Here is a 52,442-nt window from a genome sequence, read left to right on the forward strand (position 1 = left end):
GGGCGGGCACCCCGTGTCCGCCCGCCCCGGTCCGTCCCCGCAGAGACGTCAGGAACCATGGGCGATAAGCATGTCGTGAGGTTCGAGCCCGTCGGCATCGAGATCGAGGTCGACGAGGATCAGACGATCCTGCGCGCGGCGGCCGAGCAGGGCGTGATGCTCATGCACGGCTGCAAGGAGGGCCAGTGCTCGTCCTGCAAGTCGTTCGTCCTGGACGGCGAGGACATCGAGCTGGACCGCTACTCGACGTTCGCGCTGCCCGAGTACGAACTGGACGAGGGCTACACGCTGTTGTGCCGGGCTCATCCGTACGAGGACCTGACCATCGAGCTGCTGAACTACGACGAGGACATGATCCGGTCCGGGCTGCCGATCCAGGACCGGGTCGCGGAGGTGGTCGCGATCACCCCGGTCACCCACGACCTGCGTCATCTCGTCCTGCGCCTGACCGACCCGGGCGAGCTCAAGTTCTTCCCCGGTCAGTACGTCGACATCCTGGTCCCGGACAGCGAGGCCAGCCGATCGTTCTCGATGGCGAACACGACCAGCCGCGACTCCGGGCAACTGGAGTTCGTGATCAAGGTCTATCCCGGCGGAGTCTTCTCGGAGTTCCTCGACACCCGGCTCAACGTCGGCGACCGGCTGCAGCTGAGCGGGCCGTTCGGGGTCTTCACCCTGCGGGACAATCCGGGCGCCCGGATCGTCTTCGTCGGCGGTGGCGCCGGGATGGCACCGATCCTGTCGCTGCTGCGCTCGATGGCCGAGCGCGGGATCGACCGGCCGGCGACCTACTACTACGGAGCCCGGACCCACCTGGATCTGTGCTTCGACGAGGAGCTCCGGGCGCTGCAGGAGGTCCTGCCGGGGTTCAAGTACGTACCGGCGCTGTCCGAGCCGGCCGAGGACGCCGAGTGGGACGGCGAGGTCGGTCTGATCACCGACGTCGTCCGCCGGCACGAACCGGATCTGGCCGGAGCCGACGCCTATGTCTGCGGTCCACCACCGATGGTGGAGGCCGCGATCCCGCTGCTCGAAGGGCTGGGCGTCGTCACGAAGCACATCTACTACGACAAGTTCACCACGACCGGCGACGCCGGCGACCCGAAGGTGCTGGAGGCAGAGAGCCGATGACCACCACACAAGACTCCCCGACCGAGCGGAGCGTGCCGAAACCGGTCTTCACCGACGCCGAAGCGGGCGCGCGTGTGTTCCCGGACTCGAGTTCACGGCGGTACAACTACTACCAGCCGCAGAAGCGCAAGCAGAGCCACTACGAAGACGTCACGGTCGAGGTGCAGCCGGATCCGCGGCACTACCTCACCCAGGGCTGGCTCTACGGGTTCGCCGACGGACAAGGCGGCTACCCGCTGGAATGGACCGCACTGAAGGCGTGGGGCTCGGACAAGCCCTCACCCCAGCGCGGACCGGGCAGCGGCGGCATGCTCGTCAAGGAGTGGCCGGCCACCGGCTGGCACGAGTTCCGCGACCCGAACGAGGAATGGGAGCTCACGCTCTACCGCTACAACTCCAACGTCGTCCGCCAGGTCACCCAGAACGTCGAGGCCGCCAAGCAGTCGAAGGCCTTCGAGCAGTGGAACACCAACTGGGTCCGCTTCGTCGAGCAGCACATCGGTGCCTGGATGCACGTCGACCACGGTCTCGGCCTGTACCTGTACGCGAACGCGAACCGGCGCGCGCCGACCAACATGCACAACAACGCGATCTCGGTGAACAGCATGCACCGGATCCGGGCCGCGCAGGATCTCGCGCTCTACAACCTGACCCTGTCCGAGGAGCTCGAAGGGTTCGACGGCAGCGCGCACCTGGAGACCTGGAAGTCCGACCCGGCCTGGCAGGGCGTCCGGGACGTCGCCGAGCGGCTGACCGCGATCGACGACTGGTGCGAGGCGATCTTCGCCGCGAACGTCGTGTTCGAGCCACTGGTCGGCGAGCTGTTCCGCAGCCAGCTGGTCCAGCAGGCCGCACCCCGCAACGGCGACTTCGTCACCCCCACCGTGATCGGCGCCGCCGAGTACGACTTCGCCGAGCGCGACCTGCGCTACACCACGGCGATGTTCGAGCTGCTCACCAATGACCGCGAGTTCGCCGACCACAACAAGGCGATCATGCAGGACTGGACGTCGAACTGGGTCTCGCTGGCCCTGTCGGCGGCCCGCACACTGCAGCCGCTGTGGTCGCAGCCGGACGCGAAACCACCACGGTTCGAGGACGGACTCGACCGCGTCAAGAGCCGCTTCAGCGGCATCGTCACCTCGCTGGGTCTCGAGGAACCGAAGGAGTTGGCACAGTGACCACGCTCAAGGCAGTCGTCGAGAGCCCCTTCAAGTCGGACAACACCGCATCCAACCGGTGCGGCGTCACGCTGATGAACAACCAGGTCGGGGCGGTCGTCGCCGACGTGATGAGAGGGCTGGACAACGTCACGGTGACGCCGCTGCCCTCGATGATCCGCGTCGACGCGGTCGGCAAGATGGAGTTCATCTACGACGACATCTCCGAGGCGCTCGGTGAGGAGCCCGGGTACTTCGACCAGGCCGAGTTCGAGGAGAACATGTCGACCCACTACGGGCGCATGGTCCACCTCGACGACCGGACGATCATGTTCGCCAATCCAGAGGACGCGGCCGAATACATCGGGTTCGACCTGTCGGCTTCCAAGTAAAAAGAGGAGGGCCGGATGTACGAGAAGGACGGTCAGAAGTACTTCGTCGTCGACAGTCACATGCACTACTGGGACGCCTCGCCGGACAACTGGGTGCCAGGCGCCGAGCAGTACGCGAAGGGCTGGATCGAGTGTTTCCACGCCTATCAGAGCCTCGCGCCGAAGGAGACCCACTGGACCATCGAGAAGTTCATGAAGTACTCCGAGGACGACCTGATGAAGGACGTCTTCGAGGACGGCTACGTGGACGTCGCGGTGTTCCAGCCGACGTACCTGAAGGAGTGGTACACCGAAGGATTCAACACCACCGAGAGGAACGCGGCGCTGGGTGAGAAGCACCCAGGCATGTTCGTCCACAACACCCGGTTCGACCCGCGCGACGGCGACATCGGGATCGAGGAACTGAAGGCCAACGTCGACCGGTACGGCTCGCGCGGCGTCAAGCTCTACACCGCCGAGTGGAACGCCGGTTCCCGGGGTTACAAGCTGACCGACCCCGCGGCGTACCGCTATCTGGAGAAGGCGCAGGAGTTCGGGATCAAGAACATCCATGTCCACAAGGGCCCCACGATCTGGCCGCTGGACAAGGACGCGTTCGACGTCTCCGACGTGGATCACGCCGCGACCGACTTCCCCGAGCTCAACTTCATCGTCGAGCACGTGGGACTGCCGCGGATCGAGGACTTCTGCTTCATGGCGACCCAGGAACCCAACGTGTACGCCGGCCTGTCGGTCGTCATCGGCGGCCTGATGCACGCCCGGCCGCGGTTCTTCGCGAAGGTGATGGGCGAGCTGCTGTTCTGGGTCGGCGAGGACAAGATGACCTTCGGCAGCGACTACGGCATCTGGGAGCCGAAGTGGCAGATCGAGGGCTTCGTCGACTGGGAGTTCCCCGACGGCGACGAGTTCTCCGACTACCCACGACTCGGAGTGGAGGGCAAGAAGAAGATCCTGGGCCTGAACGCTGCGAAGCTGTACGACCTCAAGGTCCCCGACGAGCTCCAGCTCAAGGAGGCGGAGCCGGCCGCGCAGGACGACGCCAAGCTGGTCACCCAGTAATGACGGCGGTGACTGGGGAGAAGTCCCGGGTCCTGACCGCGCTGGACGCGGTCCGGGATCCGGAGCTGGACGAGCCGATCACGACGCTGGGTTTCGTGTCCACCTGCGTCGTGTCGGCCGCCGGTGACGTCGTGGTGCGGTTGCGGCTGCCGACGTACTTCTGTGCGCCCAACTTCGCCTTCCTGATGGTCGCCGACGCGTACGACGTGGTCGCCGCCCTGCCCGGCGTCCGCGGTGTCGACGTCGCGCTCGTGGACCACTTCGCGTCCGACCAGATCAACGCCGGGGTGGCGGCTCGGGCCGGATTCGCCGCCTCGTTCACGGGCGAGGCGGACGGCGAGCTCGACGAGCTGCGCCGGACCTTCGTGACCAAGGCGATGCTGGCCGGGACGGACCAGGTGTGCCGGCCGCTGCGGGCCGCCGGCGCCGATCCGGCCCGGCTCGCCACGATGACACTCGGCGACGTCCCCGCGTCTGCCGAATTGGAGCGGCTGCTGCGGCGGCGGGCCGAACTCGGGCTGCGCACCGATCCCTCCGCTCCGCTCCTCGTCGACCCCGGCACCGGCTCCCCCATCACCGGTGCCGAGGCGACGAGGCATCTCGGGTTGGCCCGCGTCACCCGGACCGGGATCGAGGCCAACACCGGCATCTGCAGGGGAATGCTGCGCCACCGGTACGCCGAAGCCGGCGTCGGCGAGGAGGAGTAGGGATGAAGGCCGTTCGACTGCACGGATACCACCAGCAGCCGGTCATCGACGACGTACCGGAACCGGTCGTCAAGGGCCCGCTGGACGTCATCGTCAAGATCGGCGGCGCCGGGGTGTGCCGCACCGACCTGCACATCATCGAAGGCCAGTGGGCCGAAGCGATGCACCCGGCCCTGCCGTACACGATCGGCCACGAGAACGCCGGCTGGGTGCACGAGATCGGTTCGGCGGTGACCAACGTCCAGGTCGGTGACACGGTCATCCTGCACCCGACCCCGACCTGCGGACTCTGCGCCGCCTGCCGGGCCGGCAACGACATGCACTGCGCGCAGAGCAGTTTCCCGGGTCTCGACAGCGACGGCGGCATGGCGGAGTACCTGCTCACGTCGGCGCGTGCCTGCGTGAAGCTCGACCCGAGCACCCGGCCCCAGGACGTCGCGGCGCTGGCCGATGCCGGCATCACGGCGTACCACGCGGTCCGCAAGGCGATCCCGCTCCTCCCGCCCGGCACGACGTGCGTCGTGATCGGTGCCGGCGGTCTCGGGCACATCGGGATCCAGTGCCTGGCCGCGCTCACCGCGACCAGGATCATCGTCGTCGACCGCAACCCGGAGGCCCTGAAGCTGGCCGAGCAGCTCGGCGCCGATCAGACAGTGGTTGCCGACGGCAAACAGGTGGAGACGGTCCTCGACCTGACCGGCGGCGTCGGCGCGAACGTCGTACTCGACTTCGTCGCCGAACAGGGTGCGGAGCAGGACGGCTTCGCGATGACCGCACCGGCCGGTTCGTACTTCGTCATCGGGTACGGCGGCCAGGTCCAGATCCCGACCCTCGACATCATCTCGACCGAGCGCAACATCATCGGCAACATCGTCGGCACGTTCAACGAACTGGCCGAGCTGATGGCGCTCGCCCAGGCCGGGAAGGTCACCCTGCACACCAGGACCTACCCGCTGGACGCGGCCGTCGATGCGGTCGCCGATCTCGACGCCGGCCGGGTCCGCGGCCGCGCGATCCTCGTTCCGTAAGTCACGACCGACCGGGAGGGCTCTGATGGCCAAGGAACTGCGATTCGGTGAGCAGGCCCGCGACCTGCTGCTGTCCGGAGTGGACCAGCTGGCGGACGCGGTGAAATCGACCCTGGGCCCGAAGGGCCGCAACGTGATCCTGGAGAAGATCACCGGATCGCCGGTGGTCACCAACGACGGCGTGACCATCGCCCGGGAGATCCATCTGAAGAACCAGTTCGAGAACATGGGCGCCCAGCTGGTCAAGGAAGCCGCGATCAAGACCAACGACATCGTCGGCGACGGAACCACCACGGCGACCGTGATCGCCCAGGCGATCATCCGCGAGGGCATGGCCGCGATCAGCACCGGCGGGAACCCGGTGCTGGTGAAGCGCGGCATCGACATGGCCGTGGCCCGGTTGGTGGAGCGGCTCCGCGAGGTGGCGCACCCGGTCGCCACCGAGCACGACTTCGCCCGGGTCGCGGCCATCTCGGCCAACGACGACGACATGGTCGGCGCCGTCATCGCGAACGCCCTCTACACCGTCGGCGACGGCGGCATCGTCACCATCGAGGAGTCGGCCGCGCACGGCATGCGGGTCGACTTCGTCGAGGGCTTCGAGTTCGACAACGGCTACCTGTCGCCGTACATGGTCACGGATCCCGGCAGCCTGCAGGCCGTGCTGGACGACCCCTACATCCTGTTGTGCAGCGAGAAGATCACCAAGGTGCAGGAGATCATGCCGCTGCTGGACAAGATCATGCGGGAACCGAAGCCGCTGGTGATCCTCGCGGAGAACCTCGAGGGCACCGCGCTCAGCATGCTGGTGCACAACCACGTGAACCGCCTCTTCCAGTGCGTGGCGGTCAAGGCGCCGGGCTTCGGTGACCGGCGGCTGCACAAACTGGAGGACATCGCGGCGATCACCGGCGGCGCGGTCTACAGCCGCCACTCCGGTTTCACCCTCGAGACGATGCGGCTCGAGCAGCTCGGCCGGGCGGACCAGGTCAGGGTGACCGCGGACCGTACGGCGATCGTCGCCGAGTCCGGGCACGAGAAGGACGTCGAGTTCCGGATCACGCAGTTGCGTGCCGAGTTGGAGCGGGCGACGTTCGGGGTCGACGAGGACGTTCTCACCGAGCGGATCGGTGCATTGTCCGGCAGGGTCGCGGTGATCCGGGTCGGTGCCCCGACGCCGGCCGAGCTGAAGGAACTGCAGCACCGGGTCGAGGACGCATTGTCGGCGACCCGCGCCGCGATGGCCGAGGGCATCGTCGCCGGTGGCGGGATGGCCCTGCTCCATGCGGAGTCGGCGCTCGACAGTCTCGACGTCAAGGACGACTACGCCACCGGTGTGAAGATCGTCCGGCGGGCGCTGCGCGAACCGGCGTACCTGATCGCCGCGAACGCCGGCTACAACGGCGCGGAGGTCCTGGAACGGACCTCGCAGCTCGGAGTCGACGAAGGCTTCGACGCGCTCGAAGGCAAGTACGGCAACATGCTCGACATGGGGATCGTCGATCCCCTCCGCGTTGCCCGCTCAGCACTACAGAACGGCGCCTCGGTCGCCGGCCTGCTGCTCACCACCAACACATTGGTCGCCGAGGAGCAGACACCGTGGGGCGGCAGCGCGGCCCTGATGACCGAGTACGGCGCTCTGGACGAAGGGCTGCACCAGCCCTCCCCCGACTCCAGCACACCTCAGTCCCTGGGTCTCGGCCCGTCGGTCGGCTGACCCCTCACCGCCCGCCGGCTCGAACCTTCCGCTCGAGCCGGCGGTGCCATGTCTGGGCGCCTCGCCAACAGGTTGACCACCGGCGGGTTGTTTGCCCGATGACCGGTTGTTTGCCGCCAGCGACGAAATAACCCGCCAGCGGGCGGGTCGCGTTCAGGCTCTGAGGCGGAGGGGTGGGTCGGGCGCGAGTGTGCCGTCGGGGGCGATGTGGGCGAGGATCTGGTCGACCAGGGCCACGATGTGCGGATCGTCGACGGTGTAGATGTGGCGCCTGCCCTCCCGACGCAGCGAGATGAGACCGGCCAGGCGGAGTTTGGCGAGGTGTTGGCTGGCCGTGGTGATGCTGACGCCGGCGCGATCGGCCAGCGTGCCCACGTCGTACTCGCCGTTGGTGGCGAGCCAGACCAGGTGCAGCCGCACGGGCGCGACGAGCAGCCCAAGGGTGCGGGCCGCGGCGTGCAGCTGCAGACTGGTCGGCTCGGTCATGACTCAGTAGATGTTGGACGGACGGACCATGCCTTCGGCCAGGTCGCCGAAGCCGGGGGCCATGATCGCACCGGGGTTGCCGAGGATCTCCTCGACGACCGCGGTCTCGGTGGTGATCAGGAGCGCCGCGATCGACGCCGCACTTTCCAGCGCTGCCCGGGTGACCTTGAGCGGGTCCATCACACCTTCGTCGAACATGTCGGCGTACTGGCCGGTGAGCGCGTTGAAGCCGGTGCCGAGCGGCTGGCTCGCGACCTTGGCGACGACCTCGTCACCGTCGTACCCCGCGTTGATCGCGATCCATCGCAGCGGCTCGGGCAACGCCCGCCGGACGACCTCGCGGCCGACCGCGGCGTCACCGGTCAGCTCGACCCGTGACACTGCCTCCTGTGCCTGGACGAGCGCCGTACCTCCGCCGGCCACCACGCCCTCTTCGACCGCGGCGCGGGTCGCGGCCAGCGAGTCCTCGACCCGCAGCATCCGCTCCTTGCGCTCGACGCTCGTCGCGCCGCCCACCTGGATGACAGCCACCCGCCCGGACAGCCGGGCCATCCGCAGCTGCAGGTTGTCCCGGTCGGCGTCGATCCTGGCCCGCTCGAACTGCGTCTCCAGCTGGGTCAGCCGCGCGTCCACCAGGTTCGCGTCGCCGTGACCGCCGACGATCGTCGTCCGGTCCTCGGTGATCGTGATCCGGTCGCACGACCCGAGGTGGTTCAGCGCGACCTCGGCCAGGTCCAACCCGGTGTCGGTCGCGATGACCTGACCGCCCAAAGCCACCGCGAGGTCCTCGAGCTCGGCCACGCGGCGGTGCCCGAAGCCGGGAGCCCGGACGACGACCGACCGCATCGTGTTGTGCATGTTGCCGCCGACAAGCAGTTGCAACGCCGGACCGTCGACGTCCTCGGCGAGTACGACGAGCGGCCGGTCCGCACGCTTGGCCGCCTCGACCGTCGGCATGATGTCCTGCACCTGGGAGATCTTCTTGTTGGTGAGCAGGATGACCGGGTTCTCGTAGACGGCCTCCATCCGCTCCTTGTCGGTGACCATGTACAGCGACACATAACCGTGGTCGAACTCGATCCCGTCCACGACCTCGACCGACAGACCGATGGCATCGGACTCTTCCGTGGTGACGACGCCGTTGCGGCCGACCCGGGTGACCGCCTCGGCGATGACCTCACCGATCGTCTCGTCGTCGCTGGCGGCCAGCGTCGCGATGTGCCGCAGGTCGTCCGGGCCGCCGACCTCGGCCGCCCACGAGCGCAGCGTCTCGACCACGACCGGCACCGTCTGCTCGATGCCACGACGTACCCGCATCGGGTTCGCCCCGGCGTCGACCGCGCGCAGCCCCTCGCGGACCATCGCCTGCGCCAGCACGGTCGCGGTCGTGGTGCCGTCGCCGACGACACCGTTGGTGTTCATCGCGACCTCCTTCACCAGCTGGGCGCCCATGTTCGCGAACGGCTCGCGCAGCTGGATCTCCTTCGCGATCGTCACGCCGTCGTTGGTGATGGTCGGCGGGCCGGTCAGCTTCTCCAGGACGGCGTTGCGCCCCTTCGGGCCGAGCGTCACCTTGATCGCGTCGGCGAGCGAGTTCACGCCGGACTCGAGCAGCCGGCGTGCCTCCTCGTTGAACCGCAGTTCCTTTGCCATGGTCAGACCACCTTTCGGGTCACGGGATGAGAATCGCCCGGCCGCGGACCTTGCCCGCGTCGAGGTCATCGAGAGCCTGCTGGAAGTCGGCGAGTGGGTACTTCGTGGTGTGCAGGGCGACCTTGCCCTGCGCGGCCAGCACCATCAGTTCCTGCAGATCGGTGTAGGAGCCGACCAGGTTGCCGACGAAGTTGATCTCGGTCGAGATGATGTCGATCGTCGGTACGACGAGGTCCTCGCCGTACCCGACGACGTAGTAGTTGCCGGCCCGGCGGAGCATCCGGACGCCCTCGGAGGTGGCGCCGCCTTCGCCGACGAAGTCGACGACCGCCTCCGCGCCCTTCCCGCCGGTCAGCGCGAGTACGTCCTCCACCTGGGTGCCGTTGGCAACAATGCCGTGATCGGCTCCGATCGCCACGGCCAGCTCGACCGCCGCCGGGTTGCGGTCGACCACGACCAGGGTCGCGGCCGAGATCGCCTTCAATACCTGGATGCCGATGTGGCCAAGACCGCCTGCTCCGATCAGCACGCAGACGTCCCCGGGCCGGGTCGCCCGGGCCACCTTGGCCGCCGCGTGGTACGCCGTCAGTCCGGCATCCGCGAGTGCGGCTACGTCGGCCGGCTCGAGGCTGTCGTCGATCCGGACCACACTGCGGGCAGTGGTCCGCAGGTAGTCGGCGTACCCGCCGTCGGTGTCGATGCCCGGGAACCGGCTGTTCTCGCAGTGCACGTCGTCACCGGAGCGGCAGGCACGGCACAGTCCGCAGGTCATCAGTGGATGCAGGATCACCTTGTCGCCCGGCTGGACGTTGGTGACGGCATCGCCGACGGCGTGCACCCAGCCCGCGTTCTCGTGGCCGATCGTGTACGGCAGCGCGACGCCGCTCTTCGCGGCCCACTGCCCTTCGAGGATGTGCAGGTCGGTCCGGCACACCCCCGCGCCGCCGATCCTCACGATCACGTCGAGCGGCCCCTGGATCTCCGGTTCGGGTATGTCGGTGAGCTGCAACTTGGTGTGGTAACCGACTACCTGGACCGCCCTCATGACGTGCTCCTTGCGTTCGTGACTCGGATGGACATGCCGTCGGGCTCCACGTCGGCGTACCGGGTCGCGAGCAGTCCGCGGCAGAAGTGGGAGTTTCCCTCGATCGAGATGCGCACGGCCTTGGCGAACCGGAGCCGCAACGGGACCGCCTCGGCGGCGAGCGGCGCACCGTCCTCGTCCACCAGCACCGGTTCGTCCGGATGTACGCCGAGACCGATCGCGACCCGTCGTCGCAGCAACGCCTCCTTGTGCGGACCTTCCAGCAGATCGGCGAGGGTGACTTCGTGGAGATCGTCGACCGTCATCCCGCTGCCCTTCAGCAGCGCCTCGGCACAGCGCTCCATCGCCGCGGTATGCGCCTTGTGGCGGAAGATCCGGCGCAGTTCGTCCAGACTCGTCTCCGCCTCGACACCGAACGTGCCGACGTACCCGGCGTCGGCGGCCAGGCCGGCGTTGATCTTGTCCGAGTCGTGGTGATCGTCGAGCTGGACCACGACCCGTCCCAGGCCGCCGACGCGCCGGAGCGCGTCGACGGCGTCGGACGCCATCAGGTACGCGAAGTTCGGCGAGCAGAACGACGTCGGCAGCCGCAGATGGACCACGACCTTGGTGTCGTCGACCCGGATCGACCGGACGAACCCCAGCGTTGTGATGGGTTCGTCCAGTTCCGGATCCGTGACCGTCGCCAAGGCGGCCACGATGTCGTCGACCACCGAGGTCGCGACGGCCGTCATGCGCGTGCGCCGGCCGCCACCTCGACAGAGGTGTCACCGGCATCGGTCGGCAGCCGCAGCTCCTGCGGTACGTCGAGGTCGTACAGCGCGGCCGCGTTCAGGCCGAGGATCTTCTTCTTCTGCGCGGTCGTGATCGGCGCGTACTCCGGCAGCTCCGCGGGGATCTGGAAGTCCACGAACTTCTCCACCAGCCACTGGGGCGTCCAGAGCGCGTAGTCGCTGGCGAACAGGATCTTGTCCTCGCCGAGCCAGTAGAGCAGTTCGCCGATGATCTGCGCGAAGTACTTCGGCCGGGCGTGCACGAACGGCATGGCCACCGCGAGACCGCCGTACACGTTGGACTCCTGGGTGGCGATCCAGCAGAAGTCCTCCAGCCGGGGCAGGCCGACGTGCTCGACGATGAAGTTCAGGTCCAGGTAGTCGGTCGCGACCTTGTCGATGTCGGCGACGTCGAACGCGTCCCGGTCGAGCGGGCGGATCGTGGGGCCCTTGTGCACATGGATGTTCTTGATCCCGAGCTTCAGGCACTCCTCCAGGTACCGGCGCGACCACGGGTCGTCGAGCTTGTAACCGCGCGAGTCACCGTGCCACTCGGCGGTGTAGAGCTTCACGCCCTTGAGGTTCATCCGCTCGGCGTCCCGCCGGAGCTGCTCCAGACCCTCCTCGCCGTTGCGCGGGTCGTAGGCGTGGTTGTAGGTCAGCTTGTCCGGGTGCTTGGACGCCAGCCCGAACGCCTCCTCGGTCTGGCCGAACCCGTTCTTGTAGAAATCGCTGAGCAGCGTGGCCTGGAAGATCGCGTGGTCGGCGTACCCGTCGTCGAAGACGTCCTTCATCAACCGGTCGCCGCCGTAGTACGTGTAGGTGTCGTAGTCCCACACCACGTCTTCCGGGCTGAGGTTGCGGTGGTAGTCGTAGAAGCAGTCGATGAACTGCTTGCCGTGCACGTTCTTCAGGTTCGACTCGCGGCCGTCCCAGATGTGTACGTGCGCGTCGACCACGTAGTACTTCTCGCCGTTCTTCTCGTACATGACGTCCTCGCTTCGTGGGTCTGATCTCGGGATGAGCTCCGGTCCGGGCGCGGGCCAGGCCCCGGACCGGAGCGGCACAGCGTGTTAGTGCGCGGTCAGGTCGAAGCCGATGTATTCGGCGGCGTCCTCGGGGCTGGCGAACAGGAGGGTCTTGTCGTCGAGGTGGACCATCCGGCCGTAGTGGGTGGAGCTGATCTCCTCGAACACCGAGCCGTCGAACTCCGAGCCGAGCGCGTCGGTCAGTTCGGCGTAGTCGAAGTCGAGTACGCCGGTCCCGTCGACCCGGATCATCGACGGGTACTCGGTCAGCTCGACGCCGTCCTTGGCGCCCATCACCTGGGCGACGACCCGGCCGACGGGGGTGTTCATCAGGGTCACACCGGTCTTGTTGGAGAACTCGGCGGCAGATCCGAACTGCATGCTCACTTGTCCAGCTCCTTCGGAATGTCCAGCCCGAGGTCCTCGAGCAGGGAACGGAACTTCTGCTTGGCCGCGTCCAGGCTGTCCGCGAACGTGACGGACTTGTCGGCCGGCTGCGACCAGATCGGCTGCAGGGCCTGCGCGGCAGCGATGCAGCGCGGCACCCAGGTCGCCAGCCACTCGCCGAACAGCACCTTGTTGGTCTCGCCGTACTGCTCGTCGCGGGTCAGCAGGCGGAACAGGTTGCGGGTGTAGGCGAGGTCGCGATCGTAGTCGTGCTCGCCGGTGCCGACGATGGTCGGGGTCAGGTAGTCGCCGTTGCGGGCCGCGATCTGCATCACCAGCTCGGTCCGGAACAGCGAGCCGACCAGCTGCTCGAACACGATGTTCGTGGCGAACAGCAACTCGCACCAGTCGCCGACGGCGGTCAGTCGCTCGACCACCTCACGCGTCGGCTGCCACTCCGGGGCGCTCTGCCAGACCTCCTTGTGGGCGGCGCCGTCGAACTCCACCTCGGCCTCGGCAAGGTCGAGGTTGAACAGGGCCAGGTCCTGGGCGAAACGCATCTTGTGGGCGGCGTTGACGGCCACCGCGGTGTTGATCATGTTCGTCGGGCCGGACCGCTGGATGCTGGTGAAGACGTGCAGCGCCAGGCCGTTCTCGGCGTGCATCCAGGCACCGAGGTTGCGTTCGACGAACTTCAGCCAGGCCGGGTTCCAGGCGTCGTACGCCCTGGCCCGCTTGGCGTTCTGCAGGCCCAGGTCGACCTGACGGACGACCGCGGAGTTGTTCCGGTAGATCGTCTGGTTCCACTCCTCGTTCGGGTCGAGGAAGGCGTGCCAGTTCGACGACTTCGCGGCGGTCCACTCCTTCGGGTAGCCGCCGGGGCCGTCGCCGAACCCGTAGATCCAGCCCTGCGTCAGGTGCCGCTCGGGGTCCGGCTGGACGTCGACGGTGACGTCCTCGTACATCGTCGCCCGCAGCTTGGCCGGCTTGTAGTAGTTGTACGACCGGCTCTTCGAGCTCGGGAACTCCAGCGCCCCCGCCTCGGAGTCGGTGAACTCGATCTTGGGGAAACTGCGGTGCTTGGTTTGCTCCATCTCAGACTCCATCGGTAGTCGCTGGGCTGGTGAACTTGTCGTAGAAGACCTGGTCCTTCGGCACGTTGGTTGCCTCCAGCAACGCCAAGGCGGCGTCGACCATCGGCGGCGGACCGCACAGGTAGACCTCGCTGCGGTGCAGCTCCGCCTCCCGCCGCTCGACGATGTCGGTGACGTTGCCCTCCTCGACCACGAGACCGTCCGCATCCGCGGCCGACTCGGACAGGCAGGCCACGAACTCGAAGCCGGCCAGTTCCGCGCCGAGCTCCTGGATCGCGTCGAGGTAGAACAGGTCGCCCGCCGTCCGGGCGCCGTAGTAGAACCGGACCGGACGGGTGCTGCCGGTCTCCCGCAGGTGCCGGAGGATGGACAGGATGGGCGCCATCCCGGCCCCGCCGGCCACGCAGACGACCGGCAGTACGTGGCCGTCCTTCAGCGTGGACGAGCCGTACGGCCCGGTCAGCGACAGTTCGTCGCCGACCGCCAGCTCGCCGTCCAACAGGGCCGAGAACCGGCCGCCCGGGTACTTCTTGATCAGGAACTCGAGGTCGTCCGGCGTCGACTGGGTGGTCGCCATCGAGAACGATCGGTGGTCGTCGGTGCCGGGGATGGTGATGTCGGCGTACTGGCCCGGCTTGAACTCGAACGCCCGCTCGGCCTTCAGCCGGAGCGAGACGATGTCCCGGGTGACCGGCTCGATCGCCACCACCCGGGCGCTCAGCGTCTGGATCGGGACCCCGCCGAGCAGCTCCTCCTCGTCGAAGTTGAGCAGCTCGATCGTGCAGTCACTGAAGGCGTGTGCCCGGCACAGCAGCACGTAGCCCTCGGCAACTTCGGCGTCGTTGCAGGCGAAGGTCGAGTAGCGCTCCATCTGCAGGTCGCCCTCCAGCACGTACGACTTGCAGGCGGAGCACTGCCCCTCCTTGCAGCCGTGCATCAGGTGGATGCCCTGCCGGAACGCCGCGTCGAGGATCTTGTCGTCCTCGGTGACGTCCATCTCGATGTCGACCGGTTCGAAGCGGATCCGGTGGGTGTCGGCCACGTCGGGGCCTCCTCACGCTCGGGTGGAACGACTGGTGGCGACGCTCATCCCCGCGCCGCCACCAGCCGGTTCGGTGGGGTCAGGCGACGGCCTTGGTGCCGTTCGCCTTGTACGCCGCGATGTGCGCCTCGCGCTCGGCGTCGGTCATCTCGTTCAGCAGCACGTTGGGGCTGTTGAACGTGTTGCCGCGAACGTCGTCGAGGGTCCACATCTTCTTCGGGTCGTCCAGGTCCAGGTGCGGCTGACCGATCAGGGTCTTGCCGTCGTCCCGGACGTACCCGAGGTCGGAGACGATGTCGGCCAGGTCCTTGCCGTGGTGCAGCGTCTCCCATTCGCGGAAGCCGGTCAGGCGGCCCATGTTCGGGGTCGGCCGGCCGTCGTACTCACCGCGGAACGCGACCGCGTCGGTCCAGTAGCACGTCTCGGAGCAGTAGGTGCGCCACTGGCCGTCGACCTTCTCGGTCACCATGTCCTCGTGGATCAGCGCCGGCACCATGCAGGTCCAGCAGCGGTGCGGGTACTGGTAGCCGACGTCCTCGAACGCGATCGGCTTGTTCCGGCCCGGGTAGGCCAGCCGGTTGTAGTTCTCCCACCACTTGCCGTACTTCGAGTACCAGCCCGGGTACTTGTCCTCGAACCACTCGAAGTCCTTGTCGGTCATGGCGTCGATCCGCCAGTAGTTGACCGGCCAGCCGGTGGCGAAGAACCGCGCCACCTCGTGCACGTAACCCTTGTCCACGATCCGCTTCCAGGCCTCTTCGACCAGGTCGTGCGGGATGGTGAGTCCGTACTTCTCCAGCGGCAGCAGGTAGCTGCGGTAGTAGTCGTCGTAGATCCACCGGCGCCACATCTCCGCATAGCTCTCACGGTCCTTACGGCGGTCCTTCGTGCCGTACTCGATGAACGTGCCGATGGCCGCGTCCACGACACAGTGGTTGTTCCACCACGCGTACCGCAGGTCGCGCTCGAGCAGCGGCCGGTTGCGCTCGTCGGCCAGCGCCATCAGCAGGATCGAGTACCCGTTGCTGATGTGCCGCGACTCGTCGGACTGGACCGAGTGGAAGACCGTCGGCAGCAGGTAGTCGCCGTTGGCCGCGGCCTCGTCCGGCATGGCCACGAACAGCGTGTTGGTGAAGGCCGTCTCGGCCACCACGGTCAGGTAGATGTTCGCCGCGGTGATCGCGTCACCGGTGATGAACCCCTCACCGAACTGCCGGCCGATGGTGCCCGCGTAGTTGTTCGCGAACGCCTTCTCGGTCATGTCGAACCCGGCCGGGTCGATGTAGTTGTTCATGTACAGCTTCTTGAGGTTCATCTGGATCGTCGAGTGCCGGACCTCGTCGATCATCTGCACCGCGAGCCCGTTGTGGATCTCCGGGTTCGGTACGGCGTCGATCGCCATCGGCATCGCCCGGGCCGCGGAGATCTCCGGGAACGGGATGATGCTGAGGAACAGCTTCTGCCACTCCAGCCAGCGCTGCTGGACCTGGCGGAACATGTTTCCGCGGATGGCGCCGTCCATGGCGCCGTACACGCGGTTGTCCTTCTCCTCCTCCATCGGGAAGTAGGACCGCATGATCTGCTTCAGCGGGTCCTTCTTCGGCGCCTTCTCGAAGGTGTAGTCAGTCCCGAACCGGGTCGCCGGAGTGGCGAAGGTGGGCTCCCACGAGAGTTCGGTGATCTTGGCATGCGCCTTGGTGAGACTCTGCCTGCTCAATGTCTGCCTCCAGGGTCGGGAGCCGGCTTCTGCCCGGCTCCAGCGGTACGGCTGAGCTGCGTTCCAGGCATGAAAGCCGCACCGGTGCGGGCGTTCTGTCTCAATGTGAGACGCGAGTCACAAGCTTGCCAATTACCGTTGGTCGTGTTGTTCTCTCGAAGAGTCAGCCGAGAGGAAGGAGGTGACCATGGCCACCAGACCCGCCGTCCGGGACTCCATCCGGATGTCCTGGCAGCGCTCGGAGGCGTCCCTGGTCGACACCGACCGGCCCGCGCCCGCCTACTTCGACGGTCTCGATCTCGGCACCACGCTGGCCCGGGCGGCCCGGCCGGTGATCGACGCCCTGGCCTCGGAGCTGACCAACGAGCCCGTGTGCATCATCCTGACCGATGCCCGCGGCATCGTCCTGGACCGTCGCGGCGGCGACAAGACACTGATCCGCCGGCTCGACTCCGTCGATCTGGCACCCGGTTTCCGCTACGCCGAGTCCGAGGTCGGGACCAACGGGATCGGCACCGCGCTGGAGGTCGGCGGCCCCATCCTGATCGACGGCGCGGAGCACTACACCGGTGTACTGCGCGGCTTCTCCTGCGCCGGGGCGCCGATCACGCATCCGGTCACCGGCGGCCTGCTCGGGATCCTGGACATCACCACCCAGGCGAAGAACTCCAACGCGATCCTGCTGTCGTTCGCCAAACTCGCGGCCCGGCGGATCCAGGAACGCGTCCTGGAGGAGGCGAACGCCCTCGACCAGGCGCTGCTGACCGAGTACTACGCGGTCTGCCGGCACACCGGAGGCTCGGTGATCGCCCTCGGCGACGAGGTCTTCATGATCAACGCCCATGCCCAGCAGCGCTTCGACTCCACCGACCAGGCCGCGCTGATCGACCGGACCCGGGACGCCCGCGGCGGGACCAAGCCGGTCACATTCCTCGCTGACCTGCCCAGCGGGATCAGTGCCCGGCTGGCGTACCAGCCGACCTTCCTCGGCGACGCCCTGGCCGGCGGGATCGTGCAGATCAAGGAGCAGCGGTCCGGACCCCGCGCGACCGGTGGTGGACGAGTCCCGTCGCTTCCCGGCATGACCGGGACGAGCGCGCTGTGGCGGCACACGACGCAGGAGGTGCTCGACGCCTGTCGCCGGGCGGAGTGGCTCGTCGCCGAAGGTGAGCCGGGTTCAGGCAAGTTGACTCTGCTCCGCGCGGTCCACGACTACAGCTCCCCGGGCCGCCGACTGGCGGTGCTCGATGCCGGCGATCAGGAGGATCTCCTCGCCTGCGCCACCAGCGAACTGGACTCAAGCTCCGATCTCATCATCCGGAACGCCCACCTGCTCTCCGCGGAGGTCATCCAGGGTCTGGTGGACCTCCTGCAGTCGGTGCGCGACAGTTCGGTGGCGCGCGAGCCGTGGGTCGCGCTGACCCTGCTGACCGGACAGTCGCGCGGCCAGGACGAGCTCGGGACGCAGCTACTGCGGTTCTTCCCGCGGACTGTCGCCGTACCTCCGCTGCGTCATCACCTCGAGGACATCCCGGTCCTGGTGCGGTACCTACTCGGCCGAGCCGGCGTCACCAGCGTGACGGTGTCCGGGGCGGCGCTCAACCAACTCATGCGGCTCCCGTGGGCGGGCAACGTGACGCACCTGCGGAAGGTACTGACCGACGTCGCCCGCCGCCGGCGCTCCGGCGTCGTCGAACTGGAAGACCTCCCCGCCGAGTGCCACGCGACAACCCGACGGCACCTTACCCGCATGGAAGCCCTGGAGCGCGACGCCATCGTCGGCGCCCTCGCCTCCCACCACGGCGACAAAACCGCCGCCGCATCGGCCCTCGGCATGTCCCGAGCCACCATCTACCGCAAGATCCGCGACTACGGCATCGTCACCTGATCCGGGTGCCGCCCGCGAGGCCTGCTGAGCTCTTCGAGTAACAGCCTGGACCCCATCCCTGGAACCGGAGCAACTAATCCGGTGGGTGGTCACGTCTCTCTTGGTGAGGCAGCGACTGAGGGGGTCTGGGGTGGGTTCGCGGCGGAGCGGTAGTGGGGTTCGGCTTGCTGTTGTCTGTGTGGTGGTTTGTGCTGTGGCGTTTGCTGGAGCGATCAAGGTGTTGATGCCTGGCGGGCGGGCGAAGGCCACGGTGGTGTCGGCGGGGGTTCCGACGCCGAGTCCGGTGGCGCCTACGACCCGGTCTCCGTCGCCCAGTGCGGTGAAGTCGACGCCGGTCGCGCGGACCGGGACGTATGCGTGTCCTGGGTTCAGTGGGATCGAGGCGGACGTGCCGTTGCGGATGGTCATGCGGGATACATTCGCCTGGGGCAACGATCCGGCGTACAAGGTCGGCGATGGTTCGGGTGATATCCGCTGGCGGTCCGATCCGTATCACAAGCCGAGCTGGTACATGTGGCTGCATTCGCTGCGGTGGTTGGGACACGGGATCATCGCGGCCCGGACCGGCGACCGCAAGGCGATGACGCATACGATGGCGATCATCCACGACTGGGTGCGCGACAACCCGTACCCATGGAAGAGCGACGTCGGCGCGTGGGAGTCGACGATGCACCGGACGAACGTGCTGATCTGTGCGCGGCAGGCGGTGTTGTCCGGTCTGCAGGTCCGCAAGCTGCCTGCGCAGTACGCCTGGCTCGACCAGTCTCTGCTCGACCACGCGACGTTCATGACCGAGAACTGGAGCGGACCGTCGAACCACGGCACGGACGAGAGCATCGCGATGTTCGGCGTCGGCTGCACTCTCGGCCGGGCGGACCTGAAGGACCGCGCCGTCGACCGGTTGACCCAGGCAATCACCAGTGCGATCGACGCGCAGGGTTCGACGAACGAGCAGTCGATCGCGTACGCGATGTTCAACTACCAACTGTGGGGCCGGGCGACCACGGCACTGCAACGCTGCGGCGCCGACCCTGGACCCGTCATCGAGCAGCGACGTCGCGCGCTCGCGGAGTTCCTCGCGCTCGCCACCACCTCAGCCGGCGAGATCCCCCAGGTCGGCGACGCGGAACGCCAGAAGCCGCAGGCCGCGGCCGGCACCTCGTTGGAGTACGCCGCCACCCTCGGGGCACACGGGACGAAGCCGTCCAAGCGGACCGCGGTCTTCGACGCCGGGTACGTCTTCGGCCGGACCGGATGGGGCGAGACGAGGCCGTTCACGCAGGAGTCGACGTACAGCATCCGGTTCGGGCCGGCACGCAGATACCACGGGCATGACGATCACATGTCGATCACCTACAACTCGCACGGCCGCGACATCCTGATCGACCCGGGCCACCCCGGATACCAGCTCGACAAGTGGCAGGAGTGGACCAGGAGCCAGGCATCCCACAATGTGATGACGATCCCGTCGGCCAAGGGCGCACCCGTCGAGACAGAACTCGTCAGCGCGGCGATGACGCCGACCTCGGAGTACTACGAGTTCCACGACACACCCGCGGCCGGGGTGGAACGGACCAGAGACGTTCTCGTCCTCAAGGATCCCGATCTGATCGTCACGCTGGACCGCGGCACGTCGGCCGGCAGTCAGCGGTACGAGACGTTGTGGCACCTCCCGCCGGGCCAGAAGGTGACCGTGCAGTCCCCGACCACTGCGGTCGCCACGAAACCTGGTGACAGCACGAAGACGTATTTACTGCAGATCCCTTACGGGCAACAGCTTCCGGCCGACGCGATCACGGTCGAGCAGGGCAAGCAGGATCCCGTCCAGGGCTGGTACTTCCCCGACATCTTCCACCGCGTGCCGGCGCCCGTGGTCAAGTTCAACCGCAGCGGACCGACCGCTTCGATCCTGTCGGTCGTCGTACCCGCCGCAGCCGCCGAGAAGGTTGCCTTCAGCACCAGAACCGTGGGATCCATGCTGCTGGTCGACCTGACCGTCGGCGCGCGGCAGACCACCGTCCGGGTGACGCCGAACGGTCGCCTCTCGCGCATCCGCTAGGCCGGATCCGGTCACCGCTCATGGCGCCATCGGTAAACGTTTGCCATGATGGTGGGGTGATCTATGAACTGAACCATGTCGGTGGTCGTGTCCAGGATCTGGATGCGAGCTTGGCCTTCTACTCCGGGATCGGCGCCGAGGTGGTCGACCGGTTGTTCATGGCCGGTCCGCGGGTCCATCGGGTGCACATCCAGCTGGCGACCGGGCTGGTGGAACTGCTCCACAACGAGGAGGCCGACCCGGACGCGGCGTGCGGGCTGAACCACGTCGGGTTCATGACGGACGATCTGGACGGCGACTACGCCCGGCTGATCGGTGCCGGGTACGCCGAGCTCAGCTCGCCGAGGGTGGCGGGGAGCGGGCAGGGCCGGCTCGCGTTCCTGTCCGATCCGAACGGCGTACGGGTCGAGCTTCTCCAGCGGTCGGAGGAGTTCCGGGTCCCGCCGATCACGTCGGGACCGGTCAGCCGGCTGTCGTTCATCGCGCTGGACGCACCGGATCTCGACGCCGCCGCCGAGTTCTACGGCGATCACCTCGGCATGGAGCGGGTGCCGTCCGACGAGGCAGACACGGCGTACTTCCGGATCGGCGCCGACGCCGTGAAGCTCTGCAAGTCATTGCCGCCGGCAAGCACCCACGTCAACCACCTCGGTCTGACGGTGGCCGAGCCGCGGCCCGACGCTCACGACCCGGACGGGAACCGCATCGCGTTCGTACCAGGCGCTTCAAGTCTGTGAAAGTGAACTGAAAGACCGGTCTGCGAGTCTCAGTCCCTGAGCACTGGGGGATTGATGAAGCGACCGTCATTCGTCGAGGCCGCACTGGCCCTGACCCGTTCCTGGCTGTCGCCGTCCGGTCAACCGCCGGACGCCGAGCCTCCCCCGGCCGACCGCGATGACGATCGGCCGGAGGAGGACGACGTACGTCGCTGATGCCCGCGGTCAGATGATCTCGGGGGTCAGGTCCGGGTCGGGCATGTCGGGATCGAACGGGAACATCGGGCGCTCGATGCGGTGGTGGCCGAGGCTGAGCAGGTCCTGGTTGACGCCGCCCGGGGTGAGGGCGAGGAGCCAGTCGGCGGCCATCGCGTACAGCTCGGGCTCGAGGTAGCCGATCTTCACGATGACGAGGTCGGCGTCGCGCGGCGCCAATCCGAGGGCAACGAAGTCCGACTCGATGTGGTACGGCTTCCGGCGCATGGTCACGATGACGTGCAACCCGCCGACCGCGAGCGCCACCGCGCCGGCTGCCGAGTCGATCCCGGTCACCCGACCGGTCAGCGCGACCGGACCCCACGGCTCGGAATCGATCTTGCCGCCCACCTCGACGCTGATCGTCGCGCCGACGCCTGCCTCCATCGCCGCGGTGGTCACCTCGGGGTCGACGATCGCCGCGTAGATCGTGGTCAGTTCGGACTCGGTGATCGCCGGCATGCGGAGCAGCTTGTCCAGGGTCCACGAGGTGTCCCCCGCCCCGCCGGCCGTCGGGTTGTCGCCGGAGTCGCTGATGTAGAACGGCCGGGCGGTCGACGCGAGCGCCTGGTCAAGGCACTCCGCGAGCGTCCCGGTCGGCGCGACGAACTCGAACTTGTCGTGGGCGTCCCAGTAGGCGTCCGCGAGCCGCTTCGCCTGAGCGGTGATGACCTGCTCGTCGTCGCCCATCACCACGACCGCGGCCTGACACCGTGGCTCGTCGGCCCACGCGTACCCGACCCAGATCGCGGCGTCCAGTACGCCGTCCATTGCCTCGACCTCGTCGACCTGCGCATAGATGCTCTTCGCCGGCTCGATCCTGGTGCTGGTCTTCTCCCCCGGCAGCAGCACCGGCACCTGCACCCACGCCTTGAGCGGGCGGCCTCCCGAGCGCAGCCGTGCCACCAGATTGCGCGCAGCACGTTCCTTGGTGTCCCACGCGTCGGTGTGCGGGGCCTTGCGGTAACAGGTGGCCAGGTCGAGCAGCCCGATCAACTCGCGCGACATGTTGCCGTGGAGATCCATCCCGGTCGACAGGAGTACGTCCGATCCGACGATCCGGCGGATCCCCCCGACGAGGTCGGCTTCGATATCGGTTCTGCCGATCACGCTCATCGCACCGTGCATGTCGACGAAGACGCCGTCCAGCTGCCCCGCCTGTCCCAGCCGCTCGTAGATCTCCGCCGCGAGTTCGTCGTACACCTCTGGTACGACGGGACCGCCTGGAACCGCGCGGGCGTGCAGCAGCGGCACCCACTCGACGCCCTCGGTCAGCGGTTTGCCCGGCGCGAGGAAGTCGTACCGGCCGAGCAGCTCGTCGCCGCGGGTCACGTGGAAATCGTCCAGCCTGGTCCGATGCGGCGAGAACGTACTCGACTCGATCGCGATCCCCGCGATCCCGATCCGCAACCGCCCGGACTCCGCTGATGAGCTCACAGAATTGCTCCTTCGTGTGTACGACGCTGCCTTCGCACACAATTCTGCGCTCTCGACCCCGCTCATGCGAGCCCGAGTGCGCAGACAGGCCGGTCAGCGTGGCCAGCGATTTTCTCCGCGGCCCGGGGAAATCGGTCAGTCGAGCTTCGACGGGTGGTGCGCGAGCGGTGTGACCTGGACCCGCATGTACGGGAAGAGCGGGAGGCTGGAGAGCAGGTCGTGGAGGGAGTCGTTGGAGGGTACGTCGAAGATGCTGAAGTTGGCGTACTCGCCGACGATCCGCCACAGCTGCGGCCAGACACCCGCCCGCTGGAGCTCGAGCGCCCGACCCCGCCATACCACTTGGAGCAGATCGCCACGACGGTCACCGACGGTCGGCTGATCGTCGTCCCCCGGTCGGCGCACCTGGCGAATGCGGAACGGCCGGACGTGATCACGCCGGCCGTCACCGCCCACCTCACCGCGGGGTGAGGCGGATGACCGGGTACTGCCGATCCGACTTCGCCTGGTACTTCGCGAGCCGGGGCTGGGCGGCCGTGATGCGCTGCCAAGCCTGGTCGCGCTCGTTGCTGTCCAGGCTGTGTGGCGTCACGTGCACCAGACCGCTGCCGGGCAGTTCGACCGACACGCGGCCGGGATGCGCCGTCAGGTTGGCGTGCCAGTCGGGGTGCTGACTGCCGCCGCCCGACGCGACGACCAGCCAGCCGTCGTCATCCGCAAACCAGCCGAGCGGCGTCTCGCGAGGCTCGCCACTGCGGCGGCCGATCGTCTTGAGGATGAGGACGTCCATCCCCATCATCTTGTCGCGACCGCCGCGGATCTTCTTGGCGGTACGGGCGTTCATCGTCCGCTGCACCCACCGCGAGAACGCACCGGGCGTACCGGGCTTGCGCGCTGCCTGCTGCTGACTCATCACGCCACCTCGCTGATCCGTACGGCGTTCCCCGCCGGGTCACGGAACGCGCAGTCCCGTACGCCCCACGGGTGCTTGGTCGGTTCTTGAACCACGGGAGTCCCGGCAGCCTGCACCCGTGCGAACGTCTCGTCGAGGTCGCGGGTGGCCAGGATGATCACGCCATAGGTGCCGTTGGCCATCATTTCGGCGATGGTTCGGCGTTCGTCCTCGGTCATCGTGTGACTCGCGTCCAGCGGATGCAGCACGATCGACGTACTCGGCTGTCCAGGCGGTCCGACGGTGATCCAGCGCTGCACACCGGCGCCCACGTCCTGGCGTACCTCGAACCCCAATGTGTTCCGGTAGAACGACAGCGACGCCTCGGCGTCCTCATGTGGCAGGAAACTCGCTTGAATGGTGATGTCCATGGCCAAGACGCTACGAGCAGGTGGCGATCCGCCGCTTCTCGATTCCTGATCGGTGCAACGAGGTGATGAATGAGCGTCCGCGTGATCGGGATCGATGCCTGCAAGGCGGGCTGGGTGGGCATCAGCGGCGAGCGTCGCGGGTACTTCGGCGCGACGATCGAGCAGTTGATCTCGTCGGCTGAGCAGGACGGCCCGTTGGCTGTCGTGGCGATCGACATCCCTATCGGCCTGCCGGTTGACGTCTCACGCCAGGCCGACGTACTGGCGCGCCGACTGATCGGGAAGCGCTCGTCGTCGGTCTTCTCGACGCCGGTCCGGGCCGCGTTGCTGGCGGCAACTCATGCCGAGGCGTCGACCCTGAACCGAGCAGCCACCGGCAAAGGTCTGAGCCAGCAGGCCTACGCCCTGCGCACCAAGATCCTCGAGGTCGACGCCTGGTCCCGCACCACCCACCACCAAGTCATCGAGTCCCACCCCGAGCTCTGCTTCGCCACGATCGCGGCTCACCCACTCGCCCACCGCAAGTCCACCTGGGCAGGCGTCGAGGAACGCCGCCAAATCCTCGCGGAGGCCGGCATCGCGGTGCCGTCCGACCTCGGTCTTGCGGGTGAGTTGGCAGCAGTAGACGACGTACTCGACGCCGCAGCCGTCTCCTGGGCCGCCCAACGCCACGCCGAGGGCCGAGCCGTCAAATATCCGGATCCCCCAGAGCCAGTCGAGGACGGAGCGCTCGCCGCCATCTGGGTCTGAGAGCCCGCGGGGCCCGCCTAGGTATACGCGGCCAAGAGGTTGGTGACACCCAGGCCGGTCCACTGTCCGGAAACTTCTCGCCTCCCGGCGGCCATTTGTTTCCGCATAATGCATCGCCCCCGCCGGCGCCCCGATCAACCACCCTTGGCCCGCTCAGCTGGTCGGCCCGTGCACAAAGTCGGCCTAGGTCGGCGTGGTGAGAACGATGGTGGGTGGGTTGAGGAGGCCGGAGTTCAGGTAGTCGGCGGCGTGGGAGATGTGCTGGAGGTCGAAGCGGTGGCCGTAGTCGGTGGTCACCGACTCGACGAGGGGAAGGAGGTGGGGGTCGGCGGAGAGGGCGTTGGCGGCCGTGTTGTGGATGGTGATTCGGAGTGTGTTGCGGCCGGGTACGGCGGCGTCGGTGAGGTCCACTCGGTACGGCGGGGACCAGAGGGTGCCGCAGGGTACGTCGTTGAGCCAGATCTCCGCGGCGACGCCGATCGGAGGGACGAGCGTCGCGCGGTAGGAGTTCGGAGGGAGGTACGTCTCGGTGTCGGCCGGCGCGGGTTCGCCGGTGCCGAAGTCGAGCAGGACCCGCGTCTTGGGATCGAGCTCCGGCAACTCGAGCTCGGTCTGGTACGACGCTGCCCCTGAGTACGCCGCCCGTCCGGGATCGTCCTCCCACCGATGCGGCAGTTCGACCGACGACGGCGAGTTGTCGAAGGTGACCTGCCAGGAAGCCCGGATCGTTGCCCGCGTCACCTTCTCGATCGTCATGTCGGACGCCGCGTCGTCGCTGGGTACGAGGATGGTTGCTTCGTAGGGGTGAAGCGTCAGCGAGATGCCATCGGGTGAGCGGCGCTGGAGCGAGGTCTTGCCGGTGGCGGCATCCCATTGTTCGAAGGAGGTTGTGGCGTCGGGGATGTCGAAGTGGAAGGTTCGCGTCTGGTTGCTGGTGTTCGCCAGGAAGTAGATGTCGCCGTCGTCGAGCCGACGATGCACCACACCGATGTCGTCCCGAGGACTCACCCTCGGCCCAGGCACCTCCGCCAATCGCTCCGCCAGCTCACCGGCCGCCACTCCCCCGGCAAGCGTCGACCCCTCAGGTACGACGACCAGCCCGAGGTCAAGCTGCCCCGGATCGACCAACTCGAGCGCATCGTCGTCGACCAGGTCGAAGTCCAGCCCGGACTCACGGATCGTCCGCGGGATCTCGTCACCGATCAACCGACGCGCGGTGCGATACAAGTTCAACGACCCATCGGAGTACGCCTCAGCAGCGGGCACGTAGACCTTCACCGGCCGGACCGGCGTCCCCTGCTGCAACAACCAGGACACGCGGTGCAAATACCCGAACAGATCCCCGGCAACCGGCCACCAAGGATTGCGGTCGTCCAGCGCACCGGAGGCGTAGAAGATCCAGCCGACCCCAGGCGCACTCGATGGCGAGTACGGCCAGCCGTGACCGATCAGCTGGTTGACGCCCGACAAGAAGTGCTCATGAGCCTCGCCCTTGAGATCGAGCGGGGTTGCCCGGAACGACGGCGAATGCACCCACGTCCACACCTCGGCCGACACCACCGACCGCCCGTACAGGTTCGCGGCCGACGACGCCCACCGAGTCTCCGGCAGCCGCGTCCACCCCCAGCCTTCACCCTCGAACAGGTCGGCGAAGCGATAGCTGCTCATCGTCGCCGGCGGCTCGCCGTAACTCTGGATCCGGAACGGTACGCCGTGCCCCGCCGCCCACCGCTGGAAGACCGCGACGAAGTTCTCCTCGTACAACTCCGACAACGTCCGCCGGAAGTCGATCCGCACCTGCGCGGACTCAGCCGTGTCGACGAGCAGCTCGTACAGCCGAGGACGCAACTCATAGCCACGCCGCCGGGAGAACTCGTCGAACAATCGAGGCGTCCAGTCGGCCTGGTACACCTCCAAGCTGTCACAGAACACCGACCCGAGCAGCTCCGGCGTTGCCGCCAGCAACAATGGTTCGGCCACGCACCTGATGTGCTCGGCCGCCGCTGCCGCCGAGTAGTGATCAAGCACCGGGCCTTCCGCGCCCGCCGCGGCCCGCTTCACGTTCTGCCCGGTCAGCCGCGACGACGCGATCAGCACCTCACGCGGTCCGTGCCCGGCCGGTACCCGGATCATTCCGTTGCTCACAGCAACCTCGACGTACGACGCCGGTACGCCGGCCGACCCCTCGCCCACGAAGGCAGCAACCACCTCGTCCCCGGGCCACACAGCCACCACGGGTACGTCGTACGCCTCGGCGCCGATCTCGCGCCGATCCCAGCTGAGGCAGCGCGCCGCGTACTCCGGACCGATGTGCCCGCCACCGAAGGACCAGCCGCTGCCCAGCGTCACGTCGAACCGCAGACCCAGTTCCCGCGCCGTCCGAGCGGCGTACCCGACAAGCTCCAGGAACTCATCCGATCCGAACGGCGCCTCGACCGGCCCCATCGGATAGACGAACGCGACCTCGGCGCCACCCAGGCCCGCCGCCGCCATCGCCCGCAACTGACGCTCGAGCTCACCGCGCTCCACCGATGGTCCGAACCACCACCAGCGCACCATCGGCCGCCCCTCCGCGGGCGGTGTCCGGAACTGCCTTCGTACGTCGTCCACCAGCGCCACAGGACCGGCCTCCGCACTCGGTTGTCTCGGTCCGTCCACCCCATCGCGACCGGCAACCCGCCGTCAACGAAATCGACCACTACCGGTCAACCGACCCTGGTCCCGCGGTCTAGGCCGGATCGCCTAGGATCTCCGCCGGGGGGATCGAGCTGCCGACGAAAGGTTCTGTCGTTCATGTCTCAGCCCCCAGAGGGTGGTTATCCCCGCCGTCCCAGGGACAGCCCGGGTACGCCGGCCCACCGCAGGGCTACCCACCGGGCCAGCAGCCCGGCCCGGCGGGATATCAGCAGGGATACCAACCTCCGCCCGGCTACCAACCACAGCCGGGATATCAGCAACCGCAAGGCTTCCAGCAGCCCGCGTTCCAGCAACCGCAGGGGTTCCAGCAGCAGCCGCCTGGTCAGCCGCCGAAGAAGAAGCCGTCGGCCGGGCAGCGGGTAGTGGGGATCCTGGTCCTGGTCGTCGCGCTCCTGGCGTTCTTCCTCGTCATTGACAAGAACTTCCGCAACAACGTCCTCGACGCCGTCGGACTCGAGGAGGGGATCGGCGGCGGCAGCGGTTCGTCGGCCCCGGACATCGCCCAGATCAGCTGGCCGAAGACGCTTCCGGGCGGGCACTACGCGGTCGAGTCCGCGCCGTCCTGGCACGACACCCGCGCGAAGAAGTACAGGTGGGTCACCGCGGAGTTCTACGCCAACAAGCCGCCCGCGTCCCGCGGTACGCCGGGCTCCTACCTGTACACCGTGACGGCGTACGGGCCGCTCGCCGAACTCGATGAGGCGTTCCTCGGGGTGAAGGCACCGATCGAGGAGGTCGCCGGCGGTTCCTGCTACAGCTCGGACGAACGAGCCCGGGACTGCGCCGTCACCAACGGCAAGATCGTCGTGATGGTCGGCACGGCCTGGACGTCGGCGACCAAGCGCCCGCGGACCGATGCGCAGATGATCCAGGACGGGAAGAAGTTCGCCGACGCCCTCACCGCGGGCCAGTAGACGGACCGGCCCGGCGCTCTACCCAGCGCCGGGCCGGTGTACGGGTCACTCGACCAGCTTGCCCTCGGTCGAGATGTCGTCGCGCATCAGCTTGCGGAGTTCGTCCGGGATCGGCGGGATCGCCTCACGCTCCACCGCTCCCGGCCCGGACCACACGAGGTTGACCTGCAGCGACTCGTCCAGGTGCGGGTAGTCGGACCGGTTGTGGCAGCCGCGGGACTCACGCCGTTCGAGCGCCGCGTCGAGGGTCGCCCGCGCGGCCAGCGCCGAGGACTTCAGGTCGAACGCGTGCGCCAGGTCCTGGTAGCCGGCGATGTCGGGGTGTACGCCGATCCGCGTCATCCGGTCCGCGAGGTCCGTCAGCTCCGACAGCCCGGCCTGCAGTCCTGCCTCGTCGCGCACCACACCGGCTCGCGTGGTCATCGTGTCGCGGAGGGCCCGCTGCAACGCCCGTACGTTCTCCGGACCATCACTCGCCAGCAGGTCGTCGACCTCGGCCCGCGCTTCGGCGACCGCCTCCGCGGATCGCTCCTGGGACTGGCGGCCGATCGAGTACTTCGCCGCTTCCTCGGCGACGATCCGGCCGAAGACCAGCAGTTCGATCAGTGAGTTGCCGCCCAGCCGGTTCGCGCCGTGCAGACCGCTGGCCGCTTCGCCGATCGCGTACAGCCCGTCGACACCGGTACCGTGATCCTCCGGGCGGACCCAGACGCCACCCATCGAGTAGTGCGCGGTTGGTGCGATCTCGATCGGCTGCTTGGTGATGTCGAGCATCTGGAGTTCGAGCAGCGTCTGGTAGACCCGCGGCAGCCGCCGCATGATCGTCTCTCGCGGCAGATGCGACACGTCGAGCCACACCCCGCCGTTCGGCGTACCGCGGCCCTCCTTGATCTCCGTGTACGCCGCCAGCGCGACCCGGTCCCGCGTCGACAGCTCCATCCGCTCGGCGTCGTACCGCGCCATGAATCGCTCCCCCAGGGCGTTCCGCAGCTGACCGCCCTCGCCTCGGGCGGCCTCGGACACCAGGGTGCCGGCGGCGTTCTCGGGCTCGAGCAGGCCGGACGGGTGGAACTGGACGAGCTCGGGGTCACGGATCTTGCCCCCGGCAAGGACCGCCAGGCGGAACGAGTCACCGGTGTTCTCGTCGCGACGGGACGACGTACGACGCCAGATGCGGGTGTGACCGCCCGCGGCGAGGATGACCGCGTCGGCGTGGATGACGTAGCGCCGCCCGGTGGTCAGGTCGAACCCGTAGGCGCCGAAGACGGTGTTGTCCCGCACCAGGATGCGGGTGACGTACACGGTGTCGAGGATCGGGACACCGAGCTGGACCGCGCGGTTGACCAGGGTCCGCTGGATCTCCAGGCCGGTGTAGTCGCCGGCGAACGCGGTTCGCCGGTACGTGTGGGCGCCGAAGAAGCGTTGTGAGATCCGGCCGTCGGCCTCACGGGCGAACGGCATGCCGTACCGCTCGAGATCCTCGATGCCACGGGCAGCACCCTCGGTGACGATCTGTACCGTGATCGGGTTCGCCAGCAGGTAGCTCTCCTGCAGCGTGTCGGCCGCGTGCTGCTGCCAGGTGTCCTCCGGGTCCATCGTGGCCAGCGCCGCGTTGATCCCGCCGGCGGCCAGCGACGTGTGGGCGTCCGACCGCGGGCGCTTTCCGAGGACGAGTACCTCGACGCCCTGCTCGGCCAGCTCGATCGCGGCCCGTAGACCGCCACCACCGGATCCGATCACCAGGACGGACGTGGCGATCTGCTGTTCGGTGGTACTCATCGGAATCTCCTCGCGTTCCAGGCGGTGGTCTCACCAGCTAGGACCACGCACGGCACCGATCTGTGACTGTCTGCTCAGTCACACCGCCTCGTCGTCGCGGTAGGCCAGATCGTCGTGGCGGAGGCGGTACAAGTTCAGACGCTGGTGGTGGTACTGATCCGTCTCGCCGATCGGCTCCATGCCGATCCGCTCGGCCGTCGCCACGGCGCGGGCGTTCTTCGGGCTGACCAGGGCGAACAGCTCCTCGACGTCCGCCTTGTGCATCGACCACCGGGCCAGCGCCTCCCCCGCCTCCGAGGCGTAGCCGTGCCCCCAGGCTGTCCGGGACAGCTGCCAGCCGATCTCGAGGTCCTCCCACGGCTCCAGCCGAAGCAGGGCCACGCCGCCGATCACCCGCCCGGTCGCGCGGAGTTCGACCGCCCAATGGCTGGCCGGTGCCACGTCCTTGGCCGCCCAGCCGTGCAGCACGTTCCGCATGGCCAGCACGTTCGGCACCCAGCTCATGGCCGGCGTCAGCCAGCGGGTCACCTGCTCGTCACCGTAGATGACCAGCGCGTCCGACACATCGGTGTCGCGCCACGCCCTGATCAGCAGTCGTTCGGTCTCGATCGTCGGCTTCATCTCACGCTCCTGGGCTCAGGGAACCGGTCGGCACAGCTATGACCGGGCAGGGGTGCCAGCTGTGACACCCCACGGAGACCACGGACTCGACCACGGACTTCCAGGGCGCGCCGACCACGGTCGTTCCGGGACGGTGTCAGTAGTCCTTCGCAAGCCCCCAGCGACGACTGAAGGAGCCCCGACGTGAGTACGCAGACCGCCACTCTCGATCAAGCGGTGTCGGACTTCGTCCGGCTCCGTCCACGTCTGTTCCGGGTCGCCTGCCGGATCGTCGGCAACGTGCACGAGGCCGAGGACATCGTCCAGGACGTCTGGCTGCGCTGGCAGCGCACCGACCGTGCCACGGTCGCCGACCCCGCGGCGTTCCTCGCCACCGCGACCTGCCGACTCGCCATCAACGTCGTCCAGTCCGCCCGGCACCGGCACGAGACGTACGTCGCCCCACGGCTGTCCGAGGAGACCAGGGAGGGCGGTGTCGATCCGCAGGCGGTGATCGAACGCCGTGAGGCCGTCGACCACGCCGTACGACTCCTCCTGGAGCGACTGTCACCCGCGGAACGCGCCACCTATGTACTCCGGGAAGGCTTCGAGTACCCGTACCGCGAGATTGCCGAGACGCTGCACATCGGAGCGCCGAACGCCAGGCAGCTCGTGAAGCGGGCCCGTGACCGGCTGTCGTCCGACCGCCGTCATCCGGTCACCCCCGCGGCACACGATCGGCTCCGTCGCGCCCTGGCGTCGGCGTCCAGCGCCGGCGAGCTGGCCGGCCTCGAACAACTCCTCACCGCCGACCTCGCCGCCCAGGCGAGTTGATGCCAACGCCCAGCAGATCGCGGACCTGAGACACCTCAGGAGTTCGCTGTCGTCGATCGGCGAAGGGCACTAGCCTCAGGTGAGGGGTGGTGGATTCGTGACGATCGGCGGGGCGGCGCAGGAGCTGCGCGGGCGGCGGGCTGAGTGTGCCCAGCTGGATCGGGTGGTGGCCGGAGTGCGTTCCGGCCAGGGTCAGGTCCTGGTCGTCCGGGGCGAGGCGGGCATCGGGAAGTCCGCATTGCTCGACTACCTGGCCGGCCACGCGGGTGACTGCCGGGTCGCCCGGGCGGCGGGCGTCGAGGCCGAGATGGAGCTTCCGTTCGCCGGCCTGCACCAGTTGTGCTTACCGTTGCTGGATCACACGGATCAGCTGCCCCGGCCACAGCGCGAGGCGCTCGCCGTCGCGTTCGGCCTCGAGGCAGGTGGCCCACCCGACCGGTTTCTGGTCGGCGCGGCGGCACTGAGCCTGCTGGCCGAGGCATCCGACGAGAAGCCCCTGCTGTGCGTGATCGACGACGCACAGTGGCTCGACCAAGCCTCGGCGCAGGCCCTGACGTTCGTCGGACGTCGCCTGTTCGCGGATCGTATCGGCCTGGTGTTCGCCGTCCGCGAGCCTGTGACCGGTCCTGAATGGCGCGGGCTCCCGGAGTTGATCGTCGGGCGGTTGTCGGACGCCGATGCGAGCGCGCTCCTCGAGTCCGTGGTTCCGGGGCGGCTGGACGAGCCCGTCCGGGATCGGATCGTGGCCGAGACCCGCGGAAACCCGCTCGCCCTCCTGGAGCTGCCGCGCGGTCTGACGGCTACCGAGCTGGCCGGTGGGTTCGAGCGGCCGGACGCCCGGCCGCTCGCGAGCCAGATCGAGCAGAACTTCACCCAGCGGCTGCGGGCGCTTCCGGCGGAGACGCAGAAGCTGCTCCTCACCGCCGCAGCCGAGCCGGTCGGCGACGTACCGCTGCTGCTCCGGGCGCTCGGGATTCTCGGGATCCCGGTGAGTGCTGCCGGGCCGGCAGAGACGGCCGGGCTGTTCGAGATCGGTCGCCGGGTGCGGTTCCGGCATCCGTTGGTGCGATCGGCGTCGTACCGGGCAGCGACCTGGGCCGATCGTCGCGAGGTCCACCAAGCCATCGCCGAGGCGATCGACCCTGGTCACGATCCCGACCGGCGCGCCTGGCACCGCGCCAACGGAGCGGACGGACCGGACGAGGACATCGCCGCCGAACTCATCAGTTCCGCCGACCGGGCACAGCGTCGCGGCGGTGTCGCGGCCACGGCCGCGTTCCTGCAGCGAGCGACCGACCTGACTCCGGACCCGGCCCTGCGTGCGCAACGTGCCCTCGCCGCGGCCCAGGTCACCCTCGGCGCCGGTGCGTTCGAGACTGCGCTGAAACTGCTCGTCACCGCCGACGAGGTTTCGGTCAGCGCTCTCCACTCTGCTCAGGTGAACCTGCTCCGGGCACAGATCGGGTTCGCCTCCGGTCACACTGCGGACTCCGCCCACCTGCTGCTGGAGGCCGCCCGGCGATTCGAACCGCTGGATGCCGACCTTGCCCGCGACACGTACCTCGACGCGATGACGGCGGCGATGTTCGCCGGCCGCCTCGCCCCGGGCTCCCCACAGACCGATGTGTCGCGGGCCGCTCGCGCGGCACCACCGCCGACGAAGCGCCGCAAGCATGACCTGCTGCTGGAGACCGAGGCGGTCATGTTCACGGACGGGTACGCGGCAGCGGTCCCGTTGGCTCGGGAAGCGCTCCGGGCATTCGCCGACGAGCAGCTCGCCGAGCCGGGCGATCAGCGGTGGTTGTGGCTGGCATCGCGTACCGCGGTGGATCTGTGGGACGACGAGTACTGGGATGTGCTCACCGCCCGGCACATCCGGATCGCGCGTGAGTTCGGCGATCTCGCCGGGCTTCCGCTGGTGCTGAACTCGCGAGTGTTCCTGCACCTGTTCGCCGGGCAGTTCGCGGCGGCCACCTCGCTCGTGGCCGAGATCCGGACGATCTCCGACGCGACCGGGCTCGGCCTGGCGCCGTACGGCACGCTCGGGCTGACGGTCTGGCGGGGTGATGTCGCCAAGGCGACTCCGCTGATCGCGGCGAGTCTGGAGGATGTGCGGGCACGCGGCGAAGGCGGCGGGATGTCCTTCACCCAGTGGGCCGGCTCGTTCCTGATGAACGGACTCGCTCGCTATCCGGAAGCGCTCGAGTTCGCCCGAGCCGCCGCCGAGGACCCGAAGGACCTCGGCGTGGCCAACTGGGCCCTGCCGGAACTGGTCGAGTCCGCGACCCGGTGCGACCGGACCGACCTGGCCTCGGACGCTCTCGACCGGCTGTCGGGGATGGCGCGTGCCAGCGGCACCAACTGGGCCCTCGGTTTGCTCGCCCGCTCGCGCGCGCTGATGGCGACTGGGCAGGAGTCCGACTACGAGGAGGCCATCGCGCTCCTCGGCCGGACCCGCGCCCGGGTGGATCTCGCCCGGACCCATCTGCTGTACGGCGAACGGCTGCGGCGGGAGGGTCGTCGCCAGGACGCTCGCACCCAGCTCCGGACGGCGTACGAGATGTTCACCGCAGCCGGCGCCGACGTCTTCGTCGAGCGGACGCGCGGCGAGCTCGCGGCCACCGGCGAGGTCGTCAACGGCGTAACGCGCCGCGCCGGCGACGGCCTGACCGCACAGGAGGCCCACATCGCCGAACTGGCCGGCACCGGCCTCACCAACGCCGAGATCGGCGCCAAGCTCTTCCTCAGCCAGCACACCGTCGAGTGGCACCTCCGCAAGGTCTTCACCAAACTAGGCATAACCTCCCGCCGCCAACTCCGCCCCACCCCCGACCCCGGCCTCACCGGCTAGCCACTTCGCCCTGAGCCCGACCTAGTGCACAGCTCAACCACGAATCGCCTCCAGAAACGGTTGCCGGGTGCACAAAGTGCTGGTCGCGCCCGTCGGGACCACGACGGAAGATCTATTTCGTGCGCGATGTAGCTGTGGCCGAGGTACGCCGCCACACTCATGCACGTCGTGGCGTCGACGCAGTTCTCAGCCTTGGATCAGAGCGAGTGCTCCCAGGGCTACGATCAGCGCACCGAACACGACGGACAGGGTCAGTACACCTTTGTACTGCGCGACTGCCATCGCCCGGTCTTGTTCCCTGTAGAAGCTCAGTTTCCGCACTCCGTCGACCATCGGATCGACATACCGGTCACGCCTCAGGACAAGTGATGCCGCGATCAAGGCGAGGCCAGTAGCCATGAGGACCACCGAGGTTGAGACGGTTTTCCGGAGGGAAAGTTGCACCTGGCGACTGGAAGTTTCCGGAAAGGGCGGAAACGATGGCCGGCGGGCTGAGGAGGCTGCGGGCGGGGGGCGGTGGGTATGTCACAAATGGGTGGGCTGCCCTGTCTTAGTTGGTGAGGGATCTACTAAGGAGACAATCGGTGCGCAGGATCGTTGTGGTGGGCGGTGGGTACGCCGGGTTCTATGCGGCGTGGAAGCTGGAGAAGAAGCTGCGGCGGGGTGAGGCTGAGGTGGTCGTGATCGATCCGCGGCCGTACATGACGTACCAGCCGTTCCTGCCCGAGGTGCTGTCCGGGTCGGTCGAGGCTCGGCACGCGGCGATCTCGCTGCGGCGGAACCTGCATCACACCAAGCTCATCGCCGGATCGGTGACCAGGGTCGAGCATGCCCGGCGCACGGTGACGATCCAGCCGGTCAAGGGGCCCGAGTACGAGCTCGAGTACGACGTCATCGCGGTGACCGCCGGTGCGGTCACCCGGACGTTCGACCTGCCCGGTGTCGCCGACCGCGCGATCGGCATGAAGCACGTGGAGGAGGCAGTCGCGATTCGCGACCGGCTGCTCACCGCCTTCGACGAGGCGTCCGTGCTCCCGCCCGGGCCGGAGCGGAGGCGGCTCCTGACCGTGACGTTCGTGGGCGGCGGCTTCGCCGGGGTCGAGGGCTTCGGTGAGCTCCTGTCGCTGGCCAACGCCCTGCTCAAGAAGTACCGGGAGCTGACCCGCGACGATCTGGCCTTCCACCTGGTCGAGGCGACCCAGCGGATCCTGCCCGAGGTCACCGACGGGCCCAGGAAGTGGGTGCGTTCGCTGCTCGAACGGCGTGGCGCACACCTCCACCTCGACACCACCCTCGTGTCGGCCGAGGACGGCCACGTGATCCTGTCGGACGGGACGGAGTACGACACGGAGCTGCTCGTCTGGACGGCCGGCAACGCCGCGACCCGACTGGTGCGCGGCCACACCGACCTGCCGGTGACGGATCGTGGTCTGATCCAGACGCGCGCCGATCTGCGGGTCGGCACCGAGACCGAGGTGATCCCGGACGCCTGGGCAGCCGGCGACGACGCCGCCGTCCCGGACCTCGCCTCCCCGGTCCCCGGCGCGTTCACCGTGCCCAACGCGCAGAACGCCGTACGCCAGGGGAAGCGGCTGGCGAAGAACCTGCTGGCGTCGCTGCGTGGCCGCGAACCGAAGAAGTACATCCACCACACGCTGGGGGCCGTTGCGACCCTGGGCCTGGGCACCGGGATCTTCCAGTTCCGCTGGATCGTCGTCAGGGGCTTCCTCGCCTGGCTCATGCACCGCGGCTACCACGTTCTGGCCGTCCCGACCTGGGACCGCAAGATGCGCGTGCTGTCCGTCTGGCTCGCCGCCGCGATCCATGGCCGCGACATCGTCTCGCTGGCGTCGGTCCAACGGCCTCGGGACGCTTTCGTGAACGAGGCATCGCTGCCCAAGTTAAGTTTGGCGGATGTTCACAGTGGAGGAACGCCTGCGGTTGCGGAACCGGCTGATCGAAGCAGCTGAGCACGACGACCGGATCGCCGGTGCCGCACTGACCGGTTCGGCGGCCGCCGGCGCCGAGGACGAGTGGTCGGACATCGACCTCGCTTTCGGACTGGCGGACGGAGCCGATCAGGCCGCCGTACTCGACGACTGGACCGGCCGGATGTACGGCGACCACGACTGCGTGGACCACCTGGACATGCGGGTGCGCGGGACGACCTACCGGGTCTTCCTGCTGCGGAACACCCTTCAGGTGGATATCGCGTTCGCGCCCGCGGGCGAGTTCGGCGCGCTCGGTCCGGCGTTCGCGCTGCTGTTCGGCGAGGCGAGCGAGCAGCAGCCGTTCGCCGAAGCCGCGGCGAAGGACCTGATTGGCATGGCCTGGCTGTACGCGCGGCACGCCCACTCCAGCATTGCCCGCGGCAAGGACTGGCAGGCCGAGTACATGATCAGCGGCCTCCGCGATCACCTGCTCGCGTTGATGTGCCTCCGCCACGGCGTGCCGACATCGCAGGGCCGCGGCTTCCACCTGTTGCCGGAGGCAATCACCAAACCGGTCGAGGACACACTCGTCCGCTCCCTTGACACCGGCGAGCTGACCCGTGCGTTCGGCGCATCGATCGAGGTACTGCTGCCCGAGATCGAGGCCGCGGATCCCGAGCTGGCCAAGAAGCTCGCCGGTCCGCTCAGGGCGCTGGCTACACCACGGTGAGCACCTCGGCGTAGTGGCACGCCGCCGGATGCCCCTGACCACGGTCGGTCAGCGCCGGCGTCTCCTCCACGCACAGACGCTGCTCGGCCTCTGTCAGTACGGCGAACTTCGGGCAACGGGTGCGGAAGCGGCAACCGCTCGGCGGACTCACCGGGTTGGGGACGTCACCGCTGATGACGATCCGCTCCCGGGCCCGGATCCGTTCCCGGCGTGGATCCGGCAGCGGGATCGCGGAGATCAGCGCCTGCGTGTACGGGTGGGCCGGACGGTCGAACAGCTCGTCCCGGTTGCCGATCTCAACGATCTGGCCGAGGTACATCACCGCGACCCGATCGGCGATGTGTCGCACCACCGACAGGTCGTGGGCGACGAACAAGTACGCCAGCCCGAGTTCCTGCTGCAGGTCTTCGAGCAGGTTGACGACGCCCGCCTGGATCGACACATCCAAGGCCGATACCGGCTCGTCCAGCACGAGCAGATCGGGGCGCAGGGCAAGGGCTCGCGCGATGCCGACTCGTTGCCGTTGGCCACCAGAGAACTCGTGCGGGTACCGGTTACCGTGCTCGGGGTTCAGTCCGACGGTTGCGAGCAGTTCGCGCACGCGGGCCGGCCCTTCGGCGTCGTACCGGCCGTGGATGCGCAGCGGTTCCGCGATCGCATCCGTCACGGTCATCCGCGGATCGAGGGAGGCGTACGGGTCCTGGAAGACGATCTGCAGCCGTTGCCGGAGCTTGCGCATCCGGGCCGAGCCGACCGCGCCGAGGTCCTCGCCGTCGAACACCACCTTGCCCGCCGTCGCGGGTTGCAGGTTGAGGACGGCGCGACCGGTGGTCGACTTGCCGCAGCCCGACTCGCCGACCAGGCCCAAGGTCTCACCACGATGCAGGTCGAAGGAGATGTCGCAGACGGCATGTACGTCGCCGTTGCGACGGCGGAGCACTCCCTTGCTCCGGATGGGATAGTGCTTGACCAGGTTCTGCACGGACAGCAGCGGCTGCTCGCTCATCGGGTTCCTCCCGTACTGTCCAGCGACGTCTGAGCGAACACGTCCTCCGGTCGCCTTCCTTCGAGATCATTGGAGAAGTGGCACGCCGCGAAATGATCGGTCGCGCCGACCGCGAGGAGGTCGGGCTCGTCGGTGTCACAGATCTCCGCCTGCATCGGGCATCGCGGCGCGAACGGGCAGCCTGGCGGCAGATCGAGCAGGGACGGCGGTGCACCCGTGATCGGGACCAGACGCTCCGACCGCCCGTCCAGTCGTGGCAGGCTGCCGATCAGTCCGAGCGTGTACGGCATCCGTGGCGCGTAGTAGATGTCGTCGACACCACCGAGCTCGACCGGGCGTCCGGCGTACATCACCAGGACACGGTCTGCCGATCCGGCGACGACGCCGAGGTCGTGGGTGATCAGGACCATCGCGGCGTCGGTGGCGGCCCGGGCGGTCTCCAGCGCTTGCAGGACTTGGGCTTGAACGGTGACGTCGAGGGCCGTGGTCGGCTCGTCGGCGATGATCACGTCCGGGTCGTTCGCCATCGCGGTCGCGATCACCACTCGTTGCCGCATGCCGCCGGAGAACTCGTGCGGGAAGTCGCGGGCCCGTTCCCGTGGGCGGGGGATCTGCATCGCCGCGAGCAGGTCGACGGCCCGCTCGCGTGCCTCCGCCGCGCTGACGTCGTTGTGCGCGCGGACGGCCTCGGCGATCTGGTCGCCGACCGGGTAGACCGGGTTCAGCGACGTCATCGGGTCCTGGAACACCATCGCGATCCGGCCGCCGCGGATCCGCTGCAACTCCTTGTCCGGGGCACCGATCAGCTCCTGCCCGCGGTACCGGACCGAGCCGCCGACCCGGGCCGAGGCCGGCAGCAGGCCCATCACCGCCATCGAGGTGACCGACTTGCCCGAGCCAGACTCGCCGACGATGCCGAGCACCTCGCCGCGGCGCAACGCGTAGCTGACGCCGCGGACCGCACGGACCAGGCCGTCCTCGGTCAGGAACGACACGGTGAGGTCCTCGACCTCGAGCACAGTCTCGCGGTCAGAGCTGGGCTTGACGGTGAACTCGCTCACTGACGCACCTTCCGCTGGGTCGGATCGAACGCGTCCCGCAGTCCGTCGCCGATGAAGTTGATGGTGAGCGCGATCAGCACAATGAACGCGCCCGGGAAGTAGAACAGCCAGGGCCGCGTACTCACCGCGGTGTCGGCCTCACTGACGAGCAGGCCGAGCGAGGTGTCCGGCGGCTGCACGCCGAGACCGAGGAACGACAGTGCCGTCTCGACGAGGATCGCCGCCGCGACCAGGATCGTGACGTTGACGATGATCGGACCGAGTGCGTTCGGGATCAGATGCCGGAAGATGATCCAGCGGTCGGTCGCGCCGAGTGCCCGGCTGGCCTCGACGTACTCCTTCTCCCGCAGTGACAGGACGACGCCGCGCACCACCCGGGAGACGTAGGCCCACTGGAGAGCAGCGATCACCAGCGCGACGAACCACCACGAGCCTGAGGTCGCCCGGGTCAGTACTGCGGCGACCGCCAGCAACGGAAGGGTCAGGACCAAGTCGGCGATGCGCATCATGATGCTGTCGGTCACACCGCGGTAGTAGCCGGAGAAGGCACCCCACAGCGTGCCGAACAGTCCTGCCAGCAAAGCGATCAGCAACGCGATCTCGATCGATCGTTGGGTGCCCCGCAGTACCTGCGCGAAGGTGTCGTGACCCAGGTTGTCGGTGCCGAACGGATGCTGGGCCGACGGTGGCACGGATGCCGCCGGCGTGATGTCGGCGTACCCGTAGCGCCAGACCGCGCCACCCACGAAGGCCAGCAGCACGATCGCGACGAACAGGACCAGACTGATCACGGCCGCCTTGTGCCGGAGGAATCGGCGCAGGACCAACTCGCGCTGGCTGCGCTGCCTGACGGTGCTGACCGGCCGGGTGGTGGGTGCGGCGACGGTCGAGAGATGCTCACTCATAGCGGATCCGTGGGTCGAGGAGGGCGTACAGCAGGTCGGCGATCAGGTTGAAGACGATGACGGCGACCGCGACCACGAGCAGCCACGCCAGTACGGCGTACGCGTCGCGTTCGTTGACCGAGCTGACCAGGAAGTCGCCGAGTCCACGCCACTGGAACACGGTCTCGGTGATCACCGCCCCCGAGATCAGGGCGGCGAAGTCGAGCGCGGTGATCGTCACCATCGGGATCAGTGCGGTCCGCAGCGCGTGTTTGACCACCACCCGGCGTCGCGAGAGCCCCTTCGCCCGGGCGAACAGGACGTAGTCGCTGTTCAGTACGTCGAGCATCGAGGCCCGCTGGAAGCGGCTCCACGCACCGAACGAGATCAGCGCCAGCGAGATGGTCGGCAGCACCAGGTGGCCTGCCGCATCGGTGAGATGGGCCCACGTCCCGCCCTCCACGATGACCGATCTCTCGCCGATCGTGGAGACGACCTGCCGGCCGACCAGATTGTTCAACGAGATCCCACCCTGCTTGAGCAGCACGGCGAACCAGAACGACGGCATCGACAGGAACAGGAATGCGGCGAAGGTGAAGCCGTAGTCGATCCCGGAGTACTGCTTCACCGCACTGACGACGCCGACGAACACTGCCAGCAGCAGCGCGAGAACGACGGCGACCGCGATCAGCCGCAGCGTGACACCGAACCGGGCGACGATCTCGTGGCCGATGTCGACGTTCGTGCGGACCGACGGCCCGAAGTCGCCGTGCACCACCCCGGTGATCCAGGTCCAATAGCGCTGCAGGACAGGCTGATCCAGATGCAGGCGCTCCGCCTCGACCGCGACGACCTGCGGCGACGGTGGCGGGTTGCGTCCCTTCAGGTTCGCCAGCGGATCCCCTGACAGCGTGACGAGCAGGAACACGATGAACGTCGACGCGATGATCACCGGGATCGAGACCAGCAACCGGCGAATGGTGTAGGTCAGCACGTCGGCCTACCGCGCCGCAGTGATCGCGTCGAACACGGCGGTCGCACTCGGGTCGAGTTGGGCCTGCGTCGTCTGGTCGTTCCCGAGCAGCACCACCGCGATCCCGTCGTCGGGGAACAACGCATGCATTGCGTGGAAGCCGCCGACCGTACCGTTGTGCCAGATGAGCGGTTTGCCTGCGTACGTCTGGGCGACCCATCCACACGCGTAACTGCCGAGGTTCGGCGTGAACATCAGCCGTAGCGTCTCGGCCCGGAACAACCCCGGCCGCAACAGCGCCGCATCCCATCGCGCGAGGTCTTCCGCGGTCCCCGTGATTCCACCCGCGCCCAGCATCCACGGCAGGTTCCACTGGTACGCCCGGTGTACGCCGTCCCCCTCGGCGTAGTAGCCGAGGGCAACGTCCCGGCTGCCCAGCGCCGGGTAGCTCTGCCTGGTGTCGCGCATCCGCAGTGGCCGGAAGAACGACTGCGCGAGGTACTCCCCCAGCGTCATCCGGGTCACCTCCTGCACGACCAGCCCCAGCAGGAGGTAGTTGGTGTTGCTGTAGGCGTACTGCGATCCCGGTGGGAACTGCAGCGGCAGGGTCTGCAGTTTCGCCACCACCTCCGAGTGATCACGCTCGCCGCTCGCGACAAAGGCCCCGTACGCCGGTTCGAACAGCGGGAACTGGTTGTAGTCGATGATGCCGCTGACCTGCTGCAGGAGTTGCAACAGCGTGATCGCGGCCCCGCGTGGATAACCAGGCAGGTACTTGCCGAGGGGATCGTGGACGGAGAGCTTGCCGCGTTCGTGCAGCCGCAGTACGGCGGCCGAGGTGAAGCCCTTGCTGATCGAGCCAAGGTTGTAGATCGTGCCGCCGGTCGCCGGGCGCCGGCCCCGGGACAGGTGCAGCCGGTCGTCCAGCTGCTCGACCTCGAAGAAGTCCTCGCCGGTGAACACGTCGGGCCTGCCACGGTCGCGCAGGCCGTAACCCTTCGTGAAGATCGTGCGGCCGTGCTTGCTCACCGCCACGGTGATGCCGACGCCGGGCGGCTGGATCGCCGCCACGATCTCGTCGATCCGCTGGATCGTCCCGCGGGCGGACCCCGTTGCCGCCTCGGCCGGCGCCGTCAGACTCGCCGCGGCGACGCCGGCCAAGGACGCCGTCAGGAGCGTCCGTCTCGAGGGTGTGCTCGCCATTCCCGACCTCCGTGTCGTCGTCCGGACCTCGCAGCCCAGTGCAGCCGGTGGGTCCAGGTCGGCTCTTCGTTGTATCGCACACAAGATCGGCTCCGACTTCGGCCGATTGGACGAGTACCGCGGCCGTCGCAGCGGCTCAGGATGCTCGCATGTCGACGACTCTGATCATTCGAGGCGGTACTGTCCACGACGGCACCGGCGGCCCCGGCCGGGCCGCCGATGTCGTGATCGAGAACGACCGCATCGTCGCGATCGGGCCCGGCCTGGCCCGCGACGACCAGGACGCCGAGGTCCTGGACGCGACCGGTCTGGCGGTCGCTCCGGGCTTCGTGAACGTCCTGAGTCACTCCTACTTCACCCTCGAACGCGACGGCCGCGGACTGTCCGACCTGTACCAGGGCGTCACCACGCAGATCTTCGGCGAGGGGATCTCGATCGGCCCGTTCACCCCGGAGATCCGGGCCGAGCTCGAGGCCACCCGCGATGCGGGCGACCCCGAACTGGTCTGGGACCGGCTGTCGGAGTTCCTCGCCCACCTCGAGACCAAGGGCGTCGTCCAGAACGTCGCCAGCTTCGTGGGAGCGCACAACCTGCGGATGATCGGCGCCGGCGCGGACGACCGCCCGATGACCGCGGCCGAACTGGCGAACGTCACCGGCATCCTGGACGAGGAACTCGCCGACGGCGCCCTGGGTATCGGCTCCGCCCTCATCTACCCACCCGGCTGCTTCGCCTCGACCGACGAGCTGGTTGCCCTGTCCACGGTCATCGCCAAGCGGGGTGGCATGTACATCTCGCACATGCGCAGCGAGGGTGACCATTTCCTCGAGGCCGTCGACGAGCTGATCGAGATCGGCCGCCGCGCCGGAGTCCACGCGGAGATCTACCACCTCAAGGCGGCGGGACGGCACAACTGGCCGAAGATGGCGCAGGCGATCGAGCGTGTCGAGGCGGCCCGCGCGACCGGCCAGCCGGTCAGCGCGGACATCTATCCGTACCTGGCCGGTCAGACCTCGCTGGGGGCATCGATCCCGCCGGACTTCCACGACGGTGGCCATGAGGCGCTCGCCGCACGCCTGGCCGACCCCGCCGAGAGGGCCCGGATCCGGGAGGCGGTCGTGACGCCGTCCCCACGCTGGGAGAACCTCTACCTCGCCGCCGGCGGCGCCGACGGCGTGATGCTCCTCCCCGATCCGAAGGGCCCGGCCGCGAAGTACCGCGGACTCAGCCTGCGGCAGGCGGCCGAGGCCGACAGCCAGGATCCGGTCGAGATGCTCTGCCGCCTGGTCGAGCAGGAACCGTCGCTGAGTGCGATGTACTTCATGATGGACGAGGACGTGCTGCGCAGCGCGCTCCGCAATCCCTGGGTCTCGGTCGGTTCGGACGCGCAGACGTTCGCGACCGAGGCGCCGTACTCGGACGCTGCGACGCATCCGCGCTCCTACGGCACGTTCGCCCGCATCCTCGGCCGGTACGTCCGCGAGGAGTCGCTGCTGAGCCTGCCCGAAGCGGTCCGCCGGATGACCAGTCTCCCGGCCGGCAACCTGGGTCTGCGCAATCGCGGCGTGCTTGCTCCGGGCAACTATGCGGACGTGATCGCGTTCGACGCCGGTACCGTCGCCGACCGGGCGACGTACGAGGAACCGCACCAGTACGCCGTCGGCATGCGGCACGTCGTCGTCAACGGGACGGTCGCGCTCGCCGGCGGCGTACCCACCGGCAACCTGCCCGGCCGCGCGCTGCGCCGTGGCCAGTAGCCCCGCGAAGGAGAAGGCATGAAGGAACAGCTGGAGCAGGTGCTCGGGCCTGTGCATGCGCAGGCCTGGGTGCACGCGGTAGACCTCACCACCGGCAAGGAGACCGGGTCCGGCGAGGACACCGCGGTGGTACTGGCGAGCGTGTTCAAGGTTCCCGTACTGGTGGAGTTGTTCCGCCGGTTCGGCGACGGCCGGCTCGATCCGGCGACGCGGATGGATGTACCGGTCGACGGTCGCTCGGCCGGGCCGACCGGGTTGTCGGTGATGGCCGGCCCGATCGAGCTGTCGCTGCGCGATCTGGCGTACTGGATGATGAGCGTCAGCGACAACGCGGCCACCGACATCCTCGTCAACCTGCTCGGCACCGAGTCGATCAACGCGACCGTGCGCGAGCTCGGACTGACCGCGACCCGGGTCGACGGCACCTGCGACGACATCTACCAGACCATCTACGCTGACATCCCGGACACCGACGAGCTCGAACTGGAGGCCTGGCGAGCCGCCCGGGCGATCGATCCCGCGCGCACCCTGCAGGCCTCGACGCCACGCGACATCACCAGACTGCTCGCCGCGATCTGGAACGACGAGGCAGCGCCTCCCGAGCAGTGCGCGGAGATGCGTCGCATTCTCGCGGGGCAAGCCTGGCCGCACCGACTCCGCAGCGCGTTCACCGAGACGGGCACGATCGTCAGCGCCAAGACCGGCACGCTCCGGTTCTGGCGGAACGAGGCAGGCGTCGTCCGAACTCCCGACGGAAGCCGGTATGCCGTCGCGTCGTTCGTCCGGACCGACGACCCGGACTACCGTCTCCCCGCGGTCGACGCGGCAGTGGGATCCGTCGCGCGAATCCTCGTCGACAATCTCAGGTCGGTCCCGACCACGCTCCGTACGCCGGTCACCGCGACCGCGTCGACCCCGGACGAGATCCGCGCGTACGCCGGAGAGCTCGGCGCCGAGATCTGGTTGCACGCGCGTGACCTCGCCACCGGCCGGACGGTCGGCGTCGACGCGGAGACGCCGGTGGTCACCGCCTCGGTTCTGAAGGTCCCGGTGGCGCTCGAACTCGCGCGCCAGGCCGTGGCCGGCGAGGTGGATCTGGCCGGACGGATCACGGTGCCGACCGAGGGCCTCGTCGCTTCGCCGTACGGGCTGGCCATGCACCGCGATCCGGCGCTCATCTCCTACGACGACCTCGCCCTGCTGATGATGGTGATCAGCGACAACGTGGCCACTGATCTCGTGATCGATCGGGTCGGCAAGGACCGTGTGGCCGCACTGCTGGCCGAGCTCGGGTTGCCGGGGACCGCCGTACCGCAGAACTGTGCGGAGATCCTGGCGTCGATCGAGGCCGACCTCGCGATCAGCTACACCGACGACGAACGCGAGCTGGCCGACGTACCGGTGGAGCAGTTGCGTGCGCTGCGGGCACTCGATCCGGCCGGGACCTGCCGGACGACACCGGACGAGATCACCAGTCTGCTGGCCGGCATCTGGCGCGACGAGGCCGCCGACCCGGAGGCCTGTGCGCTGGTGCGCGGCTGGATGGGCAAGCAGGTCTGGCCGCATCGGCTGAGCAGCGGGTTCCCCGGTGACGAGGTCACGGTCAGCGGCAAGACGGGCACGCTGCCGCTCGTCCGCAACGAGGTCGGCGTGGTCGAGTTCCCCGACGGCGGCCGGTACGCCGTGGGCGTCTTCACCCGGGCCGCCGATCCGGCTCCCAATGCCCCGCAGTTCGACGGGCTGATCGGCTGGGCGGCCGCGCAGGCCGTGGCCCAGCTGCGTTCCTGACCCTTCTCATCCCCTGGAGCCGACATGGCTTTGCGAACCGCAGTCGTGGCCGCCGCTGGTGCCGCCGCACTGCTGCTGGCCGCGTGCAGCGGCGGTGGCGGTACGACGACCTCCGGCGACGGCCGCGTGTCCGATCCGCTCAACACCGCGAACACCGCCACCGTACGATCCGGCGGCACCGTGACCTACACGATCACCTACCCGATCTCGAACTGGAACGTGCTGAACTCCGGCGGCGCGACGTACTCGGTGCTGGACATCTCCAGCGTGCTGCTGCCAGGCGTGTTCCTGATTCAGCCGGACGGATCGCTGGCCCCGAACGAGCCGGTCGCCACGAAGGTCGAGAAGGTCGCCGATTCACCGCAGACGATCCGCTACACGATCAACCCGAAGGCGGTCTGGTCCGACGGTACGCCGATCTCGGCCGACGACTTCGCCTACACCTGGCGGGTGCTCGACCCGCGCCAGTGCCCGAAGTGCCAGGCGTCCAACACGGCCGGGTACGACCGGATCAAGTCGGTCACCGGGTCGAACGGCGGCAAGACGGTGACGGTCGTGTTCGACCAGTCGTACGTCGACTGGAAGGCACTGTTCTCCCCGATCCTGCCGGCGCACGTGGCCGCGACGTACGGGTCGGTGACGACGCCGGCCGGGCTGGAGAAGAGCTTCAACGAGGGGTTCGCGAAGAACGTGCCGAAGTTCTCGGCCGGGCCGTTCAAGATCCAGGAGTACACCTCGGACGGTTCGGTGGTGATGGTCCGCAACGACAAGTGGTACGGCAAGGCACCGAACCTCGACAAGCTCGTGTTCCGCCTGATCACCGACGTCTCACAGCAGCCGACCTCACTGGCGAACGGCGAGGTCGACGTGATCTACCCGAACCCGCAGGTCGACATCGTCCAGCAGGTCGACGACCTGCCCGGGGTGAAGTACCAGGTCACGCCCGGCGCGTCGGTCCATCAGGTCTGGCTCAACCTGAACGCACCGACGCTGAAGAACATCGCGCTGCGGAAGGCGATCATCCAGGCCGTCAACGTGCAGGGCGTGATCGACAAGACGATCGGGCAGTTCGACCCCACCGCCAAACCGTTGCGCAGTCACCTCTTCATCGAGGGCTATCCGGGCTACTCGGACGTGGATACGGCGAACGAGTACGGCATCGGCGACGTGGAGAAGGCCAAGAAGACCCTGACCGATGCCGGCTACACCGGAGTCGGGTCGAAGGTCGTCGCGCCGGACGGTACGCCGGTGCCGACGCTGCGGTTCATCGTTCAGGCCGGTGACAAGCTCCGTGCCAGCGAGGCGCAACTGGTGCAGGCGGCGGTCGCGCCGCTGGGCATCCAGGTCAAGTCCACCCCGGTGCCGAACACGATCGACGGAGTCCAGGCCGGCAACTGGGACCTGACCGTGGGCACCGTGACGCAGTCACCGTTCTCGGCCACCAGCAACATCCCCTACTACCTGAGCTGTCCCGCAGGGGTCACCTTCTGCAGGTTCAACCTGGGCAACTACGGCAACCCGAAGGTGGACAAACTGCTGAACGCGGCACTGTCCGCGACCAGCGCCGACGCCGCGACGAAGGATCTGCAGGAGGCCGACAAGATCGTGTCCTCGGACTACGCGATCCTGCCGCTCTACCAGAACCGGTCGTTCCTGGCCTACAGCGCGAAGGTCGGCAACATCCGGGAGAACAGCCTTGCGTTCCCGACCTACAACACCGAGCAGTGGGGACTGCTGGACGGCTCATGACGACCACCGCGGAAGGACGACCCCGATGCACGACCTGATGCTGGCAGATCTCGAGCGGCTGATCTGCTGCGAGTCGCCGTCGTCAGACCTCGACGCCCTGCACCGCTGCGCGGATGTCCTGACCGGCATAGGTACGACGTACCTCGGCCAGGCACCGGTCCGGACGGAGGCCGGCGGCCGACCGGTCCTCCGGTTCGGACCGGCCGACCCGGCCGTCCTGCTGCTCGGGCACCTGGACACGGTCCACCCGATCGGCACGCTCGAGCAGACGCCGTACCGAGTGATCGACGGGCGCGTCTACGGGCCTGGCGTGTTCGACATGAAGGTGGGACTGGTGCAGGCCGTGCATGCGATGGCTGCTTGCACTGCCCGCGACGACGTGGGCCTGCTGGTCACCGCGGACGAGGAGCTGGGCTCCCCGGCCAGCCGTGAGGTGATCGAGTCGGCGGCTGCGCGGAGTCGCGCCGTACTGGTGCTCGAGGCAAGCGTCGACGGCAGGCTCAAGACGGCTCGGAAGGGTGTGTCCACCTACGAGTTGCAGTTCACCGGGCGGGCGGCACATGCCGGCCTCGAGCCGGAGAAAGGTGCCAATACGAGCCTGGCGCTCGCGCAGGCGATCCTCGCGGTCAGCGATCTCGCCGACACCTCGGTCGGGACCACCGTCACTCCGACGGTGGCCCGGTCGGGCGTGACGATCAACACCGTTCCGGACACCGCGTCCGTCGCGATCGATGTGCGGGCCGCGAGCAAGGACGAGCAGGAACGGGTGGACAAGGCGATCCGGGCCCTGCCGAGCCCGGTCGACGGCGTGTCGATCGCGGTATTGGGCGGGATCAATCGCCCACCGCTGGAAGAGAGCCTGTCGGCGGAGCTGTTCGCACTCGCACAGGACGTTGCCGGTGAGCTCGGTCTGCCACCGTTGGAAGGGGCTCACGTGGGCGGCGGGTCGGACGGAAACTTCACCGCCGGACTCGGGATCCCGACACTTGACGGACTAGGCGCCGTGGGCAACGGTGCGCACACGGTCCACGAGTGGGCCGACGTCGCCGCGCTCGGCGAACGCACGCGGCTGCTGACGGGATTGATCGACCGTATCGCCGCCGGAGCGCGCGGATGACGGCCGTGCTCGAGGCCGAGGTGCGCGAGGCCCGGAAGGTGGCCGATGCGGTCGCCCGGGCCCGCGACCTCACCATTCGCGAGCTGCACGAGCCGATCGAGCATCGCGATGCGGAACGCCTCCTCGGGCGAGTATGGCGCACCGGCCCGGCCAGCCCACCGGTGTCGGGCGACCTGATGCGCGCCCTGTCGCATGCCGGTGCGTACGTCGCGGGCGCCTTCCTGGACGGCGAACTGGTCGGTGTCACCGCGGCATTCCTGGCCAACCGTCCCGGCTCGTCCGCCGAGCTGCACTCGCACATCACCGGCGTCGTGTCCGAGGTTCGCGGCCGGCAGGTCGGCTGGGCGTTGAAGCTGCACCAGCGGGCCTGGTCGCTGGAACGCGGGATCGAGTCGATCGCGTGGACCTTCGACCCGCTCGTCCGCCGCAACGCGTACTTCAACCTGACCAAGCTCGGCGCGCACGTGGTGTCGTACCTGGTCGACTTCTACGGCGAGATGGCCGACGGCGTCAACGCCGGTCAGGGCAGCGACCGGCTCCTGGTGCGCTGGCCGCTGCGGGCTCCCGACGTCATCGCGGCCGCGGCGGGCCATCACCTCGAGACACCTGTGGCAGCGGGCGCGACGATCCTCGACTCCGACGGTGACGGGCGACCGCGCCGGCTGGCGATGCCGGACGGGCCGACGATCCGGTGCGCCGTACCGGCCGACATCGAGGGAATGCGGTTGGACGACCCAGCGCTCGCGCAGGTCTGGCGAATGGAGGTCCGGGCGGCGTTCCAGGAGGTAATGGCGAGCGGGGCCCGGGTGGCCGGAGTGACGAAGGACGGCTGGTACGTGTTCACGAGGGAGAGGAAGAACCGTTGAAGATCACAGGTGTCGAGCTGCGGCGGATCGGACTGCCGCTGGTGGCTCCGTTCGAGACGTCCTTCGGTGCGCAGACCCATCGCGACATCCTGCTGCTCCGCGTGGTGACCGCGGACAGCGAGGGGTGGGGCGAGTGCGTGGCGATGTCGGAGCCGGTCTACTCCCCCGAGTACGTCGACGGTGCGGCCGACGTACTGCGTCGATTCCTGCTCCCCGCGGTCGCCGCCGCTGGGCCGATTACTGCTCCGCTCATTGCCGAGGTATTGGCGCCGTACCACGGTCATCCGATGGCCAAGGCTGCGTTGGAGGCGGCCGTGCTCGACGCGCAACTGAAGGCGGCAGGCATGTCGTTCGGTGACTACCTCGGTGCGGTCAAGCCGTCGGTGCCGGCGGGCGTCTCCGTCGGGATCATGGCGTCGGTCGACGTACTGCTCGAGGCTGTCGGCGGCTATCTGTCCGAGGGGTACGTACGGATCAAGCTCAAGATCAAGCCCGGTTGGGATCTGGAGCCGGTGCGTGCGGTGCGGGAGCGGTTCGGTGACGAGCTGATCCTGCAGGTCGACGCCAACACGGCGTACGAGGTCCGGGACGCCCGGCACCTGGCGCAGCTCGACGCCTTCGACCTCGCGCTGATCGAGCAGCCACTGCCCGAGGACGACCTGCGCGGCCACGCCGAGTTGGCACGGATGATGTCGACCCCGATCTGCCTGGACGAGTCGATCACCTCGGCGCGGTCCGCGGCGGATGCGATCGCCATCGGAGCCACCTCGGTGGTGAACGTCAAACCCGGTCGTGTCGGCGGCTACCTCGAGGCCCGGCGGGTTCACGACGTGTGCGCCGCGAACGGAGTCCCGGTGTGGTGCGGTGGCATGCTGGAGACGGGCATCGGACGCGCGGCCAACGTGGCACTGGCGGCCCTGCCGGGCTTCACGTTGCCCGGTGACACCAGCGCTTCCAACCGGTACTACGCCCGCGACGTGACTACGCCGTTCGTGCTCGACGGCAGGCATGTCGCTGTGCCGACCGGTCCCGGCCTTGGTGTCGACATCGACCGCGACTGGCTGGACGAGATCACGACCGGAGTGGAGTGGGTCGCGTTCTCCTGATCATGCGTCCCGGGCGAGCCGGCGAAGCCGCAGTTGCAACATGGTGGCCAGCCGGACGTCGGGGTCGTCCAGGTCGAGGCCGCTGATCTCGCACAGCCGGCGCAGGCGGTAGCGGAACGAGTTCGGGTGCAGGTGAACCGCGGCGGCCGCGTCCGCGACGTTGCCGAAGGCATCGAGATAGGCGACCAGGGTGTCGACGAAGCCGATCTCGTGCCGGTCGTCGTACTCGATCAGCGTGGCCAGCGGTCCCAGATGCAGTTCGCCGTCCTCGGTGACGAGGTCGGCGAGCCGGAGCAGGAGTGACTCGGCCTGGACGTCGTCGAAGCGGGCGATCCGACGGCCGCGGCGGTCCGCCTGCAACACCCGGAGCGCCCGGTCCGCCTCCCGGCGGGACAGCGCGACCTCGGCGAGCGACTCGGTCGTCCGGCCGACGCCGATCACGGCGTCGGCGCGGGCACCGATCCGGGCCAGGAAGTCCTCGGCCAGCCGGATGATGTCGCGATCGCCGTTCAGCACCGTTCGCGTCGAACCGTGGCCGGCCGGGAGGACGACGTACGTGACCCCGCCGACCAGAGCGGCCGCCGACCTCGGGTGGACTGCGGCGAAGTGGAGAGCCAGCGCGTCGCGCAGCCGTTGGGACGCGGCCTCGTTGTCGGCCGCGTCGCCCGCGAGGACCTGAGCGGCCATCACGCACAGCCGGCCGTCGGCCAGACCGAGTCTCTGTGCGGCCTCAGACGCACCCGCGCCACCTTCCAGCACAGTAGCGACCAGGTCGGCACTGAGCCGTCGCTCGACATCCGCGCCGGCTCGGGCCCGAAGCATGTGCAAGGCAACAATCCGTGCGGAGTCGGCGAAGGCCGCTGCACGATCGGCGGTCAGTGGCCCCCGGGCGACGGCCCACATCGACCCCAGTACTTCGTTGCCTGCGCGCACGGCGATGGCGACGCGGGGCAGCATCTCGTCGGTCAGCGCCTCGACGTACACCGGCTCGTCGCCGTGGAAGAGCTCACGGAACGCGCCGCGCTCGTGCAGCATCCGGGTGTACCGGTCCGGCACCTGGCGGCCCAGGATCGTCTCGACCCGGCCGGGGTCGGACTCCTCCTGATGCCCGGAGAACGCCAGCACCCGCGACGCCCGGTCCTCGATCGTGACCGGCGCGTCCAGCAGGGCGCCGACCGCGTTCGCGAGGGCGAAGAGATCGCCGGCCGGTGCGCCCGCGAAGTCGTCCGTGCCGCCGACCATGTCGGCCGACGCCAGTGACATCGTCCGAAGCAGCGCCGCCACGTGCGACCACGACGCCGCCCGGGTCAGCCCGAGCAGCGCGACCGAACTCTCCCGGACCGCCCTGACGACCGCCTCGGAGGTCTCGACCGGATGCTTCACGACGAGCCCGATCGCACCGCACTCACCGAGCCGCCGCAGCAACTCGACCGTCGTCTCCGCATCCCGGACGCCGACCCCGAGCACCAACTCCCCCGGACTGACCACCAGCTCGTCGTCCGGATCGTAGATCAGTACACCGGTCAGCTCAGCGTCGAGACTCCCCGGCGACGCGACCACGTCCAGCAACGTCCGCCCGAGATCCTCGAGCACGCGCGAAAGCTTCGACCTCGCCTGACCACTCATTGCCCACCGATCCTAGTGCCGCCCGACATCGTGGCGGTGCCAACCGACTCGCCTCGGCACCCGAACGCCGCCACGCGGACCGCCCTGGCGGGCGCCGCTGGGTCGGCGCCGCGGGTGGGGTGC

46 protein-coding genes are annotated in these 52,442 nt (G+C 68.4%); 23 read left to right on the forward strand and 23 right to left on the reverse strand.

Features of this window, described 5'->3' with window-relative positions:
- Positions 1-75: 75 nt before the first annotated feature.
- The 7 genes from AB0I34_RS24825 to groL (AB0I34_RS24855) are packed head-to-tail and all read left to right on the forward strand — an operon-like array spanning position 76 to position 7,194.
- Positions 76-1,131 (forward strand): 2Fe-2S iron-sulfur cluster binding domain-containing protein, encoded by a 1,056-nt coding sequence (locus AB0I34_RS24825; RefSeq protein ID WP_360448988.1) that lies wholly within the window; start codon positions 76-78, stop codon positions 1,129-1,131.
- Positions 1,128-2,312, forward strand: coding sequence for a hypothetical protein (locus tag AB0I34_RS24830; protein WP_360448991.1), 1,185 nt, complete (start codon positions 1,128-1,130; stop codon positions 2,310-2,312). Before AB0I34_RS24825 ends, AB0I34_RS24830 begins: the two co-directional genes overlap by 4 nt.
- The gene (gene mimD, locus AB0I34_RS24835; RefSeq protein WP_360448993.1) at positions 2,309-2,683 is read left to right on the forward strand and encodes a propane 2-monooxygenase effector subunit MimD; all 375 of its coding nucleotides are present in this window, start codon (positions 2,309-2,311) and stop codon (positions 2,681-2,683) included. The genes AB0I34_RS24830 and mimD (AB0I34_RS24835) overlap by 4 nt, the downstream gene beginning before the upstream one ends.
- 15 nt (positions 2,684-2,698) lie before the next feature.
- Positions 2,699-3,742, forward strand: coding sequence for an amidohydrolase family protein (locus tag AB0I34_RS24840; RefSeq protein ID WP_360448995.1), 1,044 nt, complete (start codon positions 2,699-2,701; stop codon positions 3,740-3,742).
- Positions 3,742-4,449, forward strand: a complete 708-nt coding sequence (locus tag AB0I34_RS24845) for an iron-sulfur cluster assembly protein (RefSeq protein WP_360448997.1) — start codon at positions 3,742-3,744, stop codon at positions 4,447-4,449. The genes AB0I34_RS24840 and AB0I34_RS24845 overlap by 1 nt, the downstream gene beginning before the upstream one ends.
- A 2-nt stretch (positions 4,450-4,451) precedes the next feature.
- On the forward strand, positions 4,452-5,477 hold the full coding sequence (locus AB0I34_RS24850) for an NAD(P)-dependent alcohol dehydrogenase (RefSeq protein WP_360448999.1): 1,026 nt from the start codon (positions 4,452-4,454) through the stop codon (positions 5,475-5,477).
- A gap of 22 nt (positions 5,478-5,499) precedes the next feature.
- Positions 5,500-7,194, forward strand: coding sequence for a chaperonin GroEL (groL, locus tag AB0I34_RS24855; protein WP_360449302.1), 1,695 nt, complete (start codon positions 5,500-5,502; stop codon positions 7,192-7,194).
- Positions 7,195-7,347: 153 nt separating this feature from the next.
- On the opposite strand, the gene AB0I34_RS24860 is transcribed toward groL (AB0I34_RS24855), so the two are convergent.
- The 9 genes from AB0I34_RS24860 to AB0I34_RS24900 all read right to left on the reverse strand — a co-directional run bounded on the left by AB0I34_RS24860 (position 7,348) and on the right by AB0I34_RS24900 (position 16,419).
- Positions 7,348-7,680: a metalloregulator ArsR/SmtB family transcription factor gene (locus AB0I34_RS24860; protein WP_360449001.1), complete on the reverse strand. Its 333-nt coding sequence runs from the start codon at positions 7,678-7,680 to the stop codon at positions 7,348-7,350.
- A gap of 3 nt (positions 7,681-7,683) precedes the next feature.
- Entirely contained in the window at positions 7,684-9,333 is a 1,650-nt protein-coding gene (groL, locus tag AB0I34_RS24865; RefSeq protein ID WP_360449003.1) for a chaperonin GroEL, read from the reverse strand.
- Positions 9,334-9,352: 19 nt separating this feature from the next.
- On the reverse strand, positions 9,353-10,378 hold the full coding sequence (locus AB0I34_RS24870) for an NAD(P)-dependent alcohol dehydrogenase (RefSeq protein WP_360449005.1): 1,026 nt from the start codon (positions 10,376-10,378) through the stop codon (positions 9,353-9,355).
- Positions 10,375-11,112 carry an iron-sulfur cluster assembly protein gene (locus tag AB0I34_RS24875; RefSeq protein WP_360449008.1) on the reverse strand — a complete coding sequence of 246 codons (738 nt, stop codon included), beginning with the start codon at positions 11,110-11,112 and terminating at the stop codon, positions 10,375-10,377. Before AB0I34_RS24875 ends, AB0I34_RS24870 begins: the two co-directional genes overlap by 4 nt.
- Positions 11,109-12,140, reverse strand: a complete 1,032-nt coding sequence (locus tag AB0I34_RS24880; protein ID WP_360449011.1) for an amidohydrolase family protein — start codon at positions 12,138-12,140, stop codon at positions 11,109-11,111. Before AB0I34_RS24880 ends, AB0I34_RS24875 begins: the two co-directional genes overlap by 4 nt.
- Positions 12,141-12,224: 84 nt before the next feature.
- The gene (gene mimD / locus AB0I34_RS24885; RefSeq protein WP_360449304.1) at positions 12,225-12,560 is read right to left on the reverse strand and encodes a propane 2-monooxygenase effector subunit MimD; all 336 of its coding nucleotides are present in this window, start codon (positions 12,558-12,560) and stop codon (positions 12,225-12,227) included.
- 2 nt (positions 12,561-12,562) lie between these two features.
- The gene (locus tag AB0I34_RS24890; protein ID WP_360449013.1) at positions 12,563-13,660 is read right to left on the reverse strand and encodes an aromatic/alkene monooxygenase hydroxylase subunit beta; all 1,098 of its coding nucleotides are present in this window, start codon (positions 13,658-13,660) and stop codon (positions 12,563-12,565) included.
- Between the two features lies 1 nt (position 13,661).
- The gene (locus AB0I34_RS24895) at positions 13,662-14,702 is read right to left on the reverse strand and encodes an FAD-binding oxidoreductase (protein WP_360449016.1); all 1,041 of its coding nucleotides are present in this window, start codon (positions 14,700-14,702) and stop codon (positions 13,662-13,664) included.
- Between the two features lie 79 nt (positions 14,703-14,781).
- The gene (locus tag AB0I34_RS24900) at positions 14,782-16,419 is read right to left on the reverse strand and encodes a methane monooxygenase (RefSeq protein WP_131515078.1); all 1,638 of its coding nucleotides are present in this window, start codon (positions 16,417-16,419) and stop codon (positions 14,782-14,784) included.
- 187 nt (positions 16,420-16,606) lie between these two features.
- Here AB0I34_RS24900 and AB0I34_RS24905 point away from each other — a divergent pair, with 187 nt between their 5' ends.
- The 4 genes from AB0I34_RS24905 (at position 16,607) to AB0I34_RS24920 (ending at position 21,298) form a co-directional block, all read left to right on the forward strand.
- Positions 16,607-18,307, forward strand: a complete 1,701-nt coding sequence (locus tag AB0I34_RS24905) for a helix-turn-helix domain-containing protein (protein ID WP_360449019.1) — start codon at positions 16,607-16,609, stop codon at positions 18,305-18,307.
- A 193-nt stretch (positions 18,308-18,500) separates the two neighbouring features.
- Positions 18,501-20,366 (forward strand): heparinase II/III family protein, encoded by a 1,866-nt coding sequence (locus AB0I34_RS24910; protein ID WP_360449021.1) that lies wholly within the window; start codon positions 18,501-18,503, stop codon positions 20,364-20,366.
- 56 nt (positions 20,367-20,422) lie between these two features.
- Positions 20,423-21,103 carry a VOC family protein gene (locus AB0I34_RS24915; RefSeq protein WP_360449024.1) on the forward strand — a complete coding sequence of 227 codons (681 nt, stop codon included), beginning with the start codon at positions 20,423-20,425 and terminating at the stop codon, positions 21,101-21,103.
- A 54-nt stretch (positions 21,104-21,157) separates the two neighbouring features.
- Positions 21,158-21,298, forward strand: a complete 141-nt coding sequence (locus tag AB0I34_RS24920; RefSeq protein ID WP_360449027.1) for a hypothetical protein — start codon at positions 21,158-21,160, stop codon at positions 21,296-21,298.
- 9 nt (positions 21,299-21,307) lie between these two features.
- On the opposite strand, the gene AB0I34_RS24925 is transcribed toward AB0I34_RS24920, so the two are convergent.
- From AB0I34_RS24925 to AB0I34_RS24940, 4 genes are all read right to left on the reverse strand, one after another.
- A complete protein-coding gene (locus AB0I34_RS24925) occupies positions 21,308-22,774 on the reverse strand; it encodes a M81 family metallopeptidase (RefSeq protein ID WP_360449030.1) in 1,467 nt (488 codons plus the stop codon).
- A 135-nt stretch (positions 22,775-22,909) separates the two neighbouring features.
- Positions 22,910-23,125: a muconolactone Delta-isomerase family protein gene (locus AB0I34_RS24930; protein ID WP_360449307.1), complete on the reverse strand. Its 216-nt coding sequence runs from the start codon at positions 23,123-23,125 to the stop codon at positions 22,910-22,912.
- Positions 23,126-23,231: 106 nt separating this feature from the next.
- Positions 23,232-23,687 carry a nitroreductase family deazaflavin-dependent oxidoreductase gene (locus AB0I34_RS24935; protein ID WP_360449033.1) on the reverse strand — a complete coding sequence of 152 codons (456 nt, stop codon included), beginning with the start codon at positions 23,685-23,687 and terminating at the stop codon, positions 23,232-23,234.
- Positions 23,687-24,097: a VOC family protein gene (locus AB0I34_RS24940; protein ID WP_360449035.1), complete on the reverse strand. Its 411-nt coding sequence runs from the start codon at positions 24,095-24,097 to the stop codon at positions 23,687-23,689. Before AB0I34_RS24940 ends, AB0I34_RS24935 begins: the two co-directional genes overlap by 1 nt.
- Positions 24,098-24,166: 69 nt before the next feature.
- Here AB0I34_RS24940 and AB0I34_RS24945 point away from each other — a divergent pair, with 69 nt between their 5' ends.
- Positions 24,167-24,847 carry a DUF429 domain-containing protein gene (locus AB0I34_RS24945; RefSeq protein ID WP_360449038.1) on the forward strand — a complete coding sequence of 227 codons (681 nt, stop codon included), beginning with the start codon at positions 24,167-24,169 and terminating at the stop codon, positions 24,845-24,847.
- Between the two features lie 183 nt (positions 24,848-25,030).
- Here the strand turns inward: AB0I34_RS24945 and AB0I34_RS24950 are convergent, their stop codons facing one another.
- Positions 25,031-27,466 carry a glycosyl hydrolase gene (locus AB0I34_RS24950; RefSeq protein ID WP_360449040.1) on the reverse strand — a complete coding sequence of 812 codons (2,436 nt, stop codon included), beginning with the start codon at positions 27,464-27,466 and terminating at the stop codon, positions 25,031-25,033.
- A gap of 440 nt (positions 27,467-27,906) precedes the next feature.
- Between AB0I34_RS24950 and AB0I34_RS24955 the strand changes: the two genes are divergently transcribed.
- Positions 27,907-28,458, forward strand: coding sequence for a hypothetical protein (locus tag AB0I34_RS24955; RefSeq protein WP_360449043.1), 552 nt, complete (start codon positions 27,907-27,909; stop codon positions 28,456-28,458).
- Between the two features lie 45 nt (positions 28,459-28,503).
- On the opposite strand, the gene AB0I34_RS24960 is transcribed toward AB0I34_RS24955, so the two are convergent.
- On the reverse strand, positions 28,504-30,237 hold the full coding sequence (locus tag AB0I34_RS24960; RefSeq protein ID WP_360449045.1) for an FAD-dependent oxidoreductase: 1,734 nt from the start codon (positions 30,235-30,237) through the stop codon (positions 28,504-28,506).
- Between the two features lie 78 nt (positions 30,238-30,315).
- Entirely contained in the window at positions 30,316-30,858 is a 543-nt protein-coding gene (locus AB0I34_RS24965) for a GNAT family N-acetyltransferase (RefSeq protein WP_360449048.1), read from the reverse strand.
- 183 nt (positions 30,859-31,041) lie between these two features.
- On the opposite strand from AB0I34_RS24965, the gene AB0I34_RS24970 reads away from it, so the two are divergent.
- Both AB0I34_RS24970 and AB0I34_RS24975 read left to right on the forward strand, forming a co-directional pair.
- Complete coding sequence (locus AB0I34_RS24970) at positions 31,042-31,671, forward strand: sigma-70 family RNA polymerase sigma factor (protein ID WP_360449051.1); 630 nt, start codon at positions 31,042-31,044, stop codon at positions 31,669-31,671.
- 97 nt (positions 31,672-31,768) lie between these two features.
- On the forward strand, positions 31,769-34,522 hold the full coding sequence (locus AB0I34_RS24975) for an AAA family ATPase (RefSeq protein WP_360449054.1): 2,754 nt from the start codon (positions 31,769-31,771) through the stop codon (positions 34,520-34,522).
- Positions 34,523-34,708: 186 nt separating this feature from the next.
- Here the strand turns inward: AB0I34_RS24975 and AB0I34_RS24980 are convergent, their stop codons facing one another.
- Positions 34,709-34,921 carry a hypothetical protein gene (locus tag AB0I34_RS24980; protein ID WP_360449057.1) on the reverse strand — a complete coding sequence of 71 codons (213 nt, stop codon included), beginning with the start codon at positions 34,919-34,921 and terminating at the stop codon, positions 34,709-34,711.
- Between the two features lie 185 nt (positions 34,922-35,106).
- Between AB0I34_RS24980 and AB0I34_RS24985 the strand changes: the two genes are divergently transcribed.
- A complete protein-coding gene (locus AB0I34_RS24985; protein ID WP_360449060.1) occupies positions 35,107-36,492 on the forward strand; it encodes an FAD-dependent oxidoreductase in 1,386 nt (461 codons plus the stop codon).
- Positions 36,437-37,183, forward strand: a complete 747-nt coding sequence (locus tag AB0I34_RS24990) for a nucleotidyltransferase domain-containing protein (protein ID WP_360449062.1) — start codon at positions 36,437-36,439, stop codon at positions 37,181-37,183. The genes AB0I34_RS24985 and AB0I34_RS24990 overlap by 56 nt, the downstream gene beginning before the upstream one ends.
- Here the strand turns inward: AB0I34_RS24990 and AB0I34_RS24995 are convergent.
- Genes AB0I34_RS24995 through AB0I34_RS25015 form a run of 5 tightly spaced genes read right to left on the reverse strand, consistent with a single transcriptional unit; the run spans position 37,170 to position 42,310 of the window.
- Positions 37,170-38,189, reverse strand: coding sequence for an oligopeptide/dipeptide ABC transporter ATP-binding protein (locus AB0I34_RS24995; protein WP_360449065.1), 1,020 nt, complete (start codon positions 38,187-38,189; stop codon positions 37,170-37,172). The genes AB0I34_RS24990 and AB0I34_RS24995 overlap by 14 nt on opposite strands.
- Complete coding sequence (locus AB0I34_RS25000; RefSeq protein WP_360449067.1) at positions 38,186-39,250, reverse strand: ABC transporter ATP-binding protein; 1,065 nt, start codon at positions 39,248-39,250, stop codon at positions 38,186-38,188. Before AB0I34_RS25000 ends, AB0I34_RS24995 begins: the two co-directional genes overlap by 4 nt.
- On the reverse strand, positions 39,247-40,155 hold the full coding sequence (locus tag AB0I34_RS25005; RefSeq protein WP_360449069.1) for an ABC transporter permease: 909 nt from the start codon (positions 40,153-40,155) through the stop codon (positions 39,247-39,249). The genes AB0I34_RS25000 and AB0I34_RS25005 overlap by 4 nt, the downstream gene beginning before the upstream one ends.
- The gene (locus AB0I34_RS25010) at positions 40,148-41,128 is read right to left on the reverse strand and encodes an ABC transporter permease (protein WP_360449072.1); all 981 of its coding nucleotides are present in this window, start codon (positions 41,126-41,128) and stop codon (positions 40,148-40,150) included. Before AB0I34_RS25010 ends, AB0I34_RS25005 begins: the two co-directional genes overlap by 8 nt.
- A gap of 6 nt (positions 41,129-41,134) precedes the next feature.
- Positions 41,135-42,310, reverse strand: coding sequence for a serine hydrolase domain-containing protein (locus AB0I34_RS25015; RefSeq protein ID WP_360449074.1), 1,176 nt, complete (start codon positions 42,308-42,310; stop codon positions 41,135-41,137).
- A 149-nt stretch (positions 42,311-42,459) separates the two neighbouring features.
- Between AB0I34_RS25015 and AB0I34_RS25020 the strand changes: the two genes are divergently transcribed.
- The 6 genes from AB0I34_RS25020 to menC are packed head-to-tail and all read left to right on the forward strand — an operon-like array spanning position 42,460 to position 50,693.
- On the forward strand, positions 42,460-44,067 hold the full coding sequence (locus tag AB0I34_RS25020) for a D-aminoacylase (protein WP_360449076.1): 1,608 nt from the start codon (positions 42,460-42,462) through the stop codon (positions 44,065-44,067).
- A gap of 18 nt (positions 44,068-44,085) precedes the next feature.
- Positions 44,086-45,855 carry a serine hydrolase gene (locus AB0I34_RS25025; RefSeq protein ID WP_360449079.1) on the forward strand — a complete coding sequence of 590 codons (1,770 nt, stop codon included), beginning with the start codon at positions 44,086-44,088 and terminating at the stop codon, positions 45,853-45,855.
- A gap of 24 nt (positions 45,856-45,879) precedes the next feature.
- The gene (locus AB0I34_RS25030) at positions 45,880-47,604 is read left to right on the forward strand and encodes an ABC transporter family substrate-binding protein (RefSeq protein WP_360449081.1); all 1,725 of its coding nucleotides are present in this window, start codon (positions 45,880-45,882) and stop codon (positions 47,602-47,604) included.
- 25 nt (positions 47,605-47,629) lie between these two features.
- On the forward strand, positions 47,630-48,721 hold the full coding sequence (locus AB0I34_RS25035) for a M20 family metallopeptidase (RefSeq protein ID WP_360449083.1): 1,092 nt from the start codon (positions 47,630-47,632) through the stop codon (positions 48,719-48,721).
- A complete protein-coding gene (locus AB0I34_RS25040) occupies positions 48,718-49,587 on the forward strand; it encodes a GNAT family N-acetyltransferase (protein WP_360449086.1) in 870 nt (289 codons plus the stop codon). Before AB0I34_RS25035 ends, AB0I34_RS25040 begins: the two co-directional genes overlap by 4 nt.
- Positions 49,584-50,693, forward strand: coding sequence for an o-succinylbenzoate synthase (menC, locus tag AB0I34_RS25045; RefSeq protein ID WP_360449089.1), 1,110 nt, complete (start codon positions 49,584-49,586; stop codon positions 50,691-50,693). Before AB0I34_RS25040 ends, menC begins: the two co-directional genes overlap by 4 nt.
- On the opposite strand, the gene AB0I34_RS25050 is transcribed toward menC, so the two are convergent.
- Positions 50,694-52,286, reverse strand: coding sequence for a helix-turn-helix domain-containing protein (locus AB0I34_RS25050; protein WP_360449091.1), 1,593 nt, complete (start codon positions 52,284-52,286; stop codon positions 50,694-50,696).
- Positions 52,287-52,442 lie beyond the last annotated feature (156 nt).

Origin of the sequence: Kribbella sp. NPDC050281, from assembly GCF_040655855.1 — a bacterium.
In the GTDB taxonomy this organism is placed as follows: Bacteria; Actinomycetota; Actinomycetes; order Propionibacteriales; family Kribbellaceae; genus Kribbella.

Coding starts and splice junctions, on each gene's coding strand:
- AB0I34_RS24875 (WP_360449008.1), bottom strand. CDS start 11,112: ATGACGGCCGTCGCGACCTCGGTGGTCGACGACATCGTGGCCGCCTTG.
- AB0I34_RS24880 (WP_360449011.1), bottom strand. CDS start 12,140: ATGTACGAGAAGAACGGCGAGAAGTACTACGTGGTCGACGCGCACGTA.
- AB0I34_RS24905 (WP_360449019.1), top strand. CDS start 16,607: ATGGCCACCAGACCCGCCGTCCGGGACTCCATCCGGATGTCCTGGCAG.
- AB0I34_RS25025 (WP_360449079.1), top strand. CDS start 44,086: ATGAAGGAACAGCTGGAGCAGGTGCTCGGGCCTGTGCATGCGCAGGCC.
- AB0I34_RS24995 (WP_360449065.1), bottom strand. CDS start 38,189: ATGAGCGAGCAGCCGCTGCTGTCCGTGCAGAACCTGGTCAAGCACTAT.
- AB0I34_RS24830 (WP_360448991.1), top strand. CDS start 1,128: ATGACCACCACACAAGACTCCCCGACCGAGCGGAGCGTGCCGAAACCG.
- groL (WP_360449003.1), bottom strand. CDS start 9,333: ATGGCAAAGGAACTGCGGTTCAACGAGGAGGCACGCCGGCTGCTCGAG.
- AB0I34_RS24990 (WP_360449062.1), top strand. CDS start 36,437: ATGTTCACAGTGGAGGAACGCCTGCGGTTGCGGAACCGGCTGATCGAA.
- AB0I34_RS24940 (WP_360449035.1), bottom strand. CDS start 24,097: ATGGACATCACCATTCAAGCGAGTTTCCTGCCACATGAGGACGCCGAG.
- AB0I34_RS24860 (WP_360449001.1), bottom strand. CDS start 7,680: ATGACCGAGCCGACCAGTCTGCAGCTGCACGCCGCGGCCCGCACCCTT.
- AB0I34_RS24850 (WP_360448999.1), top strand. CDS start 4,452: ATGAAGGCCGTTCGACTGCACGGATACCACCAGCAGCCGGTCATCGAC.
- AB0I34_RS24840 (WP_360448995.1), top strand. CDS start 2,699: ATGTACGAGAAGGACGGTCAGAAGTACTTCGTCGTCGACAGTCACATG.
- AB0I34_RS24890 (WP_360449013.1), bottom strand. CDS start 13,660: ATGGAGCAAACCAAGCACCGCAGTTTCCCCAAGATCGAGTTCACCGAC.
- AB0I34_RS24870 (WP_360449005.1), bottom strand. CDS start 10,378: ATGAGGGCGGTCCAGGTAGTCGGTTACCACACCAAGTTGCAGCTCACC.
- AB0I34_RS24920 (WP_360449027.1), top strand. CDS start 21,158: ATGAAGCGACCGTCATTCGTCGAGGCCGCACTGGCCCTGACCCGTTCC.
- AB0I34_RS24980 (WP_360449057.1), bottom strand. CDS start 34,921: ATGGCTACTGGCCTCGCCTTGATCGCGGCATCACTTGTCCTGAGGCGT.
- mimD (WP_360449304.1), bottom strand. CDS start 12,560: ATGCAGTTCGGATCTGCCGCCGAGTTCTCCAACAAGACCGGTGTGACC.
- AB0I34_RS24965 (WP_360449048.1), bottom strand. CDS start 30,858: ATGAAGCCGACGATCGAGACCGAACGACTGCTGATCAGGGCGTGGCGC.
- AB0I34_RS24945 (WP_360449038.1), top strand. CDS start 24,167: ATGAGCGTCCGCGTGATCGGGATCGATGCCTGCAAGGCGGGCTGGGTG.
- AB0I34_RS24845 (WP_360448997.1), top strand. CDS start 3,742: ATGACGGCGGTGACTGGGGAGAAGTCCCGGGTCCTGACCGCGCTGGAC.
- AB0I34_RS25005 (WP_360449069.1), bottom strand. CDS start 40,155: ATGAGTGAGCATCTCTCGACCGTCGCCGCACCCACCACCCGGCCGGTC.
- AB0I34_RS25030 (WP_360449081.1), top strand. CDS start 45,880: ATGGCTTTGCGAACCGCAGTCGTGGCCGCCGCTGGTGCCGCCGCACTG.
- AB0I34_RS24960 (WP_360449045.1), bottom strand. CDS start 30,237: ATGAGTACCACCGAACAGCAGATCGCCACGTCCGTCCTGGTGATCGGA.
- AB0I34_RS25035 (WP_360449083.1), top strand. CDS start 47,630: ATGCACGACCTGATGCTGGCAGATCTCGAGCGGCTGATCTGCTGCGAG.
- AB0I34_RS25020 (WP_360449076.1), top strand. CDS start 42,460: ATGTCGACGACTCTGATCATTCGAGGCGGTACTGTCCACGACGGCACC.
- AB0I34_RS24935 (WP_360449033.1), bottom strand. CDS start 23,687: ATGAGTCAGCAGCAGGCAGCGCGCAAGCCCGGTACGCCCGGTGCGTTC.
- AB0I34_RS25015 (WP_360449074.1), bottom strand. CDS start 42,310: ATGGCGAGCACACCCTCGAGACGGACGCTCCTGACGGCGTCCTTGGCC.
- AB0I34_RS25040 (WP_360449086.1), top strand. CDS start 48,718: ATGACGGCCGTGCTCGAGGCCGAGGTGCGCGAGGCCCGGAAGGTGGCC.